At 68.8% G+C, this 57,671-nt stretch carries 48 protein-coding genes and 1 tRNA gene (2 of these 49 cut by a window edge); 17 read left to right on the forward strand and 32 right to left on the reverse strand.

What is annotated here, in order from left to right; all coding sequences use genetic code 11:
- A protein-coding gene (locus L8H00_RS04400; protein WP_242096029.1) for a TonB-dependent receptor plug domain-containing protein crosses the window boundary here: on the forward strand, positions 1-841 show its 3' end. Its footprint begins 1,706 nt before the window's first position; only the last 841 of its 2,547 coding nucleotides appear in the window; the start codon falls outside the window, past its left edge; its stop codon occupies positions 839-841.
- Between the two features lie 374 nt (positions 842-1,215).
- Here the strand turns inward: L8H00_RS04400 and L8H00_RS04405 are convergent, their stop codons facing one another.
- Positions 1,216-1,464: a glutaredoxin domain-containing protein gene (locus tag L8H00_RS04405; protein WP_242096030.1), complete on the reverse strand. Its 249-nt coding sequence runs from the start codon at positions 1,462-1,464 to the stop codon at positions 1,216-1,218.
- A 135-nt stretch (positions 1,465-1,599) separates the two neighbouring features.
- Between L8H00_RS04405 and L8H00_RS04410 the strand changes: the two genes are divergently transcribed.
- Positions 1,600-3,402 (forward strand): aminopeptidase P family protein, encoded by a 1,803-nt coding sequence (locus L8H00_RS04410; protein WP_242096031.1) that lies wholly within the window; start codon positions 1,600-1,602, stop codon positions 3,400-3,402.
- The gene (locus L8H00_RS18760) at positions 3,384-3,506 is read left to right on the forward strand and encodes a hypothetical protein (RefSeq protein WP_267379849.1); all 123 of its coding nucleotides are present in this window, start codon (positions 3,384-3,386) and stop codon (positions 3,504-3,506) included. Before L8H00_RS04410 ends, L8H00_RS18760 begins: the two co-directional genes overlap by 19 nt.
- Here the strand turns inward: L8H00_RS18760 and L8H00_RS18765 are convergent.
- Complete coding sequence (locus tag L8H00_RS18765) at positions 3,497-3,625, reverse strand: hypothetical protein (RefSeq protein ID WP_277924275.1); 129 nt, start codon at positions 3,623-3,625, stop codon at positions 3,497-3,499. The genes L8H00_RS18760 and L8H00_RS18765 overlap by 10 nt on opposite strands.
- A gap of 86 nt (positions 3,626-3,711) precedes the next feature.
- On the opposite strand from L8H00_RS18765, the gene L8H00_RS04415 reads away from it, so the two are divergent.
- Positions 3,712-3,786 (forward strand) — tRNA-Thr (locus tag L8H00_RS04415).
- Between the two features lie 79 nt (positions 3,787-3,865).
- Here L8H00_RS04415 and L8H00_RS04420 read toward each other — a convergent pair.
- Positions 3,866-4,069 carry a hypothetical protein gene (locus tag L8H00_RS04420; RefSeq protein WP_242096032.1) on the reverse strand — a complete coding sequence of 68 codons (204 nt, stop codon included), beginning with the start codon at positions 4,067-4,069 and terminating at the stop codon, positions 3,866-3,868.
- Positions 4,070-4,231: 162 nt separating this feature from the next.
- Between L8H00_RS04420 and L8H00_RS04425 the strand changes: the two genes are divergently transcribed.
- From L8H00_RS04425 to L8H00_RS04440, 4 genes are read left to right on the forward strand one after another with little or no spacing between them, the layout of a single operon-like run.
- The gene (locus tag L8H00_RS04425) at positions 4,232-4,606 is read left to right on the forward strand and encodes a hypothetical protein (protein ID WP_242096033.1); all 375 of its coding nucleotides are present in this window, start codon (positions 4,232-4,234) and stop codon (positions 4,604-4,606) included.
- 42 nt (positions 4,607-4,648) lie between these two features.
- Positions 4,649-6,544, forward strand: a complete 1,896-nt coding sequence (locus L8H00_RS04430) for a hypothetical protein (protein ID WP_242096034.1) — start codon at positions 4,649-4,651, stop codon at positions 6,542-6,544.
- A 53-nt stretch (positions 6,545-6,597) separates the two neighbouring features.
- Entirely contained in the window at positions 6,598-8,025 is a 1,428-nt protein-coding gene (locus L8H00_RS04435) for a GH1 family beta-glucosidase (protein ID WP_242096035.1), read from the forward strand.
- 37 nt (positions 8,026-8,062) lie between these two features.
- Positions 8,063-9,757 carry a glycoside hydrolase family 43 protein gene (locus L8H00_RS04440; protein WP_242096036.1) on the forward strand — a complete coding sequence of 565 codons (1,695 nt, stop codon included), beginning with the start codon at positions 8,063-8,065 and terminating at the stop codon, positions 9,755-9,757.
- A gap of 6 nt (positions 9,758-9,763) precedes the next feature.
- Here the strand turns inward: L8H00_RS04440 and L8H00_RS04445 are convergent, their stop codons facing one another.
- The gene (locus L8H00_RS04445; protein ID WP_242096037.1) at positions 9,764-11,845 is read right to left on the reverse strand and encodes a GDSL-type esterase/lipase family protein; all 2,082 of its coding nucleotides are present in this window, start codon (positions 11,843-11,845) and stop codon (positions 9,764-9,766) included.
- A gap of 105 nt (positions 11,846-11,950) precedes the next feature.
- Here L8H00_RS04445 and L8H00_RS04450 point away from each other — a divergent pair, with 105 nt between their 5' ends.
- Both L8H00_RS04450 and L8H00_RS04455 read left to right on the forward strand, forming a co-directional pair.
- Positions 11,951-14,401 carry a glycosyl hydrolase 115 family protein gene (locus tag L8H00_RS04450; protein WP_242096038.1) on the forward strand — a complete coding sequence of 817 codons (2,451 nt, stop codon included), beginning with the start codon at positions 11,951-11,953 and terminating at the stop codon, positions 14,399-14,401.
- A 43-nt stretch (positions 14,402-14,444) separates the two neighbouring features.
- Positions 14,445-15,476 carry a cupin-like domain-containing protein gene (locus L8H00_RS04455; protein ID WP_242096039.1) on the forward strand — a complete coding sequence of 344 codons (1,032 nt, stop codon included), beginning with the start codon at positions 14,445-14,447 and terminating at the stop codon, positions 15,474-15,476.
- Here the strand turns inward: L8H00_RS04455 and L8H00_RS04460 are convergent.
- From L8H00_RS04460 to L8H00_RS04485, 6 genes are read right to left on the reverse strand one after another with little or no spacing between them, the layout of a single operon-like run.
- Entirely contained in the window at positions 15,473-17,269 is a 1,797-nt protein-coding gene (locus L8H00_RS04460) for a glycoside hydrolase family 9 protein (protein WP_242096040.1), read from the reverse strand. The two genes, L8H00_RS04455 and L8H00_RS04460, sit on opposite strands and share 4 nt — an antisense overlap.
- Positions 17,266-18,273, reverse strand: a complete 1,008-nt coding sequence (locus tag L8H00_RS04465) for a cupin-like domain-containing protein (protein WP_242096041.1) — start codon at positions 18,271-18,273, stop codon at positions 17,266-17,268. The genes L8H00_RS04460 and L8H00_RS04465 overlap by 4 nt, the downstream gene beginning before the upstream one ends.
- Entirely contained in the window at positions 18,270-19,811 is a 1,542-nt protein-coding gene (locus L8H00_RS04470; RefSeq protein WP_242096042.1) for a tryptophan halogenase family protein, read from the reverse strand. Before L8H00_RS04470 ends, L8H00_RS04465 begins: the two co-directional genes overlap by 4 nt.
- Positions 19,808-21,424 (reverse strand): tryptophan halogenase family protein, encoded by a 1,617-nt coding sequence (locus L8H00_RS04475; protein ID WP_242096043.1) that lies wholly within the window; start codon positions 21,422-21,424, stop codon positions 19,808-19,810. Before L8H00_RS04475 ends, L8H00_RS04470 begins: the two co-directional genes overlap by 4 nt.
- The gene (locus L8H00_RS04480; protein WP_242096044.1) at positions 21,421-22,893 is read right to left on the reverse strand and encodes a tryptophan halogenase family protein; all 1,473 of its coding nucleotides are present in this window, start codon (positions 22,891-22,893) and stop codon (positions 21,421-21,423) included. The genes L8H00_RS04475 and L8H00_RS04480 overlap by 4 nt, the downstream gene beginning before the upstream one ends.
- A complete protein-coding gene (locus tag L8H00_RS04485) occupies positions 22,893-24,419 on the reverse strand; it encodes a tryptophan halogenase family protein (RefSeq protein WP_347340708.1) in 1,527 nt (508 codons plus the stop codon). Before L8H00_RS04485 ends, L8H00_RS04480 begins: the two co-directional genes overlap by 1 nt.
- Positions 24,420-24,757: 338 nt before the next feature.
- On the opposite strand from L8H00_RS04485, the gene L8H00_RS04490 reads away from it, so the two are divergent.
- On the forward strand, positions 24,758-28,270 hold the full coding sequence (locus L8H00_RS04490) for a TonB-dependent receptor (RefSeq protein ID WP_242096045.1): 3,513 nt from the start codon (positions 24,758-24,760) through the stop codon (positions 28,268-28,270).
- A 101-nt stretch (positions 28,271-28,371) separates the two neighbouring features.
- Here the strand turns inward: L8H00_RS04490 and L8H00_RS04495 are convergent, their stop codons facing one another.
- Complete coding sequence (locus L8H00_RS04495) at positions 28,372-29,517, reverse strand: endo-1,4-beta-xylanase (protein ID WP_242096046.1); 1,146 nt, start codon at positions 29,515-29,517, stop codon at positions 28,372-28,374.
- A 146-nt stretch (positions 29,518-29,663) separates the two neighbouring features.
- Between L8H00_RS04495 and L8H00_RS04500 the strand changes: the two genes are divergently transcribed.
- Positions 29,664-31,268 (forward strand): alpha-L-fucosidase, encoded by a 1,605-nt coding sequence (locus L8H00_RS04500; protein ID WP_242096047.1) that lies wholly within the window; start codon positions 29,664-29,666, stop codon positions 31,266-31,268.
- Positions 31,269-31,270: 2 nt separating this feature from the next.
- Here the strand turns inward: L8H00_RS04500 and L8H00_RS04505 are convergent, their stop codons facing one another.
- From L8H00_RS04505 to L8H00_RS04525, 5 genes are all read right to left on the reverse strand, one after another.
- Positions 31,271-33,580: a TIM-barrel domain-containing protein gene (locus tag L8H00_RS04505; RefSeq protein WP_242096048.1), complete on the reverse strand. Its 2,310-nt coding sequence runs from the start codon at positions 33,578-33,580 to the stop codon at positions 31,271-31,273.
- On the reverse strand, positions 33,577-34,350 hold the full coding sequence (locus L8H00_RS04510; protein WP_242096272.1) for a GDSL-type esterase/lipase family protein: 774 nt from the start codon (positions 34,348-34,350) through the stop codon (positions 33,577-33,579). The genes L8H00_RS04505 and L8H00_RS04510 overlap by 4 nt, the downstream gene beginning before the upstream one ends.
- A 110-nt stretch (positions 34,351-34,460) precedes the next feature.
- Positions 34,461-35,774, reverse strand: coding sequence for a xylose isomerase (xylA, locus tag L8H00_RS04515; protein WP_242096273.1), 1,314 nt, complete (start codon positions 35,772-35,774; stop codon positions 34,461-34,463).
- A gap of 5 nt (positions 35,775-35,779) precedes the next feature.
- On the reverse strand, positions 35,780-37,234 hold the full coding sequence (gene xylB / locus L8H00_RS04520; RefSeq protein WP_242096049.1) for a xylulokinase: 1,455 nt from the start codon (positions 37,232-37,234) through the stop codon (positions 35,780-35,782).
- Positions 37,235-37,238: 4 nt separating this feature from the next.
- The gene (locus L8H00_RS04525) at positions 37,239-38,384 is read right to left on the reverse strand and encodes a glycoside hydrolase family 43 protein (protein WP_242096050.1); all 1,146 of its coding nucleotides are present in this window, start codon (positions 38,382-38,384) and stop codon (positions 37,239-37,241) included.
- A 226-nt stretch (positions 38,385-38,610) separates the two neighbouring features.
- Between L8H00_RS04525 and L8H00_RS04530 the strand changes: the two genes are divergently transcribed.
- Positions 38,611-39,645 carry a LacI family DNA-binding transcriptional regulator gene (locus tag L8H00_RS04530; protein ID WP_242096051.1) on the forward strand — a complete coding sequence of 345 codons (1,035 nt, stop codon included), beginning with the start codon at positions 38,611-38,613 and terminating at the stop codon, positions 39,643-39,645.
- A 21-nt stretch (positions 39,646-39,666) separates the two neighbouring features.
- Here L8H00_RS04530 and L8H00_RS04535 read toward each other — a convergent pair whose 3' ends face one another.
- The 11 genes from L8H00_RS04535 to L8H00_RS04585 all read right to left on the reverse strand — a co-directional run bounded on the left by L8H00_RS04535 (position 39,667) and on the right by L8H00_RS04585 (position 49,011).
- Positions 39,667-39,963 (reverse strand): hypothetical protein, encoded by a 297-nt coding sequence (locus tag L8H00_RS04535; protein ID WP_242096052.1) that lies wholly within the window; start codon positions 39,961-39,963, stop codon positions 39,667-39,669.
- The gene (locus tag L8H00_RS04540) at positions 39,956-40,978 is read right to left on the reverse strand and encodes a chemotaxis protein CheB (RefSeq protein ID WP_242096053.1); all 1,023 of its coding nucleotides are present in this window, start codon (positions 40,976-40,978) and stop codon (positions 39,956-39,958) included. The genes L8H00_RS04535 and L8H00_RS04540 overlap by 8 nt, the downstream gene beginning before the upstream one ends.
- Before the next feature lie 27 nt (positions 40,979-41,005).
- A complete protein-coding gene (locus L8H00_RS04545) occupies positions 41,006-41,440 on the reverse strand; it encodes a chemotaxis protein CheW (RefSeq protein ID WP_242096054.1) in 435 nt (144 codons plus the stop codon).
- Positions 41,441-41,454: 14 nt separating this feature from the next.
- Entirely contained in the window at positions 41,455-41,820 is a 366-nt protein-coding gene (locus L8H00_RS04550; protein WP_242096055.1) for a response regulator, read from the reverse strand.
- Between the two features lie 11 nt (positions 41,821-41,831).
- Positions 41,832-42,422, reverse strand: coding sequence for a chemotaxis protein CheD (locus L8H00_RS04555; protein WP_242096056.1), 591 nt, complete (start codon positions 42,420-42,422; stop codon positions 41,832-41,834).
- Positions 42,419-43,429, reverse strand: a complete 1,011-nt coding sequence (locus L8H00_RS04560) for a chemotaxis response regulator protein-glutamate methylesterase (protein WP_242096057.1) — start codon at positions 43,427-43,429, stop codon at positions 42,419-42,421. Before L8H00_RS04560 ends, L8H00_RS04555 begins: the two co-directional genes overlap by 4 nt.
- A complete protein-coding gene (locus tag L8H00_RS04565) occupies positions 43,426-44,274 on the reverse strand; it encodes a protein-glutamate O-methyltransferase CheR (protein ID WP_242096058.1) in 849 nt (282 codons plus the stop codon). The genes L8H00_RS04560 and L8H00_RS04565 overlap by 4 nt, the downstream gene beginning before the upstream one ends.
- Positions 44,271-46,406: a chemotaxis protein CheA gene (locus tag L8H00_RS04570; RefSeq protein ID WP_242096059.1), complete on the reverse strand. Its 2,136-nt coding sequence runs from the start codon at positions 46,404-46,406 to the stop codon at positions 44,271-44,273. The genes L8H00_RS04565 and L8H00_RS04570 overlap by 4 nt, the downstream gene beginning before the upstream one ends.
- A gap of 11 nt (positions 46,407-46,417) precedes the next feature.
- Positions 46,418-46,687: an STAS domain-containing protein gene (locus L8H00_RS04575; RefSeq protein WP_242096060.1), complete on the reverse strand. Its 270-nt coding sequence runs from the start codon at positions 46,685-46,687 to the stop codon at positions 46,418-46,420.
- 65 nt (positions 46,688-46,752) lie between these two features.
- On the reverse strand, positions 46,753-48,177 hold the full coding sequence (locus tag L8H00_RS04580) for a methyl-accepting chemotaxis protein (RefSeq protein WP_242096061.1): 1,425 nt from the start codon (positions 48,175-48,177) through the stop codon (positions 46,753-46,755).
- A 213-nt stretch (positions 48,178-48,390) separates the two neighbouring features.
- Positions 48,391-49,011 carry a LysR substrate-binding domain-containing protein gene (locus L8H00_RS04585; RefSeq protein WP_242096274.1) on the reverse strand — a complete coding sequence of 207 codons (621 nt, stop codon included), beginning with the start codon at positions 49,009-49,011 and terminating at the stop codon, positions 48,391-48,393.
- Here L8H00_RS04585 and L8H00_RS04590 point away from each other — a divergent pair.
- The 3 genes from L8H00_RS04590 to L8H00_RS04600 all read left to right on the forward strand — a co-directional run bounded on the left by L8H00_RS04590 (position 49,010) and on the right by L8H00_RS04600 (position 51,099).
- On the forward strand, positions 49,010-49,519 hold the full coding sequence (locus L8H00_RS04590; RefSeq protein WP_242096062.1) for a hypothetical protein: 510 nt from the start codon (positions 49,010-49,012) through the stop codon (positions 49,517-49,519). The genes L8H00_RS04585 and L8H00_RS04590 overlap by 2 nt on opposite strands.
- On the forward strand, positions 49,516-50,313 hold the full coding sequence (locus L8H00_RS04595) for a helix-turn-helix transcriptional regulator (RefSeq protein ID WP_242096063.1): 798 nt from the start codon (positions 49,516-49,518) through the stop codon (positions 50,311-50,313). Before L8H00_RS04590 ends, L8H00_RS04595 begins: the two co-directional genes overlap by 4 nt.
- A gap of 93 nt (positions 50,314-50,406) precedes the next feature.
- A complete protein-coding gene (locus tag L8H00_RS04600) occupies positions 50,407-51,099 on the forward strand; it encodes a cell wall hydrolase (protein WP_242096064.1) in 693 nt (230 codons plus the stop codon).
- Positions 51,100-51,120: 21 nt separating this feature from the next.
- Here the strand turns inward: L8H00_RS04600 and L8H00_RS04605 are convergent, their stop codons facing one another.
- The 4 genes from L8H00_RS04605 to L8H00_RS04620 form a co-directional block, all read right to left on the reverse strand.
- Complete coding sequence (locus L8H00_RS04605) at positions 51,121-51,462, reverse strand: hypothetical protein (protein ID WP_242096065.1); 342 nt, start codon at positions 51,460-51,462, stop codon at positions 51,121-51,123.
- 61 nt (positions 51,463-51,523) lie between these two features.
- Positions 51,524-52,894, reverse strand: a complete 1,371-nt coding sequence (locus tag L8H00_RS04610) for an MFS transporter (protein WP_242096066.1) — start codon at positions 52,892-52,894, stop codon at positions 51,524-51,526.
- Positions 52,895-52,978: 84 nt separating this feature from the next.
- A complete protein-coding gene (locus tag L8H00_RS04615) occupies positions 52,979-53,767 on the reverse strand; it encodes an SDR family oxidoreductase (protein WP_277924276.1) in 789 nt (262 codons plus the stop codon).
- A complete protein-coding gene (locus L8H00_RS04620) occupies positions 53,764-54,915 on the reverse strand; it encodes a fumarylacetoacetate hydrolase family protein (protein ID WP_242096067.1) in 1,152 nt (383 codons plus the stop codon). The genes L8H00_RS04615 and L8H00_RS04620 overlap by 4 nt, the downstream gene beginning before the upstream one ends.
- 262 nt (positions 54,916-55,177) lie before the next feature.
- Between L8H00_RS04620 and L8H00_RS04625 the strand changes: the two genes are divergently transcribed.
- Positions 55,178-56,587 carry a sugar porter family MFS transporter gene (locus tag L8H00_RS04625; RefSeq protein WP_347340711.1) on the forward strand — a complete coding sequence of 470 codons (1,410 nt, stop codon included), beginning with the start codon at positions 55,178-55,180 and terminating at the stop codon, positions 56,585-56,587.
- A 40-nt stretch (positions 56,588-56,627) separates the two neighbouring features.
- Here the strand turns inward: L8H00_RS04625 and L8H00_RS04630 are convergent, their stop codons facing one another.
- A protein-coding gene (locus tag L8H00_RS04630) for an EAL domain-containing protein (RefSeq protein WP_242096068.1) crosses the window boundary here: on the reverse strand, positions 56,628-57,671 show its 3' end. It continues 1,605 nt past the right edge of the window; 1,044 of the gene's 2,649 nt are visible here — the last part of the coding sequence; the start codon falls outside the window, past its right edge — the gene reads right to left on this strand; it ends in the stop codon at positions 56,628-56,630.

Raw genomic sequence — 57,671 nt, forward strand, 5'->3', positions numbered from 1 at the left:
CGTCGGCGGCAATCCCGCGCTCGCCCCCGAGCGGCGCCGGGTGACGCGCTTCGGTGCCGCGCTGAAGCCGATCAAGGACAAGGAATTTCGCGTCAATCTCGATTATCTCGAGACGCGGATCGCCGACCAGACGGGGACGCTCGGCAGCGCGACCGCCGCTTTCCAGCAGGCCTTTCCCAGCCAGTTCCTGCGCAGCGCGACCGGCGCGCTGGCCCAGGTCGATCTGCGCCCGGTGAACCTGGCCGCGGAAACCGAGCGCAAGCTGCGGCTGGGCCTCGATCTGTGGACGCCGCTCGGCCACACGCCGCCACCCCCGCCCAAGCCGACGGGGGTGGTCTCGACCATCACGCCGCCGCCACCGCCGCCCAAGCCCCGGCCGAGCCTGTTCGTGAACCTCACCGCCAATTATCGGCTCGAGGACCGGTTGATGCTGGCGGCCGACTCCGATGCGCTCGATCTGCTGGACGGCGCCACGCTGACGGGCACGGGCGGCCGGCCGCGCTGGGACGTGGACGGCAATATCAGCCTGTCGAAGGGGCCGGCCAATCTCGGCGTCTATGCGCGCATCCAGGGCCCGACGCGGATCCGCAGCGAACTGGCCGCGTCCGACCTGCGCTTTTCGGGGCGCGACTGGCTGGTGCTCTACAGCTTGCTCGACGTCCAGCCGCTCGTCCGCAAGCCATGGGCGCGCAAGCTGTCGGTCCAGTTCACGGTCGAGAACCTGCTGAACGACCGGATCGCGGTGCGCGACCGCAACGGGGATACGCCCAACCGCTTTCAATCGGCCTATCTCGATCCGATCGGGCGCTCGATCCGGCTGGGCGTGCGGAAGCTGTTCTGAGCCGGATCGGGCTCGAAACGCCACGCGGAAAAGAGGGGTTCACGCGAAGGCGCGGAGGCGCGGAGGTGTTCTGCGCACGGCAGCGTACCCCGATTCGACCCGCGACCAGAGTCCGCTGGCGTTCCTTCGACCCGTTCGCCCCGAGCTTGTCGAAGGGCCTGTTCCGACTGCGAAGACCAGCGTGGAGAGCGTGCTTCGACGAACTCAGCACGAGCGGATTTGGTGATCCGATCACGCTCACATCACCCGTTCGTGGGAAGGGGGCGACACAAATCCTAACGCCTCCGCGACCTCCGCGACCTCCGCGACCTCCGCGCCTGCGCGTGAACATGTCTCGATAGGTTTCGGCGAGACCGCAGCGTCGCGCAGCCGCGTCAGCCCTTGCCGAGATACGCCTCCAGCGCATCCAGCCCGCCGATGCGCTCGCCGTCGATGAACACTTGCGGCGTCGTCGCGACGCCTTCCTTGGCCTTGTATTCCTCCACCTCGTCGCGCGTGCGCAGGATATGGTCCTCGACGGTGAAGCCCTCCGCCTGGAGCAACTGCTTGGCGCCGACGCCGAACGGGCAGGTATGGTCGGGAAGGACCATGCGATACAGCGTGGCGGTGCGTGACGAAGCCATGGTCGTTCTCCGGAAACGATGGGGATGCGGTGGGCTACGCACCGGCGCGCACGGTGGTTCCCTGTCCCGCCGCCGCCAAATCGGGCAAGGGGGTCGGACAGGCGTGCTCGCCCCCTCTTGATCCGAAGGTCCGTCATGGTCTCCTCTTCCGAACGCCTCGCCGCCTTGCGTGCGCAGCTTGCCACGCAGCGTCTCGACGGCTTCGTCGTGCCGCTCACCGACGAGCATATGAGCGAATATGTCGGCGGCTATGCGCAGCGCCTCGCTTGGCTGACGGGTTTTCAGGGGTCGGCCGGCACCGCGGTGGTCCTGCCCGACGAGGCCGCGATCTTCACCGACGGGCGCTACACCATCCAGGTGCGCGAGCAGGTGTCGGGCGACGACTGGGCCTATGTCGACGTGCCGGCGACGAGCGTGGCGGGCTGGCTGGCCGCGCATGCGCCCGCGGACAGCCGGATCGGCTATGATCCCTGGCTGCACACGCGCGCGCAGGTCGAGGCGATGCGCAACGGGCTGGCCGATCGCGGCGCGTCGCTGATCGCGACGTCGGCCAATCCGGTCGATGCGGTGTGGCACGATCGCCCCGCGCCGTCGGACGCGAAGCTCGTCGTCCATGCCGACGAATTGGCAGGCGCGAATTCGGCCGCCAAGCGCGCGATGATCGCGGACTGGCTGGCGGAACGGGACGCCGACGCCGTGGTGCTCACCGCGCTCGATTCGATCGCCTGGGCGCTCAACATCCGCGGCGGCGATGTCGATCATACCCCGGTCGCGCTGTCCTATGCGATCGTCGGTGCGGATGGCGCGACCGATCTGTTCGTCGCGCCCGGGAAGATCGACGATGCGGTGCGCCAGCATCTGGGCAACGCGGTGCGCGTCCATGATCGCGCGGCGTTCGCCGGACGGCTGGGCGATTATGCGGGCAAGCGCGTGGCGGCGGATCCGGAGCGCGCGGTAGCGGCGATCGCCGACGCACTGGAAGCGGGCGGCGCGCGCGTGCTGCCGCTGCGCGATCCCGTGGTGCTGGCCAAGGCGATCAAGAACCCGGCCGAAGTCGCGGGCCACCGCGCCGCATCGGCGCGCGACGGCGCCGCGCTCACGCGCTTCCTGCGCTGGGTGTCGACCGAATGCGTGAAGGGCGGCCAGACCGAATTGTCGGCGGCGGCCACGCTGCTGGCGTTCCGCGAGGCGACGGGGGTGCTTCGCGACAGCAGCTTCCCTACGATCTCGGCGACGGGGCCGCACGGCGCCATCCCGCATTATCACGTGACCGAAGAATCGAATGCGCCGATCCTGCCCGGCCAGCTCTTCCTGATCGATTCGGGCGGCCAATATGCCGACGGCACCACCGACGTGACGCGGGTGATCCCGATCGGCGCGCCCACGGCCGAGATGCGCGACCGCTTCACCCGCGTGCTGAAGGGGCATATCGCGATCGCCACCGCCATCTTTCCCGATGGGACGATGGGCGGCCAGATCGATGCCTTCGCGCGGCGGCCGCTCTGGGAGGCGGGGCTCGATTTCGCGCATGGCACGGGGCACGGGATCGGCGCCTATCTGGCGGTGCACGAGGGGCCGCAGCGGATCGCCGCGCCCAATTATCCGGGCGGCGCCGCACTGGAGCCGCTGCGCGGGGGGATGATGCTGTCGAACGAGCCGGGTTACTACAAGGCGGGCGAATACGGCATCCGGATCGAGAACCTGCTGCTGACGGTGCCCGCAGACGTGGCGGGCGGCGATCCGGGCCGCGCGATGCTGGGATTCGAGACGCTCACCTTCGCGCCGATCGCGCGCGATATGATCGATCCGGCCCTATTGACTCCCTCCGAGCTTTCATGGCTCAATGCCTATCACGCCAAGGTGACGCAGATCATCGGCCCGCAACTCGACGGAGAGGATGAGGCATGGCTCGTTGCAGAATGTTCGCCCATCGGCTGATGGTGGTGGCCGCGGTGCTCGGCTTCGGCGCGGTGACGCTGCTCGGCGCGCACGAGGCGGCGTCCGCCGCGGTGACGCTGGGATCGATGATGGTCTATCGCTGATCCTCGCGCGGCGCCGGCGGGGCGGGGGGCGCATCGTCGCCCCGCGCCTGCGCCTTGCGCCGCTTGAGATTGGCCCGCAGCGCTGCCGCCAGCCGCTCGCTTCGTTCGTCGTCCGCCATGGAAAACCTGTAGGCTTGGTCGGTTCGCCTTGACAACCGCGGCCGCCTCCGCTCTTAGCGCGGCTCCGTTGCCGCAAGCGACGAGTGCTGCCGTAGCTCAGTGGTAGAGCGCATCCTTGGTAAGGCTGAGGTCGTGAGTTCAATCCTCACCGGCAGCACCATTTTTTCCTGATATTTCCGCCCGTCGGCGGAACGAGGCCTCGAAACAGGCTGCTGACGATGGGTCGGATCAGCCCATTGTCAGCGCGCGAGGGCAACCTTCAATGATTTGAAATATCCTTTGGATCCGGGTCCGATCCAGAGTCCGATCGCGCCGCTTGCGGGCGGTAGTTTCAGGTCGTTGACGATCAGGGTCGGCGCGGTGGCATCTCCGACATGGAGCCGGGCGCGAGAGCCATTCACCACCCACCTCATCTTCGCCCACCATTCGGCATCGAGGTCCACATAGGATTCATATTTGCGGGCCTGTTCGTTGCGAAGGCGCTCCCAGGGGTATTCGGGCGCCGCGATCGCGATCGCGTCGTTGGCGGACGAAACCCTGTTGCTGCGCGAACGCACCTCCAAGACCCGCGCCTTTACCGAGCGCGCGCTGTCGGCGACGGGGTTGTGCCATGCGCCAGCATCGAGCTGCAAAGCCGCGCAACGATCCGCGAGGGGATTGCGCCGGGGCTAGGCGTCAGCCTGTTCTTCGCCACCGAATGTCTGCCTGACGATCGCATCGCCTATCGCCCGCTCGAGGGGCCGATGGGCGATTACCGCCTGCGCGGTTATCTGGTGTTTGAAAGCGCGCTGACGCGCAGCGCGATGACGCGCACGCTGCGAACGATGGTGAGCGATGTATGGAACGAGCCCTGGAGCGTCGGCCCGGTCGATCGGCCGGAGGGCCAAAGCGGAGAAGGGGCACCTGCGCGTATTCCCCGCGACGGACATCGCCGCCGCTCCTTGCCTGACCGCCGCCGCCCGCTTACGCTCGGGGAATAAGCGCCGGCTTGCGTTCGGCGCGTGAGGACGAGGGGAGCGGCGATGCGGCGCTGGGCGACGGTGTGCGCGGGGTTGCTGGTGGCGGTGCCCGTCGGGGCGGCGCAGCGCCCGGGCGTCGATACGGCGCGACCGGCGGCGGCCGGTGTGCCGTCCGACATCGTGGTGGTCGGCACCCGCAATCGTCCGAGCGGCTGGCGCGAGGCGGAGACCGGTCATGTGGTCATCCTGTCGGACGGGGCCGAGGCCGAACTGGTGCGGCTCGCGCGCAATGTCGAGCGGCTGCATTTCCTCCTGTCGGCGTTGACGGGGCGTGCGGATGCGCCGGACGATACGGTAAAGCTGCGCATCACCATGATCGGCGACGTGCCCACCTTCCAGGCGCTCGATCTGCGCAACCTGCGCTGGCAGCAGGGTCCGTTCAACGACCTGTTCACGCTGTCGCGCTTCTACGATCCGCGCAGCGACGGCGCGGTGATGGCGACGACGCGCGTCGACCAGCAGATCGCGATCGAGCGCACCACGGCGACGGCCGCTCAGGTGCTGTCCACGCTCCAGGCGCAGGGGCTGAACGCGGGCGGCGGCGCGCCATCGCCGGGCAGCGCGGCCGGCGGCAATCCGGCGGATGCCGCGGCGCTGCAAGGCGCGCTGATCGGCAGTTTCGCGACGGCGGGCATGCGGGGGCCCCGCGACCTGACGGTCGGCACCGGCGAGCGCACCATTCCCGTATCCGCCGAGAGCCTGCTCTATGCCGGCTATGCGCAACATTATCTGCTGACCTATTTTCCGGCCGCCTATCCGCGCTGGTATCTGGACGGCTTTGCGCAGATCTTCGCCTCCCTGGTGGTGCGCGGCGACACCGTGCTCGAATTCGGTCGCAGTCCCAAGGGCACGTCGGCGGTGCTGAACGCGTTCGGCGCCTTTCCGCTCGCCGACGTGCTGAGCGACAAATATCTGACCGAGAATCCGCGGAAGACCGGCTGGACGCCGATCCATGCCTGGCTGCTGACGCATTTCCTGTTCTTCTCGGACACGCGTCGGCCGCAACTGCGCCGCTACCTCGCGTTGCGGGCGAGCGGGGCGGACGCGGCGACCGCAGCGGCCGCGTTCGGCGACCAGCGCCAGCTCGCCCGCGAGTTGCGCGCCTATTTCGGCGCGCGCAAACCCTATGAGCAGGTGACCTATCCGGCCGCCCGCAACGAGGAGCCCGCCGTCCGCCGCTTGACCGAAGGCCAGGCCGCGTTCGTCCGCGGGCGGCTCGAACTGGGCGCGCGAGTAACGATCCCCGCGGCGGCGCCCGCCGGTGCCGCCCCCGATGTGGCGCGCCGTTACGCGACGGCGCGCGCCGATGCGCTGGCGAGCCGGGATCGCTGGCTCGAGCGGCTGCACCGCGATGCCGATCGCTTCTCCGCCGATCTCGATGCGCAATTGCTGCTGGCCGAAGCCGAATGCCGGAGCGATCACGCCGCCGCCTGTCTCGCCGCCGCGGCACGGGCGACGGCGCTGGCACCGGACGACGACCGCGCCCAGACCTGGCGCGGGCTGGCGATGGCGCTCGCCGCGATCGATGGTCCCGCCGCCACGCGCGCGGCCGATCTGGCCGCGGCGCGGCGCGTGATCGTCGCGGCTAACCGCCGCGATCCGTCCGCCGTGGAACCGCTGCTCGCCTATCATCGCAGCTTTGCGGTCGCCGGCGAACCCGGGCCGGTCGCGGCGATCGATGGTCTGCAACAGGCGATGGAGGGCGTGCCGGCGGCGCCGGAGACGCGGCTTCAGCTTGCGACCGCGCTGGCCGCACGCGATCGGCGCGATGCCGCGCGGACGGTGGTCCTGCCCGTCGCGGTGGGTGCGTATGACAGCCCCGAACGTCCGGCCGCGCAAGCGTTGCTCGCGCGGCTTCCCGGGCCGGCGGCGGCGAAGAGCCAAGAGGCGCTTCCCTAGGCTTTCCGTTTCTGACAAACGGGGGTGATAACGATAACATGGGGAGAGGGGCGATGGATCGGCGCGGGTTTATCAAAACGGGTCTGACGGCAGGCGCGACGCTGGCGGCGAGTGGCGGCGCGGCGGCGGCCGTCACCCGGCGACCGCTCGACACCGGATTTCCGCGCGATTTCATCTGGGGCTGCGCCACGGCCTCGTACCAGATCGAAGGCGCGGTGAAGGAGGACGGGCGCGGCGCGACCATCTGGGACGTGTTCTCGCACACGCCGGGCAAGGTCGCGAACGGCGACACCGGTGATGTCGCCTGCGACAGCTATCATCGCTATGCCGAGGACACGCGCCTGCTCAAGGATCTGGGCGTGGGCGCGTACCGGATGTCGATCGCCTGGTCGCGCATCTTTCCCGAAGGTCGGGGCAAGCCCAACCAGAAGGGCATCGATTATTACAACCGCGTGATCGACGGGCTGCTGGCGGCGAACATCACGCCCTATGTGACGCTGTTCCACTGGGACCTGCCCGCCGGGCTGCCCGGCGAATGGCGCAACCGCGATACCGCGCTCGCCTTTGCCGATTATGCCGGGTTCATGGCCGGCAAGCTGTCGGACCGGGTTCACCGCTTCATGACGGTCAACGAGCTTCGGTGCTTCACCGATCTCGGCCATCTCCAGGGGATCCATGCGCCGGGGCTGAAGCTGCCGCCGGCCGAGGTCAACCAGGTGCGCCACCACGGCGTTCTGGCGCACGGGCTGGGCGTCCAGGCGATCCGCGCGCATGCGAAGGCCGGAACGCAGGTCGGCATCGCGGACAACACCGTCATCTACACCCCCGTGATCGAGACGCCCGAGCATATCGCCGCCGCCAAGAAGGCGACGCGCCAGGAAAATGCGATGTTCCTGACCGCGATCATGGAAGGGCGGTATATGGACGAATATCTGGCGCAGGAGGGCGCCGCCGCCCCCAAGCCGCAGCCGGGCGACATGGCCGCGATCGGCAGCCCGCTCGATTTCGTCTCGCTCAATGTCTATGCGCCCGAATGGGTGCGCGCGGACGACGGGCCCAAGGGCTATGCCGTCGTTCCGCACATCGCCTCGTCGCCGCGCATGGCGTCGCCCTGGCTCGTGGTCGGGCCCGAAGTCGCTTATTGGGCCGTCCGCCAGGTCAGCGAACTCTGGAACCCCAAGGCCATCCTGATCTCGGAAAACGGCGCCTCGGCCGACGATCCCGTCACCAACGGCCGGATCGACGATGTCGACCGCGTGATGTACCTGCGCAACTATGTCGGCCAGTTCCGCCGCGCCGTCGCCGAAGGCTTTCCGCTCAAGGGCTATTTCCTCTGGAGCCTGATGGACAATTTCGAATGGGCGGACGGCTATACCAAGCGCTTCGGCATCCATTATGTCGACTTCGCGACGCAGAAGCGAACGCCCAAGCTCAGTGCGCAATGGTATCGCGAGGTGATCCGGCGCAACGCGCTGGTCTGACGGGGATGCGCAGTACAGCCGAAGATCGGACGAACCGATGAATATCCGCCGCAGGCTCGCCGCGTTGCTGATCGCCCCGGCGCTGTTCGGGGCGGCGGCCCCGCCGGCCCCGCCGGCCGCGCCGGTGCAGGTGGCGTGGTTCCGCTACACCGGCGACGACGCCACGCTCGCCCGCGCCGGGCAGGGGAATTATGCCAACCCGATCCTGCCGGGCTTCTACCCCGATCCGAGCATCATCCGGGTCGGCGCGTGGTTCTATCTCGTCAATTCGACCTTCGCCTATTTTCCCGGCCTGCCGGTGTTTCGCAGCCGCGATCTCGTCCATTGGACGCAGATCGGCAACGCGATCGATCGGCCGGAACAGCTCGACCTGACCGGACGCGGCGTGTCGGAGGGGCTGTTCGCGCCGGCGCTGCACCATGCGGGCGACCGGTTCTACATCATCAACACCTGCGTCGGCTGTGGCGGGACGTTCATCGTCACCGCGCATGATCCGGCGGGGCGGTGGTCGGATCCGGTGTGGATCCGCGACGTCGGCGGCATCGATCCGTCGTTGTTCACCGATGAGGACGGCACCACCTGGCTGGTCAACAACGATGCGCCGGCGGGCAAGCCGCTCTACGAGGGCCACCGCGCGATCTGGATCCGGCGTTTCGATCTGGCGACGATGAAGACCGTGGGCCCCGCGCGGGTGATCGTGGACGGCGGCGTCGACATCGCGACCAAGCCCGCGTGGACGGAAGGGCCGCACCTCTTCCGCCACGACGGCCATTATTATCTGATGACCGCGGAGGGCGGCACCTCGGTCAACCATTCGGAAACCGTGTACCGCGCCGACCGGCCGGACGGCCCGTTCGTGCCGCTGCACCGCCCCATCCTGACTCAGCGCGACCTGCCGGCCGATCGGCCCAACCCCATCGGCTCGGCCGGCCATGCGCAATTGGTCGACACGCCGAGAGGCGACTGGTGGGCGGTGTTCCTCGCGACGCGGCCCTATGCCGGCGATTTCTACAATACCGGGCGCGAGACGTTTCTGCTGCGCGCGCGGTGGCAGGATGGCTGGCCGATCATCACCCGGCCGGGCGAGACGATCCCCTATGCGGCGCCCGCGCCCGCATTGCCGCGCGGCGCGCCGGGGCCTTTTCCGGTATCGGGCGATTTCACGCTGCGTGAAGATTTCCACGCGGCCACGCTCGCGCCCTATTGGCTGACGGTGCGCACACCGCACGAACGCTGGTGGCGGACCGGGGCGGACGGCCTGGCGCTCACCCCGCGCCCCGACCGGATCGGCGAGCGCGGCCAGCCGAGCTTTCTCGGCCGGCGCCAGCAGCACCGCCACGCCGAAGCCTCGGCCGAGATCCGCGCCGAAGCGCTGGCGCCGGGCGGCAAGGCGGGGCTCGTCGCCTATCAGAACGAAGCGCATTATTACCTGATCGCACTGATGCAGGATCGCGGCATGCGGCGCATCCGCGTCGAGCGCCGGGCGGGCGAGGGCGATCCCGTGGACGGCATGGTGCTCGCCAGCGCGCCGCTGCCGGCCGGGGCGGGCACCGGCCGGGCGCCGTTGCGGCTGCGCATCGTCGCCGATGACGGCCGCTATGCATTCGATTATGCCGTGAAGGGCGGCGGCTGGACCCGCCTGCTGGCGAATGCCGACGGCACGGTGCTGAGCACCGCCAAGGCCGGCGGCTTCGTCGGCACCACGATGGGCCCTTACGCCTATACGCCCTGATCGCGGTCAGCGGCAGATGTCGGCGCCCGGTAGCGGGGCGTTCGCGGGCACGGCGAGCCCATGTGCGGCCGCCGCCGCTTCCAGCGTGGGGCTGGGGCCGGCGAGCGACAGGTCGATCGCCGCGGCGTAGAACGGGTCCGCTTCCGCGCGCGGCAGCGTCGTGAAATCGAAGCCCATCGCGCGATAGAGATCGAGCAGGCGCGGCAGCATCCGCGCGTCGAACGCGCCGACATGCATCAGCAGCACATAGGGCAGATCGCGGCCGAGCGCGGCGTGCGCGAGCTGACGCGAGCGCAGCGCCTGCGCCCGTGCAGCGGCGAGATAGCTCGCCTCCAGCCCGGCGATCGCGCCCGTATCGGCCTTCGCGGCGCAGCGCGCGAACGCATCGTTCCAGGCATAGTCGCCGAAGCTCATCGTCACCGCCGCGATGCGATAGCCATCCGCGCGCAAGGCGCCGCGCACCGCCGCGACGGTCGCTGCGTCGCGGCCTTCGGAGAGGAACGGATAGCGGAACCAGTGCCAGTCGCTTCCGCGGCCTAAGGCGGCGAGCGGTGCGTCGTCGCGTCGCACGTCCGCCAGAAACGCCGCCGCCCCCACCTGGCCGAGATCGAGATGGCTGAAGCCGTGGTTGCCGATCGGCAGCCCTGCCGCGCGCCAGGCGGCCAGTACGCGCGGGGCATCGGGGTTCCCCGCATCCACGCCCGCGTTCAGGAATCCGAACGCGGGCGCATGCTGCGCGGCCAGCGCCGCGATGATCGTCCGTGCGATCGCGAGCCGGTCGCCGCCCGGCGGCAGCGGCCCGTGCGTGGGAAGATCGTCGAAGGTCAGCGCGATCTGCGGCCGGAGCGCTGGGGCCGCCGTCCCGCCGAACAGCGCCAGCGGCACCGCGTCCGCCATCGCGCGATAGCCCGCCGCGTTGGGGTGGAGATGGTCGCCCGAATCATAGGCGGCCAGCAGATGGTCCGGACGGGCAGGATCGTGCGCCGCTGCATCGAAATCGACTACCCCGTCGAACACGCCGGAGGAGCGGATGAAGGCGTTGATCGCCTGGCGATCGGCTTCGCTGGCGGCGCCGGGATGATAATAATCGTTGCCGGCATAGGGCGTGATCGTTCCGCCGACGAGCCGGATGCCATGTTCGTGCGCACGCGCCGCCATCTGGCGAAAGGCGGCCTCGATCGCGGTGACCATCGCTGCGTGCGTCCCGGCGCTGGCCGGCTGGTCGCGGGTGAGGACGCCCAGATCGTTCACGCCCTCCAGCACGATCGCGTAGCGGACGCCGGGTCGCGCGACGACGTCGCGGTCGAACCGCGCGAGGAGATTGGGGCCGAGCCCGTCGAGCAGCACGCGATTGCCGCCGATCCCTGCGTTCACCACGGAGAGCGTCCGCGTGGCCGGATCGGCGGCGAGCCGGGTGGCCAGCACGTCGGGCCAGCGCGCGTTGCTGTCGTCGGCGATGCCGTGCCCGTCGGTGATCGAATCCCCGATGGCGACGACCGTCCCGGCCTGCGCCGATCCGGACACCTCGACATCGGCGAGGCTCCACCAGCCGCCGATCCGCCGGATGTCGGTGGGGACGGGCGCGCCGGTCTGGTCGCCGGCTGCGAGGAAGGTGGTGGCCCGCGCACCCGGATGGCCGGTGCGCGGTCCGGCCGGATCGGGCAGGAACAGGCTGACGGCCACGTCCCCGCCCGCCACGACGGCGAGCGCGACAGGATCGGAATAGACCTCGGCGCCGGCGGGCACGACGGTGGTGGCCGCGCCCGCGAAGGTCAGGACATGGCCTTGCGTCACCCCCGACTGCCCCGGTCCGGCGGCCAGCGCGACTCGGGCGGCGCCGATGCGCAGCGGCCGGTCGCCCGCCACGTTCGACAGCCGGACGCGAAGGCCGGTGCCGCCCGCCGACAGGTGGACGATCTGGCGGATGGTCGCCGCGCCCGTGGCAGCGATCGCATCGGCATCCTTGCCGTCGGCGCGCATCTGTGCCGCGCCCCAGGCCGGAATCCAGCGGCCCTCCTCGGCCATGGCGTCGGTCGCCAGGGCGGCGAGCGTGACGGCCAATGCTGCACGCCCGATCCGTTTCCTCATGTCTTCTCCGATCATCGCATCGCTCTCCCGTCCAAGGCGCTTGCCGCGGTCCGGATGGGAGCGGTATCACCATGCGAAGCGGAGTCGATACCGCCGGAGAAGGATATGCGCCGTCTGTTGCCGCTGCTCGTGCTGGCGCTGCCATTTCCGGCACATGCGCAGGACTGCGCCGGTCCGGTCGTCGCATGCGGCGTGCCGATGCCGGGTGCCCTCGCGCTGCTGTCGCCCGGCCAGACCGCGCGCGTGGTGGTGAGCGCGGACGACGATGCGGGCGTGCGCCGCGCCGCGGCCGATCTCGTGGCCGATCTGAAGGCGGTAGGCGGCGGCAGCGCAGCGCTGTCGCCCGACGCGCGGGACGGCGCGACGGTGATCGCCGGCACGCTCGGCCACAGCGCCGCCATCGATGCGCTCGTCCGCGCGGGGAAGCTGGACGTGTCCGGCCTGGCCGGCCAGTGGGAGGGCTATGTCGAGCAGGTCGTCGATCATCCCGCACCCGGCGTCGCGCGCGCGCTGGTCGTGGCCGGCAGCGATCGGCGGGGCACCATCTTCGGCCTCTACGACATCAGCGCCAAGGCGGGGGTGAGCCCGTGGACATGGTGGGCCGACGTGCCGGCGCAGCGGCATCCGACCTGGTATCTCACCGCCGGCCGCGTCGCCGATCATCCGATCGTCAAATATCGCGGCATCTTCATCAACGACGAGGAGCCGGCCTTCGGCGGCTGGGCACGGGCGACGTTCGGCGGCGTGAACCACCGGGCCTATGAGCGGCTGTTCACGCTGCTGCTGCGGTCGCGCGCCAATTATCTGTGGCCGGCGATGTGGGGCAAATCGCTGTGGCAGGACGATCCCGCCACCGCCCCGCTCGCCACGGAGATGGGGATCATCCTCGGCACGTCGCACCACGAGCCGATGGAGCGCGCCAATATCGAGTGGAAGCGCCAGGGCGGCGGCGCGTGGGATTATGCGACCAACGCGCCCGCGCTCCGCGCCTTCTGGCGCCAGGGCATCGAACGGCGCGGGCCGTCGGAGGATCCCGTTACCATCGGCATGCGCGGCGACGGCGACGAGCCGATGACGAAGGGCACCGCCATTCCCCTGCTCGAACGGATCGTCACCGATCAGCGGGCGATCATCGCCGATGTGAGCGGCCGCCCGCCTGCGCAGACGCCGCAGGTGTGGGCGCTCTACAAGGAGGTGCAGGATTATTATGACGGCGGGATGCGCGTTCCCGAGGACGTGACCTTGCTCTTTTCCGACGACAATTGGGGCAATATCCGCCGCCTGCCGCCGCCGGGCGAGGTGCGCGCGGGCGGATCGGGCGTCTATTATCATTTCGATTATGTCGGCGATCCGCGCAATTACAAATGGATCGATACGGTCAGCATCCCGCGCGTGTGGCAGCAGATGGCGATGGCGGACCGCTATGGCGCCGACCGGCTGTGGATCGTGAACGTCGGCGACCTGAAGCCTCTGGAATATGCGACGAGCTTCTTCCTCGACATGGCCTGGAATCCCGGCCGGATGACGCTGGGGGCGATGGAGGCCTATCCGGTGCGCTGGGCGGCGCAGCAGTTCGGCGCGGCGCAGGCCGGCCCGGTCGGCGCGATGATCGCGCGCTACGGCCAGCTCGCGAGCCGGCGCAAGCCCGAGCTGATCGATGCCGACAGCTATGCGCTCGCCGATGGATCCTGGGCGCGCGTCCTGGCCGACTGGAATATGCTGGCGGCCGCGGCGCACCGCGAGGCAGAGGCGATCCCGGCCGACAGGCGCGATGCCTATGACGAGCTTGTGCTCCACCGCATCGATGCGATGGCGAGCCTGCACCGGCTCTATGAGGCGGTCGCCGAGAACCGCGCCGCCGCCCGTGCCGGCGACGATGCCGCAGCGGTCCGTTGGGCCGCCAGCACGCGCGGCTATTTTGCCGAGGATGGGGCGCTCCGCCGCCGCTACGAATCGCTCGGCGGCGGCAAATGGCCGCAGATGATGGCGCAGACCCATATCGGCTATACCGGCTGGCAGGAGCCCGCCGCCGACGTCATGCCCGCGCTCGCGAGCGTCGCCGCGCCGCTGCCCATCCCGGCGACCGAGCCGGCACCCTTCGCGACCCTTGCGGCGGACGCTGGCCGGCCGATGGATGGCGCGGGCTTCCACTGGCAGATGGTGCCGAACTTCACCGCCGGGGGCGCGGCGATGGCCGTCACGCCCGTCGCCGCCGCGCCGATCGAACATCCCGGCGGCGTGAGCCCGCAGATCGTTTACCCGGTGACGCTGCCGCCCGGACGCATGGTGTCGGTCAGCGTCGTCGCCGCGCCGGGACTGGACGTGCGCGGCACGCGGCGCCAGCGGCTGGCGCTGTCGATCGACGCGGGCGCCCCCGTCCCCATCGACCTGCTCGCCGGCGACGACGATTCGCGGTGGCGCGGCGCGGTGAGCGACAACCGACGCATCGCGACCGCCATCCTGCCCGTCGCGCGCTCGGGGCGCCATGCGTTGCACCTCTGGCTGGTCGATCCGCAGGTGGTCGTGGAACGGCTGGAGATCGAGCTCGTGCGCTGAAGCGCTGTCGGCCCACGGATTAAGGATGTAAGGCGGCTTTTCGATGCGAACCGATTTTCCTGCCATCACCGAACGTCGCGTCGCCGAGCGACCGGCCGTCGACGCCGACACGTTCGCGCGCGAGGTGGTGTCCGGCTATCGCCCCGTCGTTCTTCGCGGACAGGTGGCGCATTGGCGCGCGGTGGCGGCAGGGCAGGCCGGCCCGCGCGCGACGGCGGAGTATCTCGCTGGCTTCGGCGGCGGTACGCCGCTCGAGGTGCTGATCGGCCCGCCGGACATCGGCGGCCGGTTCTTCTATGCCGACGACAGCCTCACCGGGTTCAACTTCCACCGCCAGCAGGTGTCGATCGGTGCGCTGGTCGCCGAGCTGTTGCGCTATGCCGAAACCGCGGAGCCGCGCCCGCATGCGCTCTACGCCAATGCCGCGACCGCCCCCGAACATCTGCCCGGCTGGGAGGCGGCGAACCCGCTGGCGCTGGGGATCGACGCGCCGGCGCGGCTGTGGATCGGCAATGCCAGCAGCATCGCGACGCATTACGACACGTCGATCAACATAGCCTGCGTCGTCGCCGGTCGCCGACGCTTCACGCTGTTCCCGCCCGATCAACTGCCCAACCTCTATGTCGGGCCGCTCGATCATACGATGGCGGGGCCGCCGTCGAGCATGGTCGATCCCGACGCGCCCGATCTCGCCCGCCATCCCCGGTTCGCCGACGCGCTGGCGCATGCCGAGGTGGCCGAACTGGAGCCGGGCGACGCGATCTTCATCCCGCCGATCTGGTGGCATCACGTCCGCGCGTTCGACCGGCTGAACGTGCTGGTGAACTATTGGTGGGAGCATCGTTCGGGCGCCGCCTTCGTGGCGCTGGTGCACGCGATCTGGGCGGTGCGCGATCTGCCGGATGCGGAAAAGGCGGCATGGCGCGGCTGGTTCGACCACCTCGTCTTCGCGCCCGACGCCGGCCGCGCCGCGGACCATCTGCCAGATGCGGCGCGCGGCATCATGGGCGCCGCAAGCCCCGAGCGGACCAGCCGGATCCGCCAGTTCCTGACCGGTATGCTGGGCCGATCCTAACGCCCGCCGGGTCGGTCGAGATACGTCGCCACCCAGAGCAGCGGCGCGTTCCAGTTGATCGCCACTTCGTTGTCGGCATAGGCGCGGCTGTCGTCGAGCCAGCAGCGCTGGGCGGTGCACTGGCCCTTCAGGGTGGCCGATACGGGATCGGCGAAGGCGGTGTTGTTAGCGCCGCCGCCGATCACGCCGGGCGGCGGCCCGGGCAGGCGCGCATCGAACTGGTGCGCCCAGAAGCGATGGTGCGGGCGCGACATGGCGTGCCAGCCGAAGCCGGTGACATAGCTCTGGTTTAGCGGGTTGCGGCCCAGCACGTAATCCGCGGTATCCACCACCGCATCGCGGTAGCGCGCGTCGCCGGTGAAGCGCGCCGCCATGGCGAGGATGATCCCGCGGTTGAGGATCGCACCGTTCGATCCCCAGGGATAGCGCGTCGTGGCATAGGGCAGGTGATAGCCCGATCGCGCCTCCTCGGCGAGGAAGCGGTCGGCGAGCGCGATCAGCCGGGCGCGGGCGGCGTCGCGGTCGGCGGCGGGGACGCCCGGCGCGGTCGCCAGCGTCATCGTGCCGAGCGCGGCCGTGTTGCTCCACCCCGGCTCGCCGCCCAGCGGCGCGGTGGCGAGCGGCATGCGGTGGAGCGCGGCGGCGAGTTCGGGCGTCGGCGTGGCGGCGTAGAGTTCGGCGGTCGCCCAGTAGAATTCGTCGGACAGATCGTCGTCGCCATAGCCGCCGCTTCCGGTGAACGCCTGCGCCGCGTAGATCGCCGGATTGCGCAGCGCGGCGCGATAGGCGCGGCCGGCGGCGGTAAGGCAGCGCCGCGCGAAGCCGTCGTCGATCCCCTTCCACACCCGCGCGCATTGCGCGGCGGTGGCGGCGAGATTGAGCGTCGCGGCCGTGCTGGGCGGGTAGAGCAGCCGCTGTTCGCGGTCCTCCGCCGGTATCGTCGGCAATGTGGTCCAATGCCGATCGGCGACCTTGTGATGCGCCATGCCGCCCGCGTCGACCTCGGTCAGCAGAAGCCGGCCGCGGCCCTGGCGCCCTACCGGCAGCGCGAGGCGGCTGCCGTCGGGCACCTGCATCGCGAGCAGGAACCGCATCTCCCACCGGGCCTCGTCGAGCAGGTCGTTCGTGCCGTTCCCCGCCTCGGGCAGCGCGGCGCTGCCGTCGGGGAAGGAGGGGGCGGCCGCGTTCGCTTCGTAGAGATTCTGCAGCGTCCAGAGCGCGATGCCACCGTTGACGACATATTTGCCCTGATCGCCCGCGTCGTACCAGCCGCCGGTGACGTCGAGCGTATAGGGGCAGCCGGGCCACATCGTGCCGCGTTCGTCCGGCCCGGCGAAGCAGCCGGCGACCTCGTGCGGGTGGCCGGCCGCGCGCGCCCATTGCGCGCCGCCCGCATAGCGCGCCTCGATCGCGATCCCGGCGCGCGTCTGGTAGAAATAGTTGAGCGCGGCGCGGGCGACGGGACGATAGAGGCCGCCATCGATCCGGAACGGATGGCTGGCCGCGCCGTCTACCTCCAGCCGATAGGTGCCGGGCAGCCGCAGGCCGGTCATGTCGATCTGGTGGACATGATCGCCCGACGCGGCATCGTCGCCGAAGACGCGCGTCGCGCCTTGGGCGACCGGCCGGCCTTGCGCGTCCGTCACCCGCCAGGCGAGCGGCGCCGTCGCCGCATCGTTCAGGATCGCCAGCTTCGCGGTGTCGGGCAGGAAGCCGAGCTGGTTGAGATTCACCGCATTTGGCGCGGCGGCGCCGAGCGTCAGCGGCGCGAGCAGGGCGATCAGGCGCTTCATGACGGCTGCCCGAGCGTGCGCAGCAGCGTCGCGCGCATCCGCGCGAACCCGGCGGCGTCGGCCGGTCCCAGCATCCCGCGCATCTCGGGCGGAAGATGCGCGACGGGATCGCCGCCGGTCTGGAAGACCAGATGATCGAACATCATGCGCCACACCTCGCGTTGATCGTCGGGAAGGCCGCGCAGCGCGAACAGCGACAGCAGCAGCGCGTCATAGGGACTGACCGTTTGGTCGGCCGCGGTGTTCCACCAATAGTTGCACAGCATGTTGACCCGGTCGAGCGAAGCGACCGCGTGCCACCAGTGGAAGGGAATGTAGATCGCGTCGCCCGGCTCCAGCGTGGCGTGCTGCGCCTGCGCCAGCGCTTCGGGGAAGCGGGGATAGCGATCGAGATCGGGGGCGTCGGGATCGACCATGCTGACCGGCGTTCCCGCCGGCGTCAGCTCATAGGGGCCCATATAGAGATTGGCGACCTGATCGGGCGGAAACAGCGTGAACCGCCGCCGGCCGGCGACGACCAGCGCGATATTCTCGGCGAGATCGTAATGCGTCGCGACCCGAATCGCATTGCCGAGCCAGAGCCGGGGCACCACCCCGATCGGCACGATGGCGGTGGCGTTCTCCTCGGCGAAGCCCGGCAGCAGATCGGCCGCCGGGATCGACTGGATCGCCATCGCATAAGGCCGCGCGGCGTCGCGGTCGCGCAGCAGCCGGTCGAGAAACGGGCCGAGCGGCGATCGCCCGCGCGAGAAGTTCAGCCCCGCCATGTCCGGCGTGTAGAAGAACCGGCCCTCGATCGCGGGATCGCCGACGATGGCGTTCACCGGCTCGGCGTGGCTGAAGCGTTTCAGATAGGCGACGAACGCGTCGTCGCCGGCCTGCGCGGCGGCCACCGCGGGCCAGTCGGCAGCGATCCCGCGCAGCACGACGGGGCGGCAGGCGGGGCGGATCTCGGCATCGAACCGGTCGCGATCGACGCCGTGGAGCTCGGGCATGGGAGTCATGCGGGCGACCCCAGCGGCGCGAGCGTGCACCCGACCTGCGCCAGATAATCATCCTGCCGCGGCAGGGCCTGTGCCGTTTCGGCGATCACCGCGCGGATATCGGCCAGCCGCGCAAGCGTCTCGGCATCGGGCAGCGTGTCGGCGACCGGGTGATAGCGCCGCGGCCGCACGCCCTTGCCGGTCATCACCGCCAGCCAGCTCGTTTCGGTGAACACCTCGTTATGTTCGCGAAAGACGCGCCCGCTCTCGCGGAACATCGCGAGCTTGTAAGCGGTGCCCTCGGGCATGGGCAGCGCGCGCATGTCGCGCCAGAAGGGCGAATCGTCGCGGTCGCTGGCGTTGTAGTGGAGGAGGAGGAAATCGCGGATGTCGCGATATTCTCCCGCCATCTCCGCGTTGAACCGGTCGATCTCCAGCGGCGAGAAACCGCGGCCGGGGAACAGCGTCAGCAGCCGCGCGATCGCGGTCTGGACGAGATGGATGCTGGTCGATTCGAGCGGTTCGAGGAACCCGCCGGCCAGGCCGAGTGCGACGACGTTGCCGATCCAGGCGCGCCGGCGGTGGCCGGCGGTGAAGCGCAGCGGCTTGGGATCACCCAGTGCCGGGCCGTCGAGCCCGGCGAGCAGCGTCGCGGCGGCTTCGTCGTCCGAGACATGCGCCGAGGAATAGACATAGCCGTTGCCGATCCGGTGCTGGAGCGGAATGCGCCATTGCCACCCCGCCGGGCGCGCCGTGGCGCGCGTGAGCGGCAGGCGGGCGTCGCGTTCCGTGCCGAAGGCGCAGGGCACCGCCCATGCCCGGTCGCAGGGCAGCAGCGCCGACCAGTCCTCGAACCCCGCGTTCAGCCTTTCCTCGATCAGCAGGCCGCGAAAGCCCGAGCAATCGACGAACAGATCGCCCGCGACCCGGCGGCCATCCGCCAGTCGCACCGCGGCGACATGGCCGGTCTCGCCGTCCTGCTCGACGTCGACGACGCGGCCTTCGGTCCGCCGCACGCCCCAGCCTTCCGCCAGCCGGCGCAGGAGCCGGGCATAGAGGGCCGCGTCGAACTGGAACGCATAGCCGAGCTTCGACAGCGGCGATTGCGGCAGATCGTGGCGCGGATGGCCGAACCGCCCGCGATAAGCCGCCATGATGTTGAGCGAATAGGCCTCGAGCGGCGTCTCGTCGCCGAGCGCGCGTGCCTTCAGCCAATGATGGTGGAACTCGATGCCCTGCATATCGAGGCCGTAAAAGCCGAACGGATGGACGAACCGCTCGTCCGCGCGCGTCCAGTCGCGAAACTCGATCCCCATCTTGTAGGTCGCGCGCGTCTCGCGGAGGAACTCCCCCTCGTCCAGGCCGAGCAGCGCGTTGAACAGCACGATCTGCGGGATCGTGGATTCGCCGACGCCCACAGTGCCGATCTCGTCCGATTCGATCAGTTCGAACGACAGCGCCCGGTCGCCGCCGAGGATGCGCGACAGCCCCGCGGCCGCCATCCAGCCGGCGGTGCCGCCGCCGACGATCACCACGCGCCGGATGCCGTCCTGCATCATATCGGCGATCCGCCGCCGCCCACGTCGAACGGCGATGCGGCGTTGAATTCGAAGAAGGGCAGGTCCGCCGCCGGTGCGGCCGCCACGGGCTTGACGGGAGCGAGTGGAGAGGGCGCGGTCATGCGCAGGAACTCGCCATGCGTCGGCAGCCGCCGCGCGGTTTCCGCATAGCCACGCCGCATCTGCTCGAGCGCGGCGGTCACCTTGGTTTCGTCCAGCGAATCGGCGGCGGGCTCCCAGCTTTGCGGCACGATGCCCTGGCCCAGGCACACCGCCACCCAGCTCGGGTTGCTGAACAGGTCATACCCTTCGCGAAACAGGCGCCCCTTGCCGGCGAACAGTTCGATCTTGCGGGCCAGGCTGTCGGGCACGTCCATCGTGCGGACGCGGTTCCAGAACGGCGAATCGTCGCGCGCGGTCGCCTTGTAGTGGAGGATGATGAAATCCCGGACGTCCTCGTACAGCTCCTTCATCTGCCGGTTGAACTCCGCCCGCTCGGCGGGATCGAACCTCTTGTCCGGAAACAGTGCCACGAGCCGCTGGATCGCCGCCTGGACGAGATGGATGCTGGTCGATTCCAGTGGCTCGATGAAGCCGCTGGCCAGGCCGAGCGCGACGACATTGCCGTTCCAGCATTGCCGGCGCCGTCCCGCCTCGAAGCGCAGGCGGCGCGGCGTGCCGAGCGGTTCGCCCTCCAGGCCGGCCATCAACTGCGCCTCCGCGGCGTCGTCGGACAGATAGTCGCTGCAATAGACGAGGCCGTTGCCCATGCGGTGCTGGAGGGGGATGCGCCACTGCCAGCCGGCCGCTTTCGCGGTCGCGCGGGTGAAGGGATCGGGCTCGGCGGGGTTGGGCAGCGCGCAGGGCACCGCCACCGCGCGGTCGCACGGCAGCCACTGCGCATAGCTCTCGTAACCGGTGCCGAGCGTCTCCTCGATCAGCAGGCCGCGAAAGCCCGAGCAATCGATAAACAGATCGCCCTCCACCTGCTCGCCATCCGCGAGCGTCAGCCGCTCGACATGGCCGTTCGCGCCGTTCACCGCGACATCGGTGATGCGCCCCTCGATCCGGTGGACGCCCTGCGCCTCGGCATAGTCGCGCAGATAGCGCGCATAGAGACCGGCATCGAAGTGGAACGCGTAGAACAGTTCGCGCACCGGCGAGCGCGCATCGTCGCCCGCGCGGCCGAACTTGCCGTGTGCTGCGGCCACCGCGCTCATCGACCAGGCGGCGATGTCGGGCACCGGACGCCGCGCCCGTTCGCGCAGCCAGAGCTGGTGGAAATGGATGCCCTGAAGATCATGGCCGTGATTGCCGAACGGATGGAAATAGCTCGATCCCAGCCGGCCCCAATCGACGAACTCGATCCCCAGCTTGAACGTAGCGGAGGTGGCGGCGACGAACGCGTTCTCGTCCAGCCCGAGCATCCGGTTGAAGTTGAGCAGCGGGGGGATCGTCGCCTCGCCGACGCCGACGGTGCCGATCTCCTCGGATTCGACGAGCGTCACCTCGGTATGGCCGTTGTTGAGGAAACGCGCGAAGGCGGCCGCGGCCATCCAGCCGGCGGTGCCGCCGCCGACGATCACGACGCGTCGGATGGGCTGTTCGTTCATCGGGTGAGATATCTCGCCTGCGCCGCCCGAAAGGCGGCATGGGTGGGAAGGTGCGGCAGCGCCGCGGCGATATCGGCCGCCAGCGCGGCCATGGCGGCGTCGGCGCTGGCGGCGGGAACGGCATCGATCAGTGGATCGAGCCGGCGCGGCAGGCAGCCCTGGCCGATCAGCACCGCCGCCCATGCGTCGCGTGCGAACGTCTCTTCCTCGTGGAAGGGCAAGCGACCGCGTTCCGTCCATTGCGCGAGCGTGTGCGCGAGGCTCGCGGGCGGCTCGGCCGCGGCGACCGCGCGCCACAGCGGGTCGCGCCGCTGCGCGGTGCGCCAGTGCATCGCCAGGAAATCCCGCACCCGGTTGGCCTCCGCCAGGCTCTGCCGGTTGAAGTCCGCCGCCTCGACGGGGGTGGGGACGGCACCGGGCAGCATCGTCACCAGCCGGTCGATCGCGCTCAGCGCCAGATGCAGGTTGCACCATTCGAGCGGCTCCATCTCGGTCGCGGCATCGCCGATCGCGACGACGTTGCCGCGCCAGGGTTCAGGCCGCGTGCCGGGGCGGATGCGGATGGGTGCGTCGGGTGCCTGGCCACAGGCGTTGCGCAGCACGCGCGCGGCGGCCGCGTCGCCCAGATGGCCCGACGCATAGCCGAACCCGCTCTGCTGCCCGCTCGTCCAGCGCCAGCCTGCCGGATGCGCCATGACCGGGGTCAGCACCGGCGGCGCGGCGGCGGGACCGTCCGCCAGCAACACCCGGTCGCACGGCAGCCATCGGCTCCAGTCGTCGCGCGCGGCATCGAGCGCGCCGCGCAGCCTTGCCTCGGGGCCGGTGGCATCCACGAACAATTGGGCCCCGACCGCGCGTCCGTCGGCAAGCGTCACCGCCGCAACGAACCCGCGCGCATCGACGCGGACGTCGGCGATCTCCCCCGCAATCTCGCGCACGCCGACGTGCAGCGCGAAGGCGCGCATCATGGCGTGATAGCGCGGCGGATCGAGCGTCAGCCCATATTCGTGATCCGCGAACGGCGTGTCCGGCGTGGCGGGCACGAATCGGTCGGCGCGGGCGAGCGCGGCGGCGGGCGAATAGCCGTCGAACGGCCCCGCGGCTCCCGTGCGCGCGGCACGCAGCCAGTGGAGATGGAACGATGTCGGCCCGAACGGCCGCCCATAGCGGCCATAGGCGTGGGCATAATCGGCAAGCCCCTCCGCCCAGCCGCTAAAGCGCGTGCCGAGCCGATAGCCGGCGCCGGTGCGCGCGATCCCGTCGCCTTCGCCGATGCCCAGATCGCCATGAAAGCCGAGCAGCGAGGGCAGGGTGCAGGCGATCCGGTCGGCGAGCGCATCCGGCGAAACCGGGGTTGCCAGCAACGTGACGTCGAGAAACGGCGCCCGCCGCCGAAGCGCCGCCGCCGCACACCAGGCGGTGATCCCGCCCCCTGCGACCAGCACCGTTCCCAGCGCACCGGTCCGCATCAGGCGGCGTCCGCCATCGGGCAGAAGCGCGCGATGAAGGCGCGGTGGTCGGATCGGCCCGCGACCTCGCCTGCGATCTCTCCATGCAGCGCGTGAAGTCCCTCGAGGAGCGCGGCGCTCGCGACGGTGTCGGCGCGCGGGTCCCAGCCGGTCGGCACGATGCCCTGGCCCAGATACACCGCCACCCAGCTCGCATCCAGGAACACGCCTTCGCGATATTTCACGACCCGACCGCGACGGCGCCACAGCTCCATCTTCTCGGCCAGGCTGTCGGGCACCGCCATCGTGCGCACGTAATTCCAGAAGGGCGAATCGTCGCGCGTGGTCGCGTGATAATGAAGGATCAGGAAGTCGCGGATGCGATCATATTCCAGGTCGATCACGCGGTTGAACTCGTCGCGATCCGCCGCCGCGACGCGGCGTTCGGGGAACAGCTCGATCAGCGCGGTGATCGCCTGCTGGACGAGATAGATGCTGGTCGATTCGAGCGGCTCGAGAAATCCCGAGGCGAGCCCGACCGCGACGCAATTGCCCACCCAGCTGCGCCGCCGCCGTCCGGCCGCGAAGCGCAGCAGGCGCGGCGCCGCGATCGCTTCGCCCTCCACCGCCTGCTCGAGCGCGGCCCGGGCGTCGTCGTCGGAGGTAAAGGCGCTCGCATAGACATAGCCGTTGCCGGTGCGGTGCTGGAGCGGGATGCGCCAGCGCCAGCCCGCCGGCATGGCGATCGCGCTGGTATAGGGCGTGACCGCGGTGGCGGTACGGCAGGGCATCGCCACCGCGCGGTCCGCGGGCAGCCAGCGCGACCAATCCTCCCACGTTTCGCCCAGCGCCTCCCCCAGCAGCAGCGAGCGAAACCCTGAACAATCGACGAACAGGTCTCCATCGATCCGCTCGCCCGAACCCAGGACGATCGCGGCGATATCCCCGCTTTCGCCGTCGCGCTCCACCCGGGTGACGATTCCCTCGGTGCGCGTCGCGCCCATCGCCTCGGCGATTTCGCGCAGATAGGGCGCGAACAGCAGCGCGTCGAACTGATAGGCATAGCCGAACGTGCCCGCCAGCCGCCGCCGATCGGGATCGGGATGATCGAACCGCCCCTCGCGTGCCAGCGTGCAGGCATAGGAAAACCGGTCGAGCGGCGGCAGCGGCGCGCCTTCGTTCAGCAGGCGCGCCCAATAATGATGGAAATCGACCGCGCCCGTGCCCCGCCCGAACGTGCCGAACGGGTGCACATAGCTGTCGCCGATCCGCCCCCAGTCGCGAAATTCGATCCCCAGTTTGAACGTCGCGCGGGTGCGAGCCATGAAATCGGCCTCGGCAATCCCCAGCCGCTCGTTGAAGGCGCGGATATGCGGCAGCGTCGCTTCGCCGACCCCGACGACTCCGATGGCTTCCGATTCCACCAGCTGCACGGTGCAGCGCCCGGGCAGCAGCCGAGCCAGTGCGGCCGCTGTCATCCAGCCGGCCGTGCCCCCGCCGACCACCACGACCCGCACGGGATCCCGGTCCTCTCTCTCCTCGCCCACCGGCGTCCTCCTTCCCCCCGTGGCGGGCATGGTTGCGCTCTCGTTTCCAGCGATCCTTGATTAGGCGGGGCGCGTCAACCGCTGGCGCGTGGCTGCAGGCTAGCGTTGCAAAAACACCACATGCGCTGGTTTTTACAGTTGACGGCGAAAGACTGTTACCGCAATCATTGCCGTCTGCCACCGCTGCGATTACGAGGTGGGGGCAGATCAGGCGCGATTACAGCGCTGATTAAAGGGGGAGGATTACGATGCGCCTTGTTGCGCCGCCGCATGGCACCAGCAATCATTTCGTTCGCTTGATGCGTGGCGCTTCTGCCACAGCGCTGTGTGTAGCCGCGATGGCGGGCACGGCGCAGGCGCAAGTGACGCCCGACCAGCAGGCGCCGATCACCGGCGCCAACCAGCCGTCGCCCACCGGCGCGAAGGCGGGCCCCGGCACGGCCGGCTCGTCGACGCCGTCGAGCAGCGCGACCGGCGCCGTCGGCACGCAGATGACGGTGGGCGAGGTGCCGACGCCCGGCGACCAGACGCCCGCCACGTCCGATGCGGGCGCCAACGGCCCCGACGACGTGGTCGTCACCGGCATCCGCCAGAGCCTCGCCAACGCGCAGAACATCAAGCGCAATTCGGACACGGTCGTCGATGCGATCACCGCGACCGACATCGGCGCGTTGCCGGACCGCTCGGTCACGGAGGCGCTCCAGCGCGTGCCGGGCGTCCAGATCAGCCGCTTCGCCGGCGCCAACGATCCCGATCACTTCTCGGTCGAGGGTTCGGGCGTCAACGTGCGCGGCCTCAACTTCGTCCGGTCCGAGTTCAACGGCCGCGACACCTTCTCGGCGGGTATCGGCGGTCAGGCGATCAACTTCGCCGACGTTCCCGCCGAACTGCTCGGCTCGGTCGAGGTGTACAAGAACACCACCGCCGAACTGATCGAGGGTGGCTTGGCCGGCACGGTCAATCTCAACACCCGCAAGCCGTTCGACAATAATGGTCTGCATATCGGTGCCGATGCCGAAGCGAACTATGGCGATCTCGAAAAGAAATGGTCGCCGACCGGATCGCTGCTCATCAGCGACACCTGGCAGACCGGCATCGGCAAGTTCGGCCTGCTCGCCGACGTCAGCTATTCGCGCATCCGCAGCCGCGCCGACGGCATTCAGGTGACGAACTTCCAGACCCGCGACAACCAGAGCGCGATCGCGGCGAATTCGACGACCACCACCATCTGCCGCAACGCGCTGCCCGGCACGACCGACACGACCACGCTGCCCGCGGCGGGAACGGGCTGCGGCGCGGCCAGCACGGCCGGCGCCGACGGTCTGCTCGATCCGACCGGCACCCGCTATGCCCCGATCGGCGGCCAGTACCGCACGCAGGATTTCGATCGCAAGCGTGACGGCCAGGCGGTGGCCGCCCAGTGGCAGAGCAACGACGAGCGCACCCTCGTCACCGCGCAGTTCCTGCGCACCCATACGACGAACAGCTGGGGCGAACACACCTTCGAGACCGCGCCCGATCTGTCCGAATACAACACCTATCCCTATGGCTGCGCCCAGAACGGCAACGGCCCCGCATCGAACGGCAATTCGACGACGCGCGCCGAATGCTCCGTCACCGGCACGCGCAACTACAATTACGATGCGAACGGCCTGTTCCAGTCGGGCTATATCACGCAGCCCGGCAGCGGGTACCGCTCGGCGTGCAGCGGCACCGCGACCTGCTACGTGCCGACCGGCGGAACCCAGCAGTCGCTGTCGCGCCGCCAGGTGTACGAAGAGAATGCGATCAAGGATTACGGCCTCAACCTGAAGCTCCACCCCGACGACCATTGGTCGATCAACCTGGATGCCGACTATACCGAGGCCGAGCACAACGATCTCGATTTCAGCGTGTTCGGCTCCACCTTCGCCGACAGCGAGCTGAACCTGACCGGCAATCTGCCGTCGGTCGTGGATCACAAGCCGGCGACGCTGGCGGCCGCCTGGGCTACGCCCAATCCCAAGCTCGTCGCCGAAAACGACGCGCAATATTTCTCCGATCCGAACGTCCAGTTCTGGCGCGCCGCGATGGATCATGCGGAGCACAGCGTCGGCCGCGAATATGCGTTCAAGGGCGATTTCGACTATAAGTTCGACGATGGCGGTTTCCTGAACCACTTCAAGTTCGGCGCCCGCTATGCCGATCGCCGCGAAGACGTGCAGTATAGCGCCTATAATTGGGGTGCGCTGAGCGAAGTGTGGTCGGGCAGCAACCCGGTCTCGATCGCGCAGTCGCCCGCGAACAGCGCCTTCTACTCGTTCCCCAACTTCTTCCGCGGCGCGACGCCGGGGCCGACGGGCGGCTATTATTACACCGGCGATCTCATCAAGGCGTACAATCAGTCTGCGGCCTATTTCCAGCAGATCGGGAATACCTGGACCTCGACGAATGCCGCCAACACCTTCACCCGAGCGGATGGCAGCACGTTCAGCGCTTCGGTGCCGAGCTGTAATTCAACGACTATCGTTGCGGATCCCCGTGGCGGCACCGTTGTGGGCTGCCAACCAACGACCACGTTCAGCCCGCTGGCGCAGCGTGCAGGCGTGGTTCCCGGCACCTCCTACCTGCCGTCCGAAATCCAGCGCGTGACGGAGCAGGACGTCGATGCCTATGCGCAGCTCAATTTCGCCACGCCCGGCAATCTGTTCGGCAATGTCCGGATGAGCGGCAATATCGGGCTTCGTTTCGTCGACTCTGCCATCACCTCGGCAGGCTCGGTCGGCGCGCCGACGCAACAGTCGACCGGGACGCAGGATCCCTATGCGGTGCGCTGCGTCACCACCACGGCGACGCGCCCTGATGGCACCACCGTCGTGACCCAGCCGACCGGCGCTTGTACCCTCGGTGCCGATGGCTATGCCGCGCTGCGCCAGTTCTCGACGGGGCAGACCATCTCGGAGGTCGCGCACAACAGCTATCATTACTTCCTGCCGAGCCTGAACCTGAAGTTCGGGATCGACCGCAATCTCATCGTGCGCCTGGCGGCGTCCAAGGTGCTGACGCGGCCCGATCTCGCCAATATCCGCGACTTCCTCCAGGTCGGGTTCGATCCGAACAGCGGCGTGGCCACCGCGACGGCGGGCAATCCCTATCTGAAGCCCGCCACCGCCTGGCAGTTCGATGCGACGGTCGAATGGTATTTCGGCAAGGTGGGCCAGCTCTCGCTCGACGGGTTCTACAAGTCCGTTCACAACTTCTTCTACCAGTCGCTGTTCGAGCGTCCGATCACCAGCAACGGTGTCACCGAATATGTCCAGGTGCGGGGACCGGCCAACTATAGCGGCTATGGCAAGATCAAGGGTGTCGAGGTCACGTATCAGCAGACCTTCGACTTCCTGCCCTCGATCTTCAACGGCCTGGGCACGAGCATGAACTATTCGTTCATCTCCAGCTCGGGCCTGCCCAACTCGTTCCTGAGCGGCGGCGCACCGACGGCTGTGTCGAACATCAAGGCGGGCAACCTGCCGTTCGAGGGGCTGTCGAAGCACAATTTCAACGCCACCCTGTTCTACGAGAAGGGTCCGGTGTCGCTGCGTGCGGCGTATAACTGGCGCTCGAAATATCTGCTGACCGCAGCCGACGTGATCTTCCCCTACACGTCGATCTTCCAGGATGCGGGCGGGCAGCTCGACGCGTCGGCATTCCTCAACGTCAACAAGTATATCAAGATCGGCGTTCAGGGCGTGAATCTGGCCAATCAGATCGTGAAGACCGAACAGGCCTATATCAACGGGTCCGATGCGACGGCGCCGCGATCCTATTTCGTCAACGATCGCCGCTTCTCGTTCATCCTGCGCGGCAACTTCTGATCGGGCGGGTCGGCGGTCCGGGCCGCCGACCCCGTCCGGCAAAAAGGCGTGCCTTGGGAAAGGCACGCCTTTTTCGTATTTGGTGGCGAAGCCGCCGCACCTCAGCGCATCGACGCACCCGCGAATGCGGCGGCGACGGCGGCGCGCATGGGCTTGGGCCGGAAGCGATCGTCGTACAGCGTCGGCCGGCGCCGGGCGCCGTCACGCCGCGGCTCGAATCCCTCGATCCAGCTATAGCGGTCGCAAAGGCCCCAGCAGAGCACGTCGCGCAGGCTCCGATAGCTCAGCGTCAGGTCGAGATAGGCGCGTGTATAATCGGCGACCCCCTGGTCGCGCATGGCGATATCGGCCGGGAGGCCGTTGTCGCGCACGTCGAGTTCGGTGACGAGCAGGGCATAGCCCATCTGCGTCACCGCATCGAGAAAATGGCGCCACTCGCCCTGCTGCCGTCCGACGGTGGCCCCGATATCCGGCCCTTGCGTGACGAGATGGGACTGGATGCCGAGCGCATCGACCGGCGTGCCGCGACGGCGGAACCCCTCGAGCAGCCGCAGCACGCCCGCGCGGTGCGCCGCGTTGCCCGGCTCCCAGCTCATATAGTCGTTATACACGAGCTGCGCGTGCGGGGCGGCGGTGCGCGCGGTGTGGAAGGCGAGATCGAGCGTCGGCTCGGGGCCGCCCGTCGCGCGCGACAGCGCGGTATCGTACAGCACCCCGTCCGCCGGCCGTACCGCTTCGTTGACCACGTCGTAGCTGCCGATGCGCGTGCCGTAGCGGCCGAGAACGGTCTGGATATGCGTGGTGAGCAGCCGCTCGGCTTCCACCCGCGGTCGGGCGCCGAAATCATAGTCGTTCAGCCACTGCGGAAACCATTTGGGCTGATGCCACAGCAGGTTATGCCCGCGCACCGCCAGCGCATGCCGCTCCGCCCAGCCGAGGATCGCGTCGAACCGTTCGAAGGCGAATGCCGTCGGGGTCGGGCGCAGCCGCTGCCATTTCATCTCGTTCTCGGCAACGATCAGCCCGCATTCGGCCTCCACCAGCCGGGCATAAGCGGGGTTGGCGAACGACCCCGCATCCGCGCCGGGCGCGCTCCAGTTCACCGCCGATCCAAACCGCATCCCCCGCGTGCGGGCGATCGCATCGAGCGACTCGGGCGACGGGGCGGCAGCGAGTGGGGCGGCGATGCCAGCGACGGCCGCGCCGGTCGCTCCGGCCAGCATGTCGCGCCGCGTGATCCGATCCATCGACGATCCTCTCTGTCTTATTGATATCGCTATCATTGTTCTGGCGCCGGCCGAGGTCAAGCAGCCGAACGCACGGCCGACACCCGATTTTTCACCGGCCACGGCACCGCGCTGGTAAGTCGGACGGCCGCGCTTATGCTGGTGCGATGATGACCAGCATCGACCGCCGCCAGTTCCTCGTCGCCACGGCCGCAACGGCGGCCGTTCCCGCTTCCGCCGCGTCCGGCGGTGGCGTCACGGCGACTTGGGCGACCCTCGCCGCGGCGTGGCGCTGCCCCGACTGGTTTCGCGACGCCAAGTTCGGCATCTGGGCGCATTGGTCGGCGCAGTGCGTGCCCGAGCAGGGCGATTGGTATGGCCGGCTGATGTACCAGCAGGGCCACCCGATCTACGACCATCACCGGCGTACCTATGGCCATCCCGCCGATACCGGGTTCATGGAGATCGAGCATCGCTGGCGCGCCGAGGCTTGGGATCCGGCGTATCTCGTTCGCCGCTACAAGGCGGCGGGTGCGCGCTATTTCGTCGCGCTCGCGTGCCATCACGACAATCTCGATACCTTTGCCAGCCGGCATCATGCCTGGAACACGACGCGCGTCGGCCCGAAGCGCGACATCGTCGGCACCTGGGAGCGGATCGTGCGCGCCGAGGGGCTGCGCTTCGGCGTCAGCAATCACGCGAGCCACGCCTGGCATTGGTGGCAGACCGCCTATGGCTATGACCCCGAAGGGCCGCGCGCGGGCGAGCGCTACGATGCGTTTCGCCTCACCGCCGCGCAGGGCAAGGGGCTGTGGTGGGAGGGGCTCGACCCGCAGGAACTCTATACCGGCGCGAACATGGCGGCGCCCGCCGGCCTCGCCAATATCGCTGCGATGAACGCGTGGCATGACGCGCATGACGGCAAATGGCTCGAGACCGTGCCGCCGCGCAATCCGGCCTTCGCCGCCAAATGGCTGTTGCGGCAGAACGAGCTGGTCGACCGCTACCGTCCCGACCTTGTCTATTTCGACGATTTCGGGCTGCCGTTCGGGCAGATCGGGCTGGATGCGGTGGCGCATTATTATGCGGGGGCGATCGCGGCGCAGGGTCGCGCGGACGTGGTGCTGACCGCCAAGCAGCTCGATCCCCTCCAGCGCCGCGCGATAACGGAAGATATCGAACGCGGCTGGAGCGATCGGCTTCGGCCGGAGCCGTGGCAGACCTGCACCTGTATCGGCGACTGGCACTACAACCGTGCCCGTTTCGAGCAGAAGAGCTATGTACCGGCCAAGCAGGTGATCCAGCGGCTCGTCGATACGGTGGCGAAGAACGGCAATCTGCTGCTCTCCATTCCGGTGCGGGGCGACGGCACCATCGATAGCGAGGAGGAGCATATCCTCGACGGCATCACCAGTTGGATGCGGACCAACGGTGAGGCGGCGATCCATGGGTCGCGGCCATGGACGGTCTATGGCGAGGGGCCGACGGTGGTGGCGGGCGGCATGTTCAGCGAAGGCGCGGTGCGTTTCGTGCCGCAGGATGTGCGGTTCACCGTCACGGCTGGCGCGCTGCACGCGATCCTGCTCGAATGGCCCGAGACGCCGGTCACGGTGACGGCGCTGGCCGGCCGCCGCGTCGATCGGGCGACGCTGGCCGATGGTCGCCCGGTGGCGGTGCGCCCGGTCGCCGGCGGCCTCGAACTGACGTTGCCGGGCGCACGGGCGGGCGAAATGGTGCCGGTGGTCCGGCTGGACGGTCCCGGCCTCGCCTGACGCTACCGTCCCACCACCGTCACCAGCGGTGCCAGCGCCTGTCCGGTCGGCAAACGCCCGCTCGCGGTCAGCCGCCGGTCCGCATCGTTCCATATCAGCGTCGTTGAGCGGCCGCCGCCGTGCCGATACGCGTTGCTGGTGCCATCATCGTCGTACAGCGTGAAGCGCGCGTCGCGACCGGGATAGACGCGCACGCGCGCCAGCGGTTGCGCGGTCGCGGTGCTCGGCACGGGCACGCCGATCGGCACGATCGATCCCGCGCGGACGAACAGCGGGATGTGGCCGATCGGCGCCGCCGCCGTGATCCACGCGCCGCCGGTATGGCGTTCGTCGGTCCACCAGTCATACCAGTCGGTCCCCGCGGGAAGATAGACGCGCCGCTCGGTCGCACCCTGCTCGGTGACCGGCGCGACGAGGAAGGCGGGGCCGAACATATATTCGTCCGTCAGCGTCTTGGCGGTCGTATCGGCAGGGAAGTCCATGAACAGCGCGCGCATGAACGGTGCGCCGCTCTCGAACGTCGCGTGCCCGAGCGCGTAGAGATAGGGAACGAGACTGTATCGCAGCTTCAGGATGCTCGCGAGGATGGGCTCGGCCGCGGCGCCATAGTCCCACAGCGCGGTGCCGGGCCGCTGGCCATGGATGCGCAGCGTGGGGGTGAAGGCGTTATACTCGAACCAGCGGACGAACAGTTCGGGATAGTCGCGATAGGAGGGCGCCATTGCGGTCGCCCCGGCGGGATCGACCAGCACCGGATGCTGCGCCGCCGGGCCGTTCGGCCATTGCCAGCCGCCGGTGTCACTCGACCAATAGGCGATGCCGCTCGCCGTCATGCCCAGCCCCGCCGGCACCTGGCGCCGGAGTGCGTCCCAGGTCGACTGCACGTCGGACGACCAGAACAGGCAGCCATTGGCCTGCGCGCCCAGATAGGCGGCGCGGCACAGGATCAGGTTGCGGAAATCCGGCCGATCGCGCGCCGAGCCGTCGGCGACGGCGGCGGTGTGGAGCAGCGGAAAGACATTGTGGTAACGATCGCCCGATCCGATCGCGTAGAAAAAGCCGTCTGGCACCAGGTCGGGCTCGGTCTCGTCGAGCCACGCATAGTCGAAGCCCTGGCTGAAGATATTGTCGCGGATCTTGCCCCAATACCACCCGCGCGCGTCGGGGTTGGTCGAGTCGATCAAGCCGCCCGCGCGGTCGGAACGAACGGGCAGACCGTCGACGGGCTTGCCCTCCTTGTCCTTCAGCAGCCAGCCCTTGGCCGCGAGATCGTTGAAATAGCGGCTTTCCTTTTCGAAACGCGGCCAGATGCTGACGATGCTGCGCATCCCCGCATCGTGGAGGTGCCGGTTCATGCCCGCGGGATCGGGAAAGGCGGTGCGATCGATGTCGAGCTGGCCCATCCGCGTCCAGTAGAACCAGTCGAGCACCATCACGTCTAGCGGCAGGCCGCGTTTGCGATAGCCATCCGCGACGGCGAGGAGTTCGCCCTGCGTCTCGTAACGGGCCTTGCTCTGGATCAGCCCGAACGCGGCCTTGGGGGGCAGCGGCGTTCGTCCCGTCAGCCGGGCATAGCCGGCATAGAGTTCGTCCGCCGTTCGGCCCGCGACGACGAAGAACGACACGCGCTCGCCGACGTTCGACTGGAACCGGGTCGCATCGTGCAGGCCCGGTGAGACGGTCGTGGCGGACGGATTGTCCCACAGGATCGCATAGCCCTTGTCCGTCACCATGAACGGCACGCACACCGCCTCGCCGGACGGGCGATCATAATCGTGGCGGCAGTCGATCGTGCGGCCGCGCAGATCCAGCACCCCGTCCTGATATTGGCCGAGGCCGTAATAATGCGTGTCGGGGGTGTCGGCGAAGGCCGCCCCAACGCGGAAACTATGCTCGCCCGCGACGTCGTGCGGCGCCATTTCCCAGCCGGTCATGCGGGTGAGGGGGCGGCCATCGGGTAGCGACAGGTCGATCGCGACCGGCGGCAGCGACGGCGCGAAATAGCGCTCCATCTGGCTCGGCGGCTTGGGCCAGGGCTGGGCGGCGACGGTTACGCGCAATCCCGCCGCGGCGAACACGTCGCCGGTCGCATCGGCGCGGTGCGTCCAGCCGGCGGCATCGGGCTTGCCGGTGATGCCATAGCCAGGCGCGCTTTCCGCCTGTGCCCGCTCGGTCGCGATCGTCACGCGGACGATCCCCGGGCCATAGGGCTCGATCGACACCATCGCGCCGTTGCGGTCGAGCGTGGCGAGCGGGGCGGCGCCCGCGTTGGTCGCGAGCAGCAGCGCGGCGACGGCGAGCAGGCGCCTCATCGGGCCAGCGCCCGCTGGATCGCCGCTTCCGCCAGGGGCCGCATCACGGCATAACCCGCCGCGGTCGGATGCACGCCGTCGCTGGCAAGGCCGGGCTTCATGCCGCCCTCGGGCGTGGCGAGCACGGGATGGTAATCGATCCAGACGAACCCCTCGCGCGCGGCATAGGCGGCGATCCAGCGGTTGAGCGCGGCGATCTGCGCCACCGGCCGCTTGTCCTTCGCCCAGGGAAAGGCGGCGGCGGGCGGGATCGAGGCGAGGATCACCCGGATGCCATGCAGCCGCGCGAGTTCGGCCATCGTCGCGATATGGCCCTCCACGGTCTCGATCGTCGCCGCGCCGGTGTTGCCCGCGATGTCGTTCGTGCCGATCATGATGTGGACGGCGCGGGGGCGTAGATCGATCACGTCCTGGCGGAAGCGCACGAGAAGCTGCGTGCTCGTCTGGCCGCCGATGCCGCGATCGACGATCCCGTGCGTGAAGAAGCCGGGATCCGCGCCGATCCAATTGTCGGTGATCGAATCGCCGGCGAACACGACGCGCGGCCGTTCCCTCAGCGCGGCGTTGGCGGCGGCGTAGCGACATAGCTGGCCGAAATCGCGGGTCAGGTTATGAAGCTGCTCTTCTGCCCATCCGACCGCGGCATGGGCGGGGCAGGGCTGGGCGACGATCCCGATCGGGTCCCCGGCGAACGGGTCGCCCGCCGCGCTGACCTGCGCGGCAGCGGCGGACAGGGGGACCAGCGGGGCGATCAGGGAGGCTGCGGCCAGCGCAGCGATCGGGCGTATCATCGGCATCGTCATCCTCGTCACGGCGCTTTTCCTTCGGCCCGCGGCGTAGCGGTCGGGTGGGCGCGCGGGGAATCGCGCGCCCATCGGTCTCAGAAGCGGTTGAGCAGATTCTCCAGCCATTCCTGCCGGCCCGAACGGGGCTTGGGATCCAGCCCGCGCGCGATCGCCAGATCGGCGATCTCGGCGAGACCCGTGCCGTCGGCATGGATCATCCGGCCGAGTTCACCGTCCCATCCGGCATAGCGCTCCTTCTTGAAGGCGTCGATCCGGCCGTCCTCGATGATCGCCGCGGCGTTCAGCAGCGACTTGGCCACCGCATCGATGCCGCCGATATGGCCGTGGAACAGGTCGACCGCGTCGATCGACTGGCGCCGCACCTTGGCATCGAAGTTGAACCCGCCGGTGGTGAACCCGCCGGCGCGCACGATCTCCAGCGTCGCGCGCGTCAGCTCCTCGACCGAATTGGGGAATTGGTCGGTGTCCCAGCCATTCTGGTAATCGCCGCGATTGGCGTCGATCGACCCGAAGATGCCGAGCGCGGCGGCGGTGGCGATCTCATGCTCGAACGTGTGGCTGGCGAGCGTCGCGTGGTTGGCCTCGATGTTGACGCGCACCTCGTTCTCAAGGCCGTAGCGTTTCAGGAAGCCGTACACCGTCGCCGTGTCGAAGTCGTACTGGTGCTTGGTCGGCTCGAACGGCTTGGGCTCGATCAGGATCGCGCCGGTGAAGCCGATCCTGTGCTTGTGCTCGACCACCTGCGACAGGAAGCGGCCGAGATTGTCGAGCTCGCGCTTCATGTCGGTGTTGGTCAGCGTCTCGTAACCCTCGCGGCCGCCCCACAGCACGTAGTTCGCGCCGCCGAGCCGATGCGTCGCCTCCAGCGCGGCGCGGACCTGCATCGCGCCCCAGGCATAGACCTCGGGATCGGGATTGCTGGCGCCGCCCGCGGCATAGCGCGGATCGCTGAACAGGTTGGCGGTGCCCCAGAGCAGCTTGACGCCGCTGTCCGCCTGCAGCGTTTCGAGATGATCGACCGCCTGGCCGAAATAGCGGCCATATTCGGCGACGTTGGTCGCGTGCGCCGAAACGTCGACGTCATGCCAGCAGTAGAAGGGCACGTCGAGGCGGCGGATGAAGTCGAACGCCGCGGCGCGCTTCATCGCCGCGCCTTCGGGCGTATGCGCATGCGCCGCCCAGGGCCGGTCGAACGTGCCGGGGCCAAACACGTCGCTGCCCGGCCAGCAGAATGTATGCCACATGCACACGGCGAAGCGCAGATGCTCTGCCATCGTCTTGCCGAGCACGACGCGGTTCTTGTCGTACCAGCGATAGGCGAGATCGTCGTCGCTGTCGGGGCCCTTGTACGTGATCTGCGGGATGTCCGCGAAATAGTCGGTCGCCATGTGGGTCAAATGCCTTTCGTGTTGGGTGCGATCCGCGGGTACGCGGCGCGAAACTGGTGTTTCTTGGGAGCGAGCCGCGCGATCAGCGTCGGATCGGGTTCGATGACGTGGCTGATCGGCGGCGCCGCGCAGACGCTGGCGGGATCGCCGCCGTCGACCGCGATCTGCGCCAGCCGTGCGGCGCCGAGCGCCGGCCCGACCTCGCCGCCCTCCAGATAGACGAGCGGCGTCTCCAGTGCGGCGGCGATGATGCGGCCCCAATAGGAGGAGCGCGCGCCGCCGCCGATCACCGCGAGCCGCTCGATCCGGGTGCCCGCATCCGTCAGCGCGTCGAGGCCGTCGGCGAGCGCGAAGGCCACGCCTTCGAGCACCGCCTGTGCGAGCCGCGGCGTATCGGTCTCGTTGTCGAGCTGGAGAAAGGCACCGCGCACGGCCACGTCGTTGTGCGGCGTCCGCTCGCCCGAGAGATAGGGCAGGAACAGTTCGGGGCCGCCGGCGGGCCCGCTCGCCTCGGCGCGCGCGAACAGCTCGGCCGCGCCGCTCGTGCCGGTCAGCCGCGCGACCCAGTCGATGCACGAGGCTGCCGACAGATGCACGCTCATCTGGTGCCACAGCCCCGGCAGGCAATGACAGAAGGCGTGGACGGCGCGCGCGGGATTGGGGCGGAACCCGTCCGTCGCGACGAAGATGACGCCCGACGTGCCGAGCGACAGCAGCGCATCGCCGTCGCGCACGACGCCGACGCCCGCCGCGCCGGCGGCATTGTCGCCACCGCCCGCCGCCACCGGCACCGCGCCCATACCCCATAGCTCGGCGACCTCGGCGCGCAGCCGGCCGGTGATCTCGGTGCCCTCATACAGGCGCGGCATCTGCGCCTCGCTCATGCCGCAGGCGGCGAGCACCGTGTCGCTCCAGCGCCGCCCGGCGACATCGAGCCACAAGGTGCCCGCGCTGTCCGACAGGTCCGACGCGCGGTCGCCCGTCATCCGCAGCCGGACATAGTCCTTCGGCAGCAGCACGGTCGCCACCTGCGCGAAGACCTCGGGCTCATGGTCTTTCACCCAGAGCAGCTTGGGGGCGGTGAACCCCGGCATCGCGATGTTGCCGGTCACGGCGCGCAGCGTCGGGCAGGCCGCCTCCAGCGTCGCGCATTCGGCGGCGCTGCGCCCGTCGTTCCACAGGATCGCGGGCCGCAGCGGCCGGTCGTCCGCGCCCAGCAAGGTCGCGCCGTGCATCTGCCCGGCCAGCCCCACGCCGCGTACCGCGCGCCGCACCGCCGGGTCGATCGCCTGCACCGCCGCCGTGGTCGCCTGCCACCATGCGTCCGGGTCCTGTTCCGACCACAAGGCCGATGGCCGCTGGACGGTGAGCGCGGCCACGCCCTGGCCGACCACCACGCCCGCCGCGTCGAGGACGACCGCCTTGACACCCGAAGTGCCGATATCGATGCCTAGAAACATCGGATCAGTTCACCAGCGGATCGATTGCCGGGATCGTGCCGTCGGGATCGAAGTGAAGTTCGGTGACCTTGACGTTCCTCAGATGGTTCCGGTTCGACATCTGCGTGTCGGCATAGAAGAGCCACCATTTGCCGTTCCATTCGATGATCGAGTGGTGTGTCGTCCAGCCCTGTACCGGCTTCAGGATGTGGCCGCGATAGGTGAAGGGCCCGTAAGGGTTGCTGCCCGTCGCATAGTTCAGGAAATGCGTGTCGCCGGTCGAGTAGGTGTAATAATAGAGGCCGTTGCGGCGGAACACCCAGGATGCCTCGAAGAACCGTTTGTCGTGCGCGCCGCCGAGCACCGGCTTGCCGGTCGCGGGATCGAGGATCACCGCATCGCGCGGCTTCTCCGCGAAGGTCTTCATGTCCGGGTTCATCCGCACGACCTTGCCCGACAGCGCGGGCTGGTCGTCGCGGTGAAGATCGGTGTCGCTGCCGTTGCGATCGAACCGCCCGCTCGCCCAGCGCTGGAGCTGGCCGCCCCAGATGCCGCCGAAATACATGAAGGTGCGGCCGTCCGCATCGGTGAAGACCGCGGGGTCCATCGAGAAGCTGCCGGGAATCGGCGCGGCCTCCGCCTTGAAGGGGCCCATCGGGTTTCTGGCGGTCGCCACGCCGATGCGGAAGGTGCCGAGACCGTTCTTGTCGAGCACACGGTCGCGCGCCGGGAAATAGAGATAATAGGTGCCGTTGCGATAGGCCGCGTCGGGCGCCCACATCTGCTTGGAGGCCCAGGGCACGTCCTTCACGTCGAGCGCCACCGGGCCGACCGTGACGGGGCCGCCGATCCGGTCCATGCCCAGCACGCGATAATCGTGCATCGCATATTCGTTGCCGAGATCGTCGTCGGGAATGTCGGTCGGTACGTCGTGGCTGGGATAGACGTAGATCTTGCCGGCGAAGACGTGCGCGGACGGATCGGCGGTGTAGATCTGCGTCGTCAGCGGTTGCGACAGATAATGCCGACCATCGGGCGCCGTCTCGGGCACGGGCTTGCCCGCGGGGGTGAGCGGCGGCGCGGATTGGGCGAGCAGCGTCGCCGTGGGCACGAGCGTCAGGGCCAGGGGCGCGAGCGCACCGATCGCGCGGCGGATGGTCTGTCGGGGCATCAGTCGGTCTCCTTTCCGGCACCCTTCTGCAGGGGATATCCGGTAGCGCTACCAATAACGTCGCGGGCGGGGCATGCAAGCGGCGTGCGGGAATTGCCCGGTTTTGCGGCCGATTTCTTGCATTGCGCGGGGTGCTCCGTGTAAGGACAGGGTTCCTGTCCGGAGAGCAACCCTGGCGATATCCAAGCCCCGCGGCCGTCAACTCGGCGCGCCGACGATCACCGATGTGGCGCGACATGCCGGCGTGTCGCCGATGACCGTCTCGCGGGTCATCAACGCCGAAACCAATGTTCGCCCCGCCACGCGCGAGATCGTCAACGCGGCGATCAGCGAACTCAACTACGCGCCGAACCAGGCCGCCCGCCGTCTGGCCGGCGCGACCCAGAGCCGGATCGGGCTGCTCTATGCCAATCCCAGCGCCGGTTTCATCGGCGAATTCCTGATCGGCAGCCTCGACGAGGCGACGCGGCGCAACGTGCAGATCGTGTTCGAGAAATGCGAATCCGGCGACCGCGAGGCGGAGATCGCGGCGCGGCTGGTGCGCGACGGCATCGACGGCGTCGTGCTCACCCCGCCGCTGTGCGAGATGCAGCCGGTGCTCGATGTCTTCCAGAACGCCGGCATTCCGGCGGCGTTGCTGGGCACCAGGCGTCATGCCGGCGATCAGCGCGCGGTGGCGATCGACGACCGGCTCGCCGCCTGCCGGATGACGGAGCATCTGCTGGCGCTGGGGCACCAGCGGATCGGCTTCGTCGCGGGCGATCCCAATCTGTCGGCCTCGGCGCTTCGCCTGGAGGGCTATCGCGACGCGCTGGCGACGGCGGGCCTGCCGATCGACGCGGCGCTGATCGTCGAGGGCCTGTATACCTATCGTTCGGGCCTCGAAGCGGCCGAGCGGCTGTTCGCGGTGACGGATCGTCCGAGCGCGATCTTCGCATCCAACGACGATATGGCGGCGGCGGTGATCGCGGTGGCGCATCGTTACGAGCTGGACGTGCCGGAGAGTCTCACGGTCGTCGGCTTCGACGACACGACGCTGGCGACCGCGATCTGGCCGGAACTGACGACGATCCGCCAGCCGATCGCCGACATGGCGCGGCTCTCCATCGAACTGCTCGCCGCCGCGATCCGCGGGGAGCCCATGCCAGTCACGGGAGCGGTCGGCCTGCTCGACTTCACGCTCGTCCACCGCCAGTCCGACGCGCCGCCACGCGATGCGCTCGGCCATCACAGCCGGGCCGGTCGCGTGCCGACGCCGTAGGTCCGCGGAAAGCCCGGCGCTTCAGGCGTGCGGTGCGCCCGCGATCGGCGCCGCGTGGCACGCCGCCAGCCGGTCGCGCATCACCTCCAGCCGCACCGCGTCGATCGCCACGGCGGGATGTCCTTCGTGGCGCAGGAACGTGGCGACTTCGCCGATGGACTGCGCCACGCCGTCGAATTGCTGGAGCGGCCCCGGATGCCGCGCGAACACCACCGGATCGAGGCATAGCTGCATCGCGAATTCCTCGAGCGTGCGCCGCGCCCGGTCGAGTTCGTCGGCGAGCGCCTGCGCCAGGGCGACATAGTCGGGCTCAACCACGGCACATGCCAAGCACCGTCTCCGCGATGTCGCTCGATTTGATCGGCTGCACCGCCATGCCGCGCCCGAGTTCGAGCTTGCCCGACCCGTCCTCGGCGGGGGCGATCGCGCAGGCCCGCGCCGCCCGCAGCGCTGCGGCGCCCTGCTGGCCATCCTCGCCGCCCGCGAGCAGCACGCCGATCGTCTTGGCCGCGGCGCTCTTGGCCAGCGTCGCCATCATCAGCGAGATCGATGGACGCTGCCCGGCAAAGGGCGGCTTGTCGAGCAGGCGGATCGTGCCGCCCGGCCACGCGTCGATATAGACGTGGTGCGTGCCAGGGCGGCAGAAGACGATCATCCCCTGCTCGACCTTCAGGCCATCGCTCGCCTCGACGACGCGCGGCGCCACCGAATCGGACAATTTGGCGATCATGCCGTCCGCCAGCTCGGGGCGCATATGCTGCACCACCATGACGGGGGGGCCGTCGGCCGGCCAGCGCCCCAACAGGTCGAACAGCGGCTTGGTGCTCGCCACGTCGGCGCCGACGGTCACGATCGTGCCGTTCCACGCGAACGCGCCGGTCGCGGAGGCGCGCTTCGCGGCCGATGCCGACGGCCCGTCGTTCAGTTCGGCGAACCGCTTGGGCGCTTCCTTGATCGTCTTGCTCAGCTTGCCGAACGCGGCCTGCATCTCGTCGGGCGTGGCGCGGGTGGGCTTGGGATAGCAGTCGAGAGCGCCCAACCTCAGCGCCTCGATCGAGCTTTCCGCGCCCTTGGCCGTCAAGGTGGAGAACATGATGACCGGCATCGGCGCGGTCTCCATGATCTCGGCCAGATAATCGATACCGTTCATGCCCGGCATTTCGACGTCCAGCGTCATGACGTTGGGCTTCAGGTCGCGCACCATCGCGCGCGCCTCCTCCGCCCCGTCCGCCATGCCGACGACCTGGATGTCCTTGTCCTTTTCCAGGATGCCGGCAACCATCATGCGCATCGTCATCGAATCGTCGACGACCAATACTCTGGCTTTGGCCATGTCACATTTCCTTGCGATTACGGGAGTTCACGCGGCTTCGGCCTGGGGTGGAGCGAGGCGTTCCAGATCGAGCACCAGGATCATCCGGTCTTCGACGGTCGCCAGACCGTCGAGCAGCGCGGCCGCCTGGGTCGATCCGACGTCGGGCAGCGGCTGCATGTCCTCGGGGCGGATGGTGACGATGTCGTTCACCGCATCGACGATCACGCCCTGCAACTGCTCGCCGATGCGCACGACGATGATGACGTGGCGTGCGGTGGGATCGGTCAGGCCCCAGCCGAGCCGCATGCGCAGATCGAGCACCGGCAGGACGACGCCGCGCAGGTTGACGACGCCGCGGACATGCGCGGGCACGTTGGGCAGGGGGGTGGCGGGGGACCAGGCGCGGATCTCGCGAATGGCCATGATGTCGATACCCAGCGACTGGTCGCCGAGTTCGAAGGTGATGAGCTGACGGGTCATGGCATGCCTTCCGGTTAGACGAGGACGCGGCGGACGGCCGCATTGAGTTTGGCGGGGTCGAATGGCTTGACGATCCAGCCGGTCGCACCGGCCACGCGCGCGCGCTGCTTCTTCTCGTCGGAGAATTCGGTCGACAGCACGAGGATGGGCAGGTTGGACCAGCGCGGATGCGCGCGCACCGCGCCGATCAGGCCGAAACCGTCCATCCGGGGCATGTTGATGTCGGTGATGACGAGATCGGGCGCGGCCTCGTCGATCCTGTCCATCGCGTCGACGCCGTCCTCCGCCGCGGCGACCGCATAGCCGTCGCCGACGAGCGCCATGCGGAGCAGCGCCCGCATGCTGGGCGAATCGTCGACGGTCAAAATCGTTCGAGTCATGGGGCCGTCCTTCAGAAGAGATCGAGCTCGCCGCTGGCAGCGGCGGCGGGAAGCGGGGCAGGGGGCGCGCGGCGGGTGACCGGCGCCACGGAGTCTTGAACCAGCCGCGCCCGCGAACGGCCGAGCGCGGCCTGGAATTCGAGCCGTCGGGCCGAGCGGCCGCCGAGATCGCTGACGACCAGCGGGATGCGATCCTGCTGGAGGAAGCGCACCGCGAAATCGGCATTGGCCGAACCGATCGCGCGCATGCCGGCATGGAGATTGGCACCGCCGTAGAGATGCGCGCGCAGCCGCTCGCGCCGCGCGCCGTGACGCAGCATCTCGTTGATGAGCAGCTCCATCGCATGGACGCCGTAACGGTGCGCCGCGGCCGGATCGATCGTCTGCCCGGGCTGGGGTTCGCCGAGCAGGAAGTGGTTGATGCCACCGATGCCCGCTTCGGGATCGAACAGGCAGGCCGCGACGCAACTGCCGAGGATCGTGCTGAACATCACCTGCGGATCGGCGGAGACGCCGCGTTCGCCCTGGACGATGCCGACATGGCGGAAGCCATCGCCGCGCAGCGCCGGCTGGCGCTTGGCTCCGGGAAGGGGCGCGGTCATGCCGCCATTCCGATCGCGACGTCGGCGATCCGCGGCAGCGCCAGTTGCGCCTCGACCGCACCGGCGGCGAAGGCGACGGCGGGCATGCCGTAGACGACGCTGGTCGCCTCGTCCTGGCCGATCGTCCGCGCGCCGGACTGGCGCATCTCGGCCAGCCCGACGGCGCCGTCCGCCCCCATGCCGGTGAGCAGCACGCCCACGGCCGGCAGGCCGAGCCGCGCGACCGAGCGGAACAGCACGTCCACGGACGGGCGATGGCCGCTGACGAGATCGCCGGAGAACAGCCGGATGCGCGGCGCGGCGGCGCCGATCACCTCCATGTGACGCTCTCCGCCCGGCGCGAGATAGACGTGACCCGGCTTCAGGATCATCCCCGTCCGCGCCTCGCAGACGGTGGGCGGGCAGAAACGGTCGAGCCGGATCGCGAAGCTGGCGGTGAACATCGCGGGCATGTGCTGGACGATGACGGTCGGCGGGCAGTTCGCGGGAAAGCCGCCGATCACCTCGAGCAGCGCCTCGACCCCCCCGGTCGAGGCGCCGATCGCGATCAGCGCGGCGCGGTCGCCGGCGCCCGCGCGCGCCGGGCGCGGTTCCGGCCGGATGGTAGCGCGCTTGCCCCCGGCGGCGGCGCGGACGACCTGCGGCAGCGTGGCGGTGCCGGGCGTGGCCGTGGGCGAGGTGGGCTTCAGGAAACAGGCGAACGCCCCCGCATCCAGCGCCCGCGCGGTCGTCGCCGCGCCCCGTTCGGTCGCCGAGGACACGATCACCACCGGCATCGGCCGCAGCGCCATGATCTTTTCGAGAAAGGCGATGCCGTCCATACCGGGCATCTCGATATCGAGCGTGACGACATCGGGATCGAGCGCCTTGATGAGACGCCGCGCCTCGATCGCGTCGGCCGCTTCGCCGACCACCGCGATGCCCGGATCGGCGCGCAGCATCGCCGACAGCAGACCGCGCATCGTGGCGGAATCGTCGACGATCAATACGCGGATCGGTGCGGTCATGCGGTCCTCCGATAGATCGTCTGGCCGACCGGCTCGAACGCCGATGTCGCCGGGCCGATCACGCGTTCGGAATGGCCGATGTAGAGAAAGCTGCCGGGCGCCATCAGCTCCGCAAACCGTTCGATCAGCCGGGCTTTGGTCGGTTCGTCGAAATAGATCATGACGTTGCGGCAGAACACCACGTCGAAACGTCCCTTCATCGGCCAGCTTTCGAGCAGGTTGAGCCGGCGATAGGCGAGCACGCGCTTGAGTTCGGGGCCCATCACGAGTTCGTCCGCCTCTTTGCTCATCCAGGTGCGGCGATAGCGTTCGGGGATGTCGCGCGCCATCGCCACCGGATAGCGGCCGGCCGACGCCGTCGCGAGAACGTGCGGGGCGAGATCGGTGGCGAGGATCGCCACGTCGCGGCTCGCGAGGCGAGTGCCCGCCGCCTTGTCGTCGCCGAGCAGCGTCATCGCGAGCGAATACGGCTCCTCGCCGCTCGAACTGGCCGAGGACCATAGCCGTACCGGACGGCCCCGCTCGGCCTGTGCGATCAGGCCGGCGCGGACATGCGTCGTGAAATGCGCGAAATGATGGTCCTCGCGAAAGAATTTGGTGTGATTGGTAGTCAGCGCGAAGATCGCCTCGCGCCGCGCATCGGCATCGTTGCGGAGCAGTTCGACATAATCGGCGAACCCGCTCATGCCGCGCCGACGGACGATCTTGGCGAGCCGCGAATAGACGAGCTGGCGCTTGCCGTCGGCCAGCACGATCCCCGAATGCGCATGCGTCATGCGGGCGATGGTGGTGAAATCGGCGGCGTCGAGCGTGAATTCGCCGACCGGGGCGGGGGCGGCGCTCATGCCGCCAGCAGCCGGCTGGGCTCGGCGCGATGACGGCGGACCAATGTCTCGACATCGACGATCAGTGCGACGCGCCCGTCGCCGAGCACCGTGGCCCCCGCCAGGCCAGCAACGGGCGCGAAGTTCGTCTCCAGGCTCTTGACCACCACCTGGCGCTGATCCTGGATACCGTCGACCATCAAGATGGCCTGGCCGACATCGGTTTCGACCACCACCAGCACGGCCTCGGTCGGATCGGCGCATGCATCGCCCACCCCCAACAGGCTGCCCACCGGCAGGATCGGCAGATAGGCGCCGCGCACGTCGAGCACGCCCGCATCGGGGCCGAACGCCCGCACGTCGCCGGCCTGCGGACGCAGGCTTTCGACCACATGCGCAAGCGGGATGACATAGGTCTGCGATCCGACGCTGACGACCATGCCGTCGAGGATCGCGAGCGTGAGCGGCAGGGTGAGCGTGAAGGTCGAGCCCTTGCCGAACTTGGAGGTGATGCCGATCCGGCCGCCCAGCGCCTGGACGTTGCGGCGGACAACATCCATGCCGACGCCGCGGCCCGAGATGTTCGATACCGTCGCCGCGGTGGAAAAGCCGGGTGCGAAGATCAGGTTCTCGATCTCCTCGTCGGACATATTGGCATCGGCCGATATGATGCCGCGCTCGATCGCCTTGGCGCGGACGCGCGGCAGATCGATGCCGCGGCCATCGTCGGACACCGAGATGACGATCCGGCCCGAACGGTGCTCGGCCGCCAGACGGACCAGCCCCTCGGGCGGTTTGCCTGCGATCACGCGTTCGTCAGGCATCTCGAGCCCGTGATCGACCGCGTTGCGGATCATGTGCGTGAGCGGCTCGCCGATGCGTTCGACCACGGTCTTGTCCACCTCGGTCATCTCGCCTTCGACCTGCAGCCGCACCCGCTTGCCGGTGCCGGCCTCGAGCTCGCGGATGATCCGCGGAACCCGGCTGAACACCGATTTCACCGGTTGCGCGCGGATCGACATCGCGCTGTCCTGAAGCTCGCGCGTCAGGTGGTCGAGGTCGGACAGCTCGTCGATCGTGCCCGCGCCGTGCAGCGACAGGCGCTGCGCCAGCATCGCCTGCGTGATGACCAGTTCGCCAACCAGATTGACGAGGCGATCGAGCTTTTCCAGCTCGACGCGGATCGTCGCCGATCCCGCCGCCGCCCTGGCCGCTTCGTCGCCGGCGGCGGAGCGCGGATCGGCCGGTGGCTCCTCCGTGACGGGTGATGGCCGTACGGCCGGCGCGATCGCGACGGGCTCCGACTGGAGCACCGGAGCGGGCGCGGCACCGCTCTGGGCATCGCTCGAGGCAGGGATCTCGTCAGCGATCGCGGCAGGCGGCTCGCCCGCCGTGACGGTGATGCGATAGCTGTCGGGCACGAAATCGAACACCGCCTCGATCTCGTCGCGTTCCACGCGGCTGGGGACCGCGATCGTCCATCCGAGATGGCACTCGTCGACCGCGAGCGCGGAGAGCGGCGGCAGCTTCGACAGATCGATATCGACCAGGCTGCCGCCCAGCGCCATCAATTCGCGCAGCAGCGGCAGGGGATCGCCGCCATTGTCGAACGCGCCGCGGCCGGGATGAACGCTGATCGTCCATGGCGCCTCGTCGAGGACCGGCGGTTCGATCGATGCGAGAAGCGAATCCAGATCGAAATCCAGATCGAAATCGGCGGGGCTTTCGGCTTCGGCGGCGGGCGCGTCCCCGTCGTCACCGGCATCGGCGGGTGCCGCGCCTGCCGCGATTGCGGCGAGCCTCGCCAGGACGGCATCGTCCGCGGGCGCGGCGCCGCCGGCCTGCGCGCTGGCGATATGGTCGCTCAGCACGTCGAAGGCGGCGAACAGCACGGCGATCAGGTCGGGTGTCGGCTCCCGCTCGCCGGTGCGCAAGAGGTCAAGCACCGTTTCGAGGTGATGCGAGAAGCCCTGAAGCGCATCGAAGCCGAAGGCGCCCGCGCCGCCCTTGATCGAGTGCACCGCACGGAAGATCGTGTTGATCGTCTCCGCATCGGGCGTCGCGTCGCGCGCATCGGCGAGGCTGGTTTCGATGGTGGCCAGACCTTCTTCGCATTCCTGGAAGAAGATCGCCTGGATTTCGTCGAGCTGCACGGGCCGATCCTTCAGCGAGCGGAGGCGGGAACGAGCAACTGCTCGGTGCCGATGAGGCGCATGGCATCGAGCAGCGCCTCGCTCGGACGCTCGATGACGAAGGGCACGCCGGCGACGTCCGCGGTCGTGCGGGCGCACAGCAGGAGCTGCAGGCCGGCGACCCCGATGCGTTCCACGCCCGCCGCATCGAGCGTGGCGGCGGCGGTCGCGGTGAGAAGCTTATCGGCCAGCGCCACCGCTGCGGCCAGGTCGACAATGGCCGGTAGCACGATGCGGATCATCGGTTGGTCTTTCGAATTTTGGGATCGGGTGGGCCGCGCCACCAAGGGCGCGGCCAAGGCGACGGTCAGAATTTCGACCAGTCGGAATCGTCCGGCTCGATGGCCAGCGCCAGCGCACCGCGGGTGGCGGGGCGTTTGGCGACGATCCGCACCGGTGCGGCGACGCGGCGCGGGGCTGCGACGGGCTGCGATGCCTCGACCGGACGTTCGTCCGCAGCCAGGCGGAAGCGGGCGACATGGCGGGCGAGTTCGTCGGCATCGCTGGCCAGGCTGCGCGCCGCGGCGGTCGATTCCTCCACCATCGCAGCGTTCTGCTGGGTGACATTGTCCATCTCGCCGACGGCGATATTGACCTGCTGCAACCCCGATGCCTGTTGTTCGGCCGAGGACGCGATCGTCGCGACGAGCGTGCTGATCTCGTTGATCCGTGCCACGATCCGCTCGAGCGACTTGCCGGTCTCGCCGACGAGTTCCACGCCGTTGTCGACCTGCTCGGAGCTGGCGAGGATCTTGGTCTTCACGTCCTTGGCCGCATCCGCGGACCGCTGGGCGAGCGCCCGCACTTCCGAAGCGACGACGGCAAAGCCCTTGCCCGCATCGCCAGCCCGTGCCGCCTCGACACCGGCGTTCAGCGCGAGCAGGTTGGTCTGGAAGGCGATGCCGTCGATCACGCTGATGATCTCCGAAATTTCCTGGCTGGATCGTTCGATCCCGCCCATCGCCGTCACCGCTTCGCGCACGACGCGGCCGCTGGCCTCGGCGTCGCCCTTGGCTTCGCCCACCACGGTGTTGACCCGCGCGGCACCCTGCGCGGTTTCGCGCACGGTCGAGGTGATCTCGTCCATCGACGCCGCGGTTTCCTCGAGGCTCGCCGCCTGCTGTTCGGTGCGGTGCGACAGATCGTCGGACGCCGCGCTGATCTCGGACGACGCGGTGCGGATGCCGCTCGTGGAGCGGGTCACCGCAACGAGCGCGTCGCTCAGCGCATCGACCGCATGGTTGTAATTGTGGCGAAGCTGTTCGTATTCGGCCGGGAACGTCTCGGTGATGTGCCCGCTGAGATCGCCGTCCGCGAGGCGTTCCAGCCCGGCGCCGAGTGCGGACACGATCACCTCCTGCGCGGTACGTGCCTCGGAGACGGTCTGCGCGTGGTCGCGGAAGACCGAAAGAGCCTTGGTCAGCCGGCCGATGCAATCGCGGTGCTCGGTGAACAGGATCGCGCTGCTGAGATCGCCCGCCGCGAGCGCCTCGGTACGAACGACCGTGGCGACATACGGGTCGGAAATGGCCTTGCCGCTGAACAGTGCGGTCGCCATGGTGAGCACGGCCACGACACCGCTGAGAGCCATATAGCGGTAGAGTTCGCTTGGCGGCGCCAGTGCGGCGAAGTAGGTGGTTGCCATCCCGCTGAACGCGGCGATGGTGTAGATCGCGAACAACACCCTGAATTTAACGCGAATAGGCGCGTCGTTCTTGAACCAGCTCAACATGCTCCGTCCCTCCTCAAACCAGAAAGCCCGGCAGCCTTTTCATCGATGCTGCCATGCTGCGTGGGTTCTTCATCGGCGGAGAAAGTTAATGACGGGGTAAGCTAGTAAAATAATTCCGAAATGGGATAGATTTTGTTCCGTTTTGGGTTAATCTCGCATGATAGCACCGGTGGAGGACCTTGAGCGGCCGCGTTAACCGCCCGATTACGGGCGCTATACCGGGTCGAAAGCATCCCTCACCAGGCCGGTCATGAGCTTGCGAAACCATTGGTGGCCGGGATCGAGGCGATAGCGCGAGTTCCAGAATGCGCAGAGTTCGAAATATTCCTCTGTTTCCGGAATCTCCACGATGCGCATGCCTAGCGTGTCGACGGCGACCGACGCGATCGCCAGGGGCGTGACGGTCAGGCATCCGGTGGCGAGCGCGAGCCCGGGGAGCACCGAAAACTGCGCTACGCCGGCTTCCATCGCCATGTTGGACGATCCCAAGAGCGTCACCAGGGTCTCCTGTTCCTCGCCCACCAGCGCGCGCGGTATGCGCATGCCGAAGCGGGGGGCAGCCAGGAACTCCGCCCGCGAGCGGGGCGGTCGTGCGGCGAACGGGTGGTCGGGGCCGACGACGGCAACCAGCTTGCTTCTCGACACGCGTTCGACCTCGATGATGTCGTCCAGCGCCGGCGAGTAGCTGACATAGGCGATGTCGATCCGGCCCTGTCGCAACTCCTCGTGCAATTTGGCCCCCATCGCGCCGAACCGAACGGTGATGTTCGGTGCATCCCGTGCCAGCGCCGTGCGCAGGGGGGCGACGACCTTCAGCGCAAGATGATCCGCCATGACGACCACGAACCGGCGGCTCGTCCGCTCGGGCGACCAGGCCTTGGCGAGTAGCGCCTGTTCGAGATCGTCGCACGCCAGTTCCAGGAGCGGCAGCAATCGCTCGGCGAAAGGCGTTCGCACCATCGCCCGCCCATCCTTGATGAGCAACGGATCGCTGAACATCGTCCGCAATCGGGCCAAGGCGTTGCTAGCGGCGGGTTGCGAAAGCCCGACCCGGCTTGCCGCACGCGTCACGCTGCGTTCCTGCAACAACGCCCGCAAAACAGGCACCAGGTTCAGATCGATCGCGCGAAGACCCTTGCCCATCCATCCACCCGCTGAATGCCATTTGTATGATTTATCAACTTCCGACGATCAATCCAAATCGGATACGATATCCACGTATATGACCGGAGTCGGACAGCCTGAGGCCATGATATTGCTTGTGAGCCATCATACAACGCACTGTTTTCCCGAAGTTTCGATCGCGATGATCGGGGTGACGATCGAAGCGTTCGTCTCATGACCGTGCCCATGTCGGCCGGGCCGAGCTGGGCGCTTAGCGTCCTGCATTGCGGAATGCCCGAAATACGGCCGAGCGATTCGCTGGCTCTTGTCTGGGCGGACAGCGCGCTTGCGATCACGCGTGACGCGGATCGCTCGGAAATGATGGCCGGCGATCTGATGCTGGTCGACCGGCGAGAACCGTTCCGGTGTTCCGCAAGCGTCGACGACTGGTCGGCGCGCATGCTCGATTTCGGCGACCGGAGCCTCGAGCAAAAGGTCGTTCGAACCACAATGGCTCTGTGGCGCCCGTTGGACGGCCGGTCCGCCATGGCGAGCGCGATCCGCAACACGTGGCTTTCCATCCACGATTTCCGCGCCTCCGGGCAGCGCGCAAGCGAGTATCAGGCGATGGATCTTCTGACGCAAACCGTCGTGACGCTGGCACAGGGAACGGGCGATGCGCCGCCGAGCCGCTATGCGATGGGCCTGCTCGGCCGGGCCAAGGCGATCGTCCGGACCGACCTGTCCAATCCCGATCTCGGCGTGCAGATGATCGCCGATCGACTCGGCCTGTCCACGCGCCGCGTCGCCGCGATCTTCTCCGCCGAATATATCACCCCCACCGCCTTCATCACGGCGGAGCGGATGAAGGCCGCCCAGGCGATGTTGACCGATCCCCTTCATCCGAAGCGACGGATCGAGACGATCGCATGGGCTTGCGGCTACCGGAATCACAATCACTTCTGCCGAGTCTTCAAGGCACGCCATGGCGTGTCGCCCTCGACTTATCGAAGCGCGGCGCAGCCGGACTGACCGCCCGGCCCGAACGGGATCGTCACGGCGGTGCGGGATCGCGGCCCGCGCCGCGTTGCCGATCGGTCGTCGCTGCCGCTAAGGCCGATCGGCATGGCGCGCCGACTCCGATCCGTCTCGAACCAGGGACGCCGCCGCCGTCGGCGCCCGCACGATCGGTCGGCCGAACATTGGCTGCTGCTGATCGGCATCGTCCTCGTCATCGCGGCGGTAGCGGGGTCGATCGATCCGTCGCGCTGGTGGTCTCGCCCTGCGCCGTCGCCCGTGACCGCGCCGCCGCTGACGATGGCCGAGGCGCGCCGCTCCAATGCCGCGGTGCCGATCCAGGCGGCGCGGCGCGTCCAGGCGCGGCCCTTTGCGTTTCACGGGGGGCCGGCCGAGCGCGCGCAAGCGGTGGATTGCCTCGCGACCGCGGCGATCTACGAGGCGGGCGCCGATCCGCGCGAGCAACGCGCGATCATCCAGGTCGTGTTGAACCGCGCGCGCACCGCGGGCTTTCCCAAGACGGTCTGCGGCGTCGTCTATCAGGGGGCGGACCGCACCACCGGCTGCCAATTCTCGTTCACTTGCGACGGATCGCTGGTGCGCCGGCCGGAGCATAATGGCTGGGCCGCCGCCCGGCGTGCGGCGAAACGGGCTTTGGCGGGCTATGTCTTCGCCGATGTCGGCCGCGCCACCAACTATCACGCCGACTGGATGGTACCCTATTGGCGCGGGTCGCTCGTCAAGGTCGCACGGGTACGCACGCATCTCTTCTACGTGCGGCGGCGCGCCTCGACCGATTGACCGCCGGCGATGACGTTTGCTCTATTGCGCAGCCGGATCGTCGTTGCCGCCGCCGCTGGAATCGTGATCGTAATCCTCCGTGCCGGTGCCGCCGCCGGCCCCTGCGCCGCTGCCACGAACCTCGCCGGTCTTCTCGTCGACATAGGCGCGCCGGCCGGCATCGCTCGGGATGTCCTCGCCCGGCAGGGCGTTCGGGGTCGCGGGATCGGCCTGGCGGTTGGCACGACTGACGCCCACCTCGACATAGCGCGGTGTCTCATGGGTCTGGCGATCATCCTCTTCGCCCGAATGATGGCCCACGGTTCCATCGCCGTTGCCGTGCAGCAGGCGGTCGGCATCGGTATCGGGTCGATGGTCGGTCATGGGCGGCTCCGGCTTTTATCCACCCAACGGGAACGCGCGGGTGCGGCGGAATGTCCCGCCGTCACGTCGCCTTCAGCCGGCCCGCGCTGGCGGCCGCCGCGACGAGGCCCAAAGCCGCCGCGACGGCGAACGGGATCGCGGTCGCGGGGCCGGCCACGCGGAACACGAACGCCACCGCCACCGCGCCGAGCGTCTGCCCGCACAAGCGCGCGGTCGCCAGCATCCCGGCGGCGGCACCGCTCCGTTCGGCGGGCGCCGATCCCATCATCGTGCGGTTGTTGGGCGATTGGAACAGGCCGAAGCCGATCCCGCACAGCCCGATCGCCAAGACGAGCGCCGCCGTGCCCGCGGACGCCGGCATCGCGGCGATCCCACCGAATGCGCAGGCGAGCACGACGAGGCCGATGCCGCCGAGCAGGCCCGCCGGCACGTGCTCGACGAGCCGCCCTGCGACCGGCGCCGCCACCGCGATGCCGAGCGGCAGTGCGGTGATGGCGAAGCCCGCCTGCGCATGGTCATAGCCCCAGCGCGACTGGAGATAGAAGGGCAGCGATACCAACCCGATCATCTGCGCGGCGAAAGCGAGGATCGATGCTGCATAGGACAGGCCCAGCAGCGGCGTGCGGATCAGGTCCAGCGGGATCAGCGGATCGCGCTGCGACCGCGCGATCCGCAGCAGCGGGATGCCCGCGCCGATCCCGATGGCCAGCGCCAGCCCGCTTTTCACCGAAAACGCCTCGTGTGCGACGCTGGCGGCGAACGCGAAGAGTGCGGCGAAGGTGATCGCCGCGAGCAGCGCGGACTGCCAGTCGAAGCGACGGTGCTGGCGCGGCGGCGTCGGCAGCGCGGCCAGCCCGATCGCGAGCGAGGCGAGGCCGAACGGCACGTTGATCGCGAACAGCCAGCGCCACGATCCGAGCGCCAGCACGATCGCGGCGATCGACGGCCCCGCCGCCGCCGAGATCGCGACGACCAGCGCGTTGAGGCCGATCCCGCGGCCGAGCCGCGCCTTGGGATAGGTGAACCGCACCAGCGCGCCGTTGATCCCCATGATCGCCGCCGCGCCGAAGCCTTGCGCAAACCGTGCGGCGGCCAGCCAGGTGAGGCTGCCGGCGAACGTGCAGGCGATCGATGCCGCGACGAACAGGACCAGCCCGACCGAATAAACCCGGCGATAGCCCAATATTTCCCCGAGCGAGGCGACCGGCAGCAACAGCATGACGATCGCGATCTGATAGGCGTTGACCACCCAGATCGACGAGGCGGGGGACGCGCCGAGATCATGCGCGATCGTGGGCAGGGCCACATTGGCGATGGAGGTGTCGAGCACCGCCATCACCATGGCGAGCCAGATCGACGCCATCGCCCAGTAACGGCGCGGCACCGGCAGTCCGTCGGCGAGCGGGGGGAGGGATTCGGTGGGGCTATTCACCCGATGACGCTGACACGGCGGCAGGCAAAGCGGAAGACGCGATCCGATCGCACGCCGCGTGCCCGCCCCCTCGATCCGCCGGTCTCAGCGCCAGCCGGCATCCACCCAATAATTGTGTCCGGTGCACAGCCGCGCATCGTCGGATGCGAGGAACAGCACCATGGCCGCGATGTCGGCGGGCTGCACGCGCGCCTTCAGGCATTGCGCGCCGACGATCTCGGCCTCGCCCTCGGGTGTGTACCACAGTTCCTGCCGGGGCGTCTGGACGTTGCCCGGCACGACGGTGTTCACGCGGATGCCGGCCGGCCCGAGATCGCGGGCGAGGGCACGGGTCATGCCCTCGATCGCAGCCTTGGCGGTCTGGTAGATCACGAGGTCTTCGAGCCCGAGATGCCAGCTGATCGATCCGAAATTCAGGATCACGCCCGTGCCGCGCGCCTTCATCCCCGGCACGACGCTTTGCGCGCAGAAGAACAGGTGGCGCAGGTTCACCGCGATCCGTTCGTCCCAATAGGCCGGCGTCACCGCCTCGACCGTGTGCCGGTCGTCGTTGCCGGCGTTGTTGACCAGCACGTCGACGCCGCCCAGTTCGTCCTCGATCGCGCGCATGGTGACGGCCACCGCGTCGAGATCGGTCAGGTCGAGCGGGCGGAACAGGGGCGGGTGCGCGGCGCCGGGCGACAGGTGCGCGACGAGCGCCTGCGACGCATCGCGCTCCCGGTCGACGAAGACCACCTGCGCGCCTTGCGCGACGAAGCCCTCGACCAGACCCGCGCCGATCCCCGATCCGCCGCCGGTGACGACGACGCGCTTGTTCCGGAGGCTGGGATAGCTCGCGCGCATGGCGGCATCGATCGTCGGCTGCGCGCTCATGACCGCACCAGCCCGCGCGCGACCAGGCCCTTGAGCGTCGCGCCGATACCCTCCGTCCAGGGCGGCGCATCGCGCGAGGTCACGACGCGGTTGACGAGCACGCCCAGCCGATCGCTGGCGATCGTCACCACGTCGCCCACCTTGTGCGTGAAGCCGCGGCCCGGCTCGTCGCGATCCTGCGTCGGGGCGAACAGCGTGCCGAGGAACAGCGCGAAGCCGTCGGGGTATTGGTGTTCGCTGAGCGTCTGGCGGACCAGATCGAGCGGATCGCGGCTGATCTCGCGCATCGAGCTGGTCCCCTCGAGACGATAGTCATCGGTGCCGACGATCGTCAACGACAGTTCGGCGGCGCGCACGTCGTCGATCGTGAAGCCGTCGTCGAACAGGCGGACGAGCGGGCCGAGCGAGCAGGACGCGTTGTTGTCCTTGGCCTTGCCGAGCAGCAAGGCCGAGCGGCCCTCGAAATCGCGCAGGTTCACGTCGTTGCCGAGCGTCGCACCCACCGCTTCGCCGTCCGGCGCGACGAGCAGCACCACTTCGGGCTCGGGATTGTTCCAGGTCGAATCGGAACGGACGCCAATGTCGGCACCCCAGCCCATGGTCGACAGCACCGGCGCCTTGGTGAACACCTCGGCGTCCGGCCCGATCGCGACCTCTAGATATTGCGACCACACGCCTTCGTCGATCAGCGCCGCTTTCAGGTCCGCGGCTTCGCGCGAGCCGGGCACCACGCTGCGGATCGACCCGCCGATCCGGCCCTCCAGCCGCGTGCGGAAATCCTGCGCGGCGGCGGCATCGCCGCGCGCGCGTTCCTCGAGCACGCGCTCCACGGCGGACGTCGCGAAGGTGACGCCGCACGCCTTGACGCATTGCAGATCGATCGGGGTGAGCATCCGCGCGGCGCCATCGGCCAGGACGGTGTCCAGCGTCCCGATCGCGCGTCCGCCCTCGGCGGTCAGCGAGCCGGCTTCGACCAGCAGCGAAACGGTCGGCTGCACCGCGCTCATGTCGTATACGACGCCCTGCGCTATCAGCACGGGGCAGGGGCCGTCGCCGAAGTCGATCCGGCCGAGAAAGCGACCCTCGCGCCAATCCGCCGGCAGGTTGGCGGCGACGTCGAAGACGGCCGCATCCGAACTCAAATGCATGGCATCCTTTCCTGTTAGCGCTATCGTGGACGATGTCGCACGCGGGCGTCAACCCGGCGCCTCCGGGGTTGCGCCGATCATATGCAGCCGGCATCCTCGCGACATGGGCGCATCGGCGGCCGGCGGCCAGGGCAAAGGCTTGACATCGATCCCGCCGCCGCCTCTGGTAGCGCTCACAATCGTGACGAGCATCACGGCGGCGCCGAATCTTGGGCGACCGGCGAAGCGTCGGAGCAAGAGGGAGAGGATAGCGGTGGCTGGTATTAGGACGGACGAGGAGGCGGTGAACATCCGCTTCATCGCCACGATCGTCATGGTGGCGACGATCGGCGGCTTCATGTTCGGATATGATTCGGGCGTCATCAACGGCACGCAAAAGGGTCTGGAGGCGGCGTTCGATCTCGGGCGCTTCGGCATCGGCGTGAACGTCGGTGCCATTCTCGTCGGATCGTCGATCGGCGCGTTCAGCGCCGGGCGGCTGGCCGACCGGATCGGGCGGCGATCGGTGATGATCCTGGCCGCCGTGCTGTTCGTGGGCAGCGCGCTGCTCGCCGGCGCCGCGCCGTCCTCCAGCGTCTTCATCTTCGCCCGTATCATCGGTGGGCTCGGTGTCGGCGCGGCGAGCGTGATCTCGCCGGTCTATATCTCCGAAGTGACGCCGGCCGCGATCCGCGGTCGCCTGTCCAGCGTGCAGCAGGTGATGATCATCACCGGGCTGACCGGCGCGTTCGTCGCCAATTTCTTCCTCGCCCGCTATGCGGGCGGCTCGACCGCCGATTTCTGGCTAGGCGAAAAGGCCTGGCGCTGGATGTTCTGGCTGCAGGCGATCCCGGCCACGATCTATTTCTTCGCGCTGCTCGGCATCCCCGAGAGCCCGCGTTATCTGGTTGTGAAGGGCCGCGACGCCGAAGCCGAGGCGGTGCTGACGCGTCTGTTCGGCCCCGCGACCGCGGCCCGCAAGGTGGGCGAGATCCGCGCCAGCCTGGCCGGCGACCACCACAAGCCCAAATTGTCGGATCTCATCAGCAAGGCGACCGGTCGCATCCGCCCGATCGTGTGGGCGGGGATCGGTCTGGCGGTGTTCCAGCAGCTCGTCGGCATCAACGTCGTGTTCTATTACGGCGCGACCTTGTGGGAGGCGGTGGGCTTCTCGGAGGATTATGCGTTGCAGACCAACATCCTGTCGGGCGTGCTGTCGATCGCGGCATGCCTGTTCACGATCGCCACGGTGGACCGGATCGGCCGCAAGCCGCTCCTGCTGATCGGATCGGCTGGGATGGCGGTGACGCTGGCGACCGTCGCCTATGCCTTCTCCACCGCGGTGACGGGCGCCGGCGGCGCGGTGTCGCTGCCGGGGCATAACGGCCTGATCGCGCTGGTCGCGGCCAATCTGTACGTCATCTTCTTCAACGCGAGCTGGGGCCCGATCATGTGGGTCATGCTGGGCGAAATGTTCCCCAACCAGATCCGCGGGTCGGGGCTGGCGGTGGCGGGGTTCGCGCAGTGGATCGCGAACGCTCTCATCTCGGTCAGCTTCCCGTCGCTCGCGGTGTCGCCGGGGCTCAGCGTCACCTATTTCGGCTATGCCTTCTTCGCGGCGGTCTCGTTCTTCTTCGTGCGGGCGATGGTCACCGAAACGCGGGGTCGCGAGCTGGAAGACATGATCGGCTGATACCGCGGCGCCGGGCCGCCGCCGATAGGGCGGCGGCGGATCAGCCGGTTCGCCGGGCCGTGCGCAAGGTCTGGGCCGGGTTCAAGCGTTCGAGCGCGAAGGGCGTGTCGAACGCGAGACCGGCCCGGCCGTTGCGGATCCAGCGGATGCGCGCGGGGAACATCTGGTTCTCGAGCAATTCGATGGTCACCGCGAGGCCCACCGCATCGCCCTCGATCGCGATTCCCTCGATCATCGCGCCGCCGCTCGAGATGTCGCGGATGCGCACATCGCCTTCCTGGTCGTCGATCGCGATCCGTGCGGAGCGCAGCATCTTGGTGCGCGGCGCGCGGCTGACCTTGTGCCCGGTCGCCTGGGCCCGGCCCTCGGCGATGCCGAGCTGTTCGCGCACCGTCTCCGCGCGCATCCCGCGGCCATAGACATAGCCCTGGATGTTCGTGCAGCCGAGCGCGCGCAACAGGTCGATCTCGTCCTGCACCTCGACGCCTTCCGCAGTCGTCTCCATGCCCAGCGTGTCGGCGAGCGTCACGATCGCCTTGATGATCGCGGCGTTGCGGTTGCCGGCCACCGCGGCTTCGCGGACGAAGGACTGGTCGATCTTGATCTTGTCGAACGGCGCGGTCCGGAGATAGCCGAACGACGAATAGCCGGTCCCGAAATCGTCGAGCGCGAGCCGCACGCCGATACCCTTCAGCGCCTTGAACATCCGCTCCGACGAGGCGGTCTCGTCGAGGAACACGCCTTCGGTGATCTCGAGTTCCAGCCGGTCGGGATCGAGCCCCGCGCTCGCGAGCGCGCTGGTGACGAGCGCGGGCAGGGCGGGGTTGGCGAACTGGATCGGCGATACGTTCACCGCCACGCGGACGCCGGGAGGCCAGGACGCCGCCTCGATACAGGCGGTGCGGAGCGCCCATTCGCCCATCGCCTCGATCAGTCCGCATTCCTCGGCCACCGGGATGAAGTCGGCGGGCGAGATCGGGCCACGCACCGGATGATCCCAGCGCATCAGCGCCTCGAACCCCGCGATCCGTTCGTCGGCGGTGCGCACCACGGGCTGATAGACCAGGTGGAACGCGCCGTTCGT

Origin of the sequence: Sphingomonas sp. CROZ-RG-20F-R02-07, assembly GCF_022662335.1 — a bacterium.
Lineage (GTDB): Bacteria > Pseudomonadota > Alphaproteobacteria > Sphingomonadales > Sphingomonadaceae > Sphingomonas.

Excerpts from the sequence above, each read along its gene's own strand:
- L8H00_RS04405 (WP_242096030.1), bottom strand. The coding sequence starts at position 1,464 with ATGGCTTCGTCACGCACCGCCACGCTGTATCGCATGGTCCTTCCCGAC.
- L8H00_RS04410 (WP_242096031.1), top strand. The coding sequence starts at position 1,600 with ATGGTCTCCTCTTCCGAACGCCTCGCCGCCTTGCGTGCGCAGCTTGCC.
- L8H00_RS18760 (WP_267379849.1), top strand. The coding sequence starts at position 3,384 with ATGTTCGCCCATCGGCTGATGGTGGTGGCCGCGGTGCTCGGCTTCGGC.
- L8H00_RS18765 (WP_277924275.1), bottom strand. The coding sequence starts at position 3,625 with ATGGCGGACGACGAACGAAGCGAGCGGCTGGCGGCAGCGCTGCGGGCC.
- L8H00_RS04430 (WP_242096034.1), top strand. The coding sequence starts at position 4,649 with ATGCGGCGCTGGGCGACGGTGTGCGCGGGGTTGCTGGTGGCGGTGCCC.
- L8H00_RS04435 (WP_242096035.1), top strand. The coding sequence starts at position 6,598 with ATGGATCGGCGCGGGTTTATCAAAACGGGTCTGACGGCAGGCGCGACG.
- L8H00_RS04440 (WP_242096036.1), top strand. The coding sequence starts at position 8,063 with ATGAATATCCGCCGCAGGCTCGCCGCGTTGCTGATCGCCCCGGCGCTG.
- L8H00_RS04445 (WP_242096037.1), bottom strand. The coding sequence starts at position 11,845 with ATGAGGAAACGGATCGGGCGTGCAGCATTGGCCGTCACGCTCGCCGCC.
- L8H00_RS04450 (WP_242096038.1), top strand. The coding sequence starts at position 11,951 with ATGCGCCGTCTGTTGCCGCTGCTCGTGCTGGCGCTGCCATTTCCGGCA.
- L8H00_RS04455 (WP_242096039.1), top strand. The coding sequence starts at position 14,445 with ATGCGAACCGATTTTCCTGCCATCACCGAACGTCGCGTCGCCGAGCGA.
- L8H00_RS04460 (WP_242096040.1), bottom strand. The coding sequence starts at position 17,269 with ATGAAGCGCCTGATCGCCCTGCTCGCGCCGCTGACGCTCGGCGCCGCC.
- L8H00_RS04465 (WP_242096041.1), bottom strand. The coding sequence starts at position 18,273 with ATGACTCCCATGCCCGAGCTCCACGGCGTCGATCGCGACCGGTTCGAT.
- L8H00_RS04470 (WP_242096042.1), bottom strand. The coding sequence starts at position 19,811 with ATGATGCAGGACGGCATCCGGCGCGTGGTGATCGTCGGCGGCGGCACC.
- L8H00_RS04475 (WP_242096043.1), bottom strand. The coding sequence starts at position 21,424 with ATGAACGAACAGCCCATCCGACGCGTCGTGATCGTCGGCGGCGGCACC.
- L8H00_RS04480 (WP_242096044.1), bottom strand. The coding sequence starts at position 22,893 with ATGCGGACCGGTGCGCTGGGAACGGTGCTGGTCGCAGGGGGCGGGATC.
- L8H00_RS04490 (WP_242096045.1), top strand. The coding sequence starts at position 24,758 with ATGGCGGGCACGGCGCAGGCGCAAGTGACGCCCGACCAGCAGGCGCCG.
- L8H00_RS04495 (WP_242096046.1), bottom strand. The coding sequence starts at position 29,517 with ATGGATCGGATCACGCGGCGCGACATGCTGGCCGGAGCGACCGGCGCG.
- L8H00_RS04500 (WP_242096047.1), top strand. The coding sequence starts at position 29,664 with ATGATGACCAGCATCGACCGCCGCCAGTTCCTCGTCGCCACGGCCGCA.
- L8H00_RS04505 (WP_242096048.1), bottom strand. The coding sequence starts at position 33,580 with ATGAGGCGCCTGCTCGCCGTCGCCGCGCTGCTGCTCGCGACCAACGCG.
- xylA (WP_242096273.1), bottom strand. The coding sequence starts at position 35,774 with ATGGCGACCGACTATTTCGCGGACATCCCGCAGATCACGTACAAGGGC.
- xylB (WP_242096049.1), bottom strand. The coding sequence starts at position 37,234 with ATGTTTCTAGGCATCGATATCGGCACTTCGGGTGTCAAGGCGGTCGTC.
- L8H00_RS04525 (WP_242096050.1), bottom strand. The coding sequence starts at position 38,384 with ATGCCCCGACAGACCATCCGCCGCGCGATCGGTGCGCTCGCGCCCCTG.
- L8H00_RS04540 (WP_242096053.1), bottom strand. The coding sequence starts at position 40,978 with ATGGCCAAAGCCAGAGTATTGGTCGTCGACGATTCGATGACGATGCGC.
- L8H00_RS04545 (WP_242096054.1), bottom strand. The coding sequence starts at position 41,440 with ATGACCCGTCAGCTCATCACCTTCGAACTCGGCGACCAGTCGCTGGGT.
- L8H00_RS04550 (WP_242096055.1), bottom strand. The coding sequence starts at position 41,820 with ATGACTCGAACGATTTTGACCGTCGACGATTCGCCCAGCATGCGGGCG.
- L8H00_RS04555 (WP_242096056.1), bottom strand. The coding sequence starts at position 42,422 with ATGACCGCGCCCCTTCCCGGAGCCAAGCGCCAGCCGGCGCTGCGCGGC.
- L8H00_RS04560 (WP_242096057.1), bottom strand. The coding sequence starts at position 43,429 with ATGACCGCACCGATCCGCGTATTGATCGTCGACGATTCCGCCACGATG.
- L8H00_RS04565 (WP_242096058.1), bottom strand. The coding sequence starts at position 44,274 with ATGAGCGCCGCCCCCGCCCCGGTCGGCGAATTCACGCTCGACGCCGCC.
- L8H00_RS04575 (WP_242096060.1), bottom strand. The coding sequence starts at position 46,687 with ATGATCCGCATCGTGCTACCGGCCATTGTCGACCTGGCCGCAGCGGTG.
- L8H00_RS04580 (WP_242096061.1), bottom strand. The coding sequence starts at position 48,177 with ATGTTGAGCTGGTTCAAGAACGACGCGCCTATTCGCGTTAAATTCAGG.
- L8H00_RS04590 (WP_242096062.1), top strand. The coding sequence starts at position 49,010 with ATGACGACCACGAACCGGCGGCTCGTCCGCTCGGGCGACCAGGCCTTG.
- L8H00_RS04585 (WP_242096274.1), bottom strand. The coding sequence starts at position 49,011 with ATGGCGGATCATCTTGCGCTGAAGGTCGTCGCCCCCCTGCGCACGGCG.
- L8H00_RS04595 (WP_242096063.1), top strand. The coding sequence starts at position 49,516 with ATGACCGTGCCCATGTCGGCCGGGCCGAGCTGGGCGCTTAGCGTCCTG.
- L8H00_RS04600 (WP_242096064.1), top strand. The coding sequence starts at position 50,407 with ATGGCGCGCCGACTCCGATCCGTCTCGAACCAGGGACGCCGCCGCCGT.
- L8H00_RS04605 (WP_242096065.1), bottom strand. The coding sequence starts at position 51,462 with ATGACCGACCATCGACCCGATACCGATGCCGACCGCCTGCTGCACGGC.
- L8H00_RS04615 (WP_277924276.1), bottom strand. The coding sequence starts at position 53,767 with ATGAGCGCGCAGCCGACGATCGATGCCGCCATGCGCGCGAGCTATCCC.
- L8H00_RS04620 (WP_242096067.1), bottom strand. The coding sequence starts at position 54,915 with ATGCATTTGAGTTCGGATGCGGCCGTCTTCGACGTCGCCGCCAACCTG.